This window comes from Streptomyces sp. NBC_00354 (assembly GCF_036106915.1).
Taxonomy (GTDB): domain Bacteria; phylum Actinomycetota; class Actinomycetes; order Streptomycetales; family Streptomycetaceae; genus Streptomyces.
Genome location: NZ_CP107983.1, coordinates 5192501 through 5250171, shown reverse-complemented (window position 1 = coordinate 5250171; position 57671 = coordinate 5192501). Strand labels below are relative to the sequence as shown.

Annotated in this window: 45 protein-coding genes, 2 rRNA genes and 1 other RNA gene (2 of these 48 running past the window's edge); 25 read left to right on the top strand and 23 right to left on the bottom strand. The window is 71.7% G+C overall.

Annotated features, from left to right (window positions below; genetic code table 11):
• Positions 1-170: the 3' end of an MFS transporter gene (locus OHT74_RS23985; protein WP_328621342.1), read on the top strand. 1087 nt of this gene lie to the left of the window's left edge; 170 of the gene's 1257 nt are visible here — the last part of the coding sequence; its start codon lies beyond the left edge, outside the window; its stop codon occupies positions 168-170.
• A 7-nt stretch (positions 171-177) separates the two neighbouring features.
• Here the strand turns inward: OHT74_RS23985 and OHT74_RS23980 are convergent, their stop codons facing one another.
• The 7 genes from OHT74_RS23980 to ftsE form a co-directional block, all read right to left on the bottom strand.
• A complete protein-coding gene (locus OHT74_RS23980) occupies positions 178-489 on the bottom strand; it encodes a hypothetical protein (protein ID WP_266994787.1) in 312 nt (103 codons plus the stop codon).
• Complete coding sequence (locus tag OHT74_RS23975) at positions 486-830, bottom strand: hypothetical protein (RefSeq protein WP_328621341.1); 345 nt, start codon at positions 828-830, stop codon at positions 486-488. Before OHT74_RS23975 ends, OHT74_RS23980 begins: the two co-directional genes overlap by 4 nt.
• A 149-nt stretch (positions 831-979) precedes the next feature.
• Positions 980-1368, bottom strand: a transfer-messenger RNA (tmRNA) gene (gene ssrA, locus OHT74_RS23970).
• A gap of 82 nt (positions 1369-1450) precedes the next feature.
• Entirely contained in the window at positions 1451-1936 is a 486-nt protein-coding gene (gene smpB, locus OHT74_RS23965; protein WP_030161337.1) for an SsrA-binding protein SmpB, read from the bottom strand.
• A gap of 18 nt (positions 1937-1954) precedes the next feature.
• Positions 1955-3166, bottom strand: coding sequence for a S41 family peptidase (locus OHT74_RS23960; RefSeq protein WP_266666574.1), 1212 nt, complete (start codon positions 3164-3166; stop codon positions 1955-1957).
• Positions 3167-3233: 67 nt separating this feature from the next.
• Positions 3234-4166 (bottom strand): permease-like cell division protein FtsX, encoded by a 933-nt coding sequence (ftsX, locus tag OHT74_RS23955; RefSeq protein WP_266666573.1) that lies wholly within the window; start codon positions 4164-4166, stop codon positions 3234-3236.
• A 16-nt stretch (positions 4167-4182) separates the two neighbouring features.
• Positions 4183-4872 carry a cell division ATP-binding protein FtsE gene (ftsE, locus tag OHT74_RS23950; RefSeq protein WP_030161344.1) on the bottom strand — a complete coding sequence of 230 codons (690 nt, stop codon included), beginning with the start codon at positions 4870-4872 and terminating at the stop codon, positions 4183-4185.
• A 247-nt stretch (positions 4873-5119) separates the two neighbouring features.
• On the opposite strand from ftsE, the gene OHT74_RS23945 reads away from it, so the two are divergent.
• The gene (locus OHT74_RS23945) at positions 5120-5311 is read left to right on the top strand and encodes a hypothetical protein (protein ID WP_053784895.1); all 192 of its coding nucleotides are present in this window, start codon (positions 5120-5122) and stop codon (positions 5309-5311) included.
• A 107-nt stretch (positions 5312-5418) separates the two neighbouring features.
• On the opposite strand, the gene prfB is transcribed toward OHT74_RS23945, so the two are convergent.
• Positions 5419-6528, bottom strand: coding sequence for a peptide chain release factor 2 (prfB, locus tag OHT74_RS23940; protein ID WP_266666571.1), 1110 nt, complete (start codon positions 6526-6528; stop codon positions 5419-5421).
• Positions 6529-6842: 314 nt separating this feature from the next.
• On the opposite strand from prfB, the gene OHT74_RS23935 reads away from it, so the two are divergent.
• Positions 6843-7853 carry an isopenicillin N synthase family dioxygenase gene (locus OHT74_RS23935; protein WP_328621340.1) on the top strand — a complete coding sequence of 337 codons (1011 nt, stop codon included), beginning with the start codon at positions 6843-6845 and terminating at the stop codon, positions 7851-7853.
• Positions 7854-7951: 98 nt separating this feature from the next.
• On the opposite strand, the gene OHT74_RS23930 is transcribed toward OHT74_RS23935, so the two are convergent.
• Both OHT74_RS23930 and OHT74_RS23925 read right to left on the bottom strand, forming a co-directional pair.
• Complete coding sequence (locus OHT74_RS23930; protein WP_328621339.1) at positions 7952-9211, bottom strand: serine/threonine-protein kinase; 1260 nt, start codon at positions 9209-9211, stop codon at positions 7952-7954.
• Positions 9212-9361: 150 nt separating this feature from the next.
• Complete coding sequence (locus OHT74_RS23925; protein WP_266666565.1) at positions 9362-11140, bottom strand: serine/threonine-protein kinase; 1779 nt, start codon at positions 11138-11140, stop codon at positions 9362-9364.
• A gap of 460 nt (positions 11141-11600) precedes the next feature.
• On the opposite strand from OHT74_RS23925, the gene OHT74_RS23920 reads away from it, so the two are divergent.
• From OHT74_RS23920 to OHT74_RS23870, 11 genes are all read left to right on the top strand, one after another.
• A complete protein-coding gene (locus OHT74_RS23920; protein ID WP_328621338.1) occupies positions 11601-14792 on the top strand; it encodes an FHA domain-containing protein in 3192 nt (1063 codons plus the stop codon).
• Positions 14793-14936: 144 nt separating this feature from the next.
• On the top strand, positions 14937-16322 hold the full coding sequence (locus OHT74_RS23915) for an ABC transporter substrate-binding protein (protein WP_328621337.1): 1386 nt from the start codon (positions 14937-14939) through the stop codon (positions 16320-16322).
• 97 nt (positions 16323-16419) lie between these two features.
• A complete protein-coding gene (locus tag OHT74_RS23910; protein WP_328623378.1) occupies positions 16420-17673 on the top strand; it encodes a carbohydrate ABC transporter permease in 1254 nt (417 codons plus the stop codon).
• A complete protein-coding gene (locus tag OHT74_RS23905; protein ID WP_328621336.1) occupies positions 17670-18581 on the top strand; it encodes a carbohydrate ABC transporter permease in 912 nt (303 codons plus the stop codon). The genes OHT74_RS23910 and OHT74_RS23905 overlap by 4 nt, the downstream gene beginning before the upstream one ends.
• Positions 18582-18704: 123 nt before the next feature.
• Positions 18705-20978: a bifunctional glycosyltransferase/CDP-glycerol:glycerophosphate glycerophosphotransferase gene (locus OHT74_RS23900; RefSeq protein WP_328621335.1), complete on the top strand. Its 2274-nt coding sequence runs from the start codon at positions 18705-18707 to the stop codon at positions 20976-20978.
• 118 nt (positions 20979-21096) lie between these two features.
• Positions 21097-21864, top strand: coding sequence for an iron-containing redox enzyme family protein (locus tag OHT74_RS23895; RefSeq protein WP_328621334.1), 768 nt, complete (start codon positions 21097-21099; stop codon positions 21862-21864).
• Positions 21865-21897: 33 nt separating this feature from the next.
• A complete protein-coding gene (locus OHT74_RS23890) occupies positions 21898-22875 on the top strand; it encodes a 2-hydroxyacid dehydrogenase (protein WP_266666555.1) in 978 nt (325 codons plus the stop codon).
• Between the two features lie 2 nt (positions 22876-22877).
• Positions 22878-24032, top strand: coding sequence for an NAD(P)/FAD-dependent oxidoreductase (locus OHT74_RS23885; RefSeq protein WP_328621333.1), 1155 nt, complete (start codon positions 22878-22880; stop codon positions 24030-24032).
• A gap of 12 nt (positions 24033-24044) precedes the next feature.
• A complete protein-coding gene (locus OHT74_RS23880; protein ID WP_266666551.1) occupies positions 24045-24617 on the top strand; it encodes a hypothetical protein in 573 nt (190 codons plus the stop codon).
• Positions 24618-24634: 17 nt separating this feature from the next.
• Entirely contained in the window at positions 24635-25594 is a 960-nt protein-coding gene (locus OHT74_RS23875) for a hypothetical protein (protein ID WP_328621332.1), read from the top strand.
• Positions 25594-27438 carry an SUMF1/EgtB/PvdO family nonheme iron enzyme gene (locus tag OHT74_RS23870; RefSeq protein ID WP_328621331.1) on the top strand — a complete coding sequence of 615 codons (1845 nt, stop codon included), beginning with the start codon at positions 25594-25596 and terminating at the stop codon, positions 27436-27438. Before OHT74_RS23875 ends, OHT74_RS23870 begins: the two co-directional genes overlap by 1 nt.
• A 28-nt stretch (positions 27439-27466) precedes the next feature.
• On the opposite strand, the gene OHT74_RS23865 is transcribed toward OHT74_RS23870, so the two are convergent.
• Positions 27467-28111, bottom strand: a complete 645-nt coding sequence (locus tag OHT74_RS23865; protein WP_266666545.1) for a TetR/AcrR family transcriptional regulator — start codon at positions 28109-28111, stop codon at positions 27467-27469.
• Positions 28112-28284: 173 nt separating this feature from the next.
• Between OHT74_RS23865 and OHT74_RS23860 the strand changes: the two genes are divergently transcribed.
• Together OHT74_RS23860 and OHT74_RS23855 are read left to right on the top strand one after the other, a co-directional pair.
• Positions 28285-29217, top strand: coding sequence for an ABC transporter permease (locus OHT74_RS23860; RefSeq protein ID WP_443047488.1), 933 nt, complete (start codon positions 28285-28287; stop codon positions 29215-29217).
• Positions 29218-29251: 34 nt separating this feature from the next.
• Positions 29252-30028, top strand: a complete 777-nt coding sequence (locus OHT74_RS23855) for an ABC transporter ATP-binding protein (RefSeq protein ID WP_443047725.1) — start codon at positions 29252-29254, stop codon at positions 30026-30028.
• 88 nt (positions 30029-30116) lie between these two features.
• Here OHT74_RS23855 and OHT74_RS23850 read toward each other — a convergent pair whose 3' ends face one another.
• The 3 genes from OHT74_RS23850 to OHT74_RS23840 form a co-directional block, all read right to left on the bottom strand.
• The gene (locus OHT74_RS23850) at positions 30117-35087 is read right to left on the bottom strand and encodes an NAD-glutamate dehydrogenase (RefSeq protein WP_328621330.1); all 4971 of its coding nucleotides are present in this window, start codon (positions 35085-35087) and stop codon (positions 30117-30119) included.
• Positions 35088-35440: 353 nt separating this feature from the next.
• Positions 35441-36136 (bottom strand): HAD family hydrolase, encoded by a 696-nt coding sequence (locus OHT74_RS23845; protein WP_266994823.1) that lies wholly within the window; start codon positions 36134-36136, stop codon positions 35441-35443.
• The gene (locus OHT74_RS23840; RefSeq protein ID WP_266666539.1) at positions 36133-36633 is read right to left on the bottom strand and encodes a DUF6912 family protein; all 501 of its coding nucleotides are present in this window, start codon (positions 36631-36633) and stop codon (positions 36133-36135) included. The genes OHT74_RS23845 and OHT74_RS23840 overlap by 4 nt, the downstream gene beginning before the upstream one ends.
• Positions 36634-36935: 302 nt before the next feature.
• Between OHT74_RS23840 and OHT74_RS23835 the strand changes: the two genes are divergently transcribed.
• Positions 36936-37346 carry an Rv3235 family protein gene (locus tag OHT74_RS23835; protein WP_266666537.1) on the top strand — a complete coding sequence of 137 codons (411 nt, stop codon included), beginning with the start codon at positions 36936-36938 and terminating at the stop codon, positions 37344-37346.
• Between the two features lie 140 nt (positions 37347-37486).
• Here the strand turns inward: OHT74_RS23835 and secA are convergent, their stop codons facing one another.
• A complete protein-coding gene (secA, locus tag OHT74_RS23830; RefSeq protein ID WP_266666535.1) occupies positions 37487-40258 on the bottom strand; it encodes a preprotein translocase subunit SecA in 2772 nt (923 codons plus the stop codon).
• Between the two features lie 226 nt (positions 40259-40484).
• On the opposite strand from secA, the gene OHT74_RS23825 reads away from it, so the two are divergent.
• A complete protein-coding gene (locus OHT74_RS23825; protein ID WP_266666533.1) occupies positions 40485-41066 on the top strand; it encodes a GNAT family N-acetyltransferase in 582 nt (193 codons plus the stop codon).
• A gap of 9 nt (positions 41067-41075) precedes the next feature.
• Complete coding sequence (locus OHT74_RS23820; RefSeq protein ID WP_328621329.1) at positions 41076-42269, top strand: winged helix-turn-helix domain-containing protein; 1194 nt, start codon at positions 41076-41078, stop codon at positions 42267-42269.
• 45 nt (positions 42270-42314) lie between these two features.
• Here the strand turns inward: OHT74_RS23820 and OHT74_RS23815 are convergent, their stop codons facing one another.
• The 6 genes from OHT74_RS23815 to mtrA form a co-directional block, all read right to left on the bottom strand.
• Positions 42315-43016 (bottom strand): response regulator, encoded by a 702-nt coding sequence (locus tag OHT74_RS23815; protein WP_030300047.1) that lies wholly within the window; start codon positions 43014-43016, stop codon positions 42315-42317.
• 199 nt (positions 43017-43215) lie between these two features.
• A complete protein-coding gene (gene hpf, locus OHT74_RS23810; protein ID WP_389875599.1) occupies positions 43216-43911 on the bottom strand; it encodes a ribosome hibernation-promoting factor, HPF/YfiA family in 696 nt (231 codons plus the stop codon).
• Positions 43912-44180: 269 nt separating this feature from the next.
• Positions 44181-44945: a ComF family protein gene (locus OHT74_RS23805; protein ID WP_328621328.1), complete on the bottom strand. Its 765-nt coding sequence runs from the start codon at positions 44943-44945 to the stop codon at positions 44181-44183.
• A gap of 94 nt (positions 44946-45039) precedes the next feature.
• Entirely contained in the window at positions 45040-46893 is a 1854-nt protein-coding gene (locus OHT74_RS23800; protein ID WP_328621327.1) for an LpqB family beta-propeller domain-containing protein, read from the bottom strand.
• On the bottom strand, positions 46883-48859 hold the full coding sequence (mtrB, locus tag OHT74_RS23795; RefSeq protein WP_328621326.1) for an MtrAB system histidine kinase MtrB: 1977 nt from the start codon (positions 48857-48859) through the stop codon (positions 46883-46885). Before mtrB ends, OHT74_RS23800 begins: the two co-directional genes overlap by 11 nt.
• A 70-nt stretch (positions 48860-48929) precedes the next feature.
• The gene (gene mtrA, locus OHT74_RS23790; RefSeq protein WP_189973359.1) at positions 48930-49619 is read right to left on the bottom strand and encodes a two-component system response regulator MtrA; all 690 of its coding nucleotides are present in this window, start codon (positions 49617-49619) and stop codon (positions 48930-48932) included.
• Positions 49620-49848: 229 nt separating this feature from the next.
• Here mtrA and OHT74_RS23785 point away from each other — a divergent pair, with 229 nt between their 5' ends.
• The 6 genes from OHT74_RS23785 to OHT74_RS23760 are packed head-to-tail and all read left to right on the top strand — an operon-like array spanning position 49849 to position 55942.
• Complete coding sequence (locus OHT74_RS23785; protein WP_328621325.1) at positions 49849-51099, top strand: hypothetical protein; 1251 nt, start codon at positions 49849-49851, stop codon at positions 51097-51099.
• 7 nt (positions 51100-51106) lie between these two features.
• The gene (locus OHT74_RS23780) at positions 51107-51787 is read left to right on the top strand and encodes a DUF4129 domain-containing protein (protein WP_328621324.1); all 681 of its coding nucleotides are present in this window, start codon (positions 51107-51109) and stop codon (positions 51785-51787) included.
• Positions 51784-53025: a DUF4350 domain-containing protein gene (locus tag OHT74_RS23775; RefSeq protein ID WP_328621323.1), complete on the top strand. Its 1242-nt coding sequence runs from the start codon at positions 51784-51786 to the stop codon at positions 53023-53025. The genes OHT74_RS23780 and OHT74_RS23775 overlap by 4 nt, the downstream gene beginning before the upstream one ends.
• Positions 53022-53984 (top strand): AAA family ATPase, encoded by a 963-nt coding sequence (locus tag OHT74_RS23770; RefSeq protein WP_266666516.1) that lies wholly within the window; start codon positions 53022-53024, stop codon positions 53982-53984. The genes OHT74_RS23775 and OHT74_RS23770 overlap by 4 nt, the downstream gene beginning before the upstream one ends.
• Positions 53984-55294 (top strand): DUF58 domain-containing protein, encoded by a 1311-nt coding sequence (locus tag OHT74_RS23765; protein WP_328621322.1) that lies wholly within the window; start codon positions 53984-53986, stop codon positions 55292-55294. The genes OHT74_RS23770 and OHT74_RS23765 overlap by 1 nt, the downstream gene beginning before the upstream one ends.
• Before the next feature lie 51 nt (positions 55295-55345).
• Positions 55346-55942, top strand: coding sequence for a Uma2 family endonuclease (locus OHT74_RS23760; protein ID WP_328621321.1), 597 nt, complete (start codon positions 55346-55348; stop codon positions 55940-55942).
• A gap of 94 nt (positions 55943-56036) precedes the next feature.
• Here the strand turns inward: OHT74_RS23760 and rrf are convergent.
• Positions 56037-56153: ribosomal RNA gene (rrf, locus tag OHT74_RS23755) — 5S ribosomal RNA — on the bottom strand.
• A 78-nt stretch (positions 56154-56231) separates the two neighbouring features.
• Positions 56232-57671 (bottom strand): 23S ribosomal RNA (locus tag OHT74_RS23750); it runs 1684 nt beyond the window's last position.

The following is a 57671-nucleotide window of genomic DNA, read 5'->3' as shown; positions in this document are numbered from 1 at the left end:
TGGCGGTCACCGCCATCTTCGCGGGCATCTCGCTGGGCTCGGCCACGGCAGGCACCCTGATCGACCACCTGGGCCCGACGACCCCCTACGCCCTCCCGGCCGCGGCGGCCCTCCTGGCCCTCGCCGTCGGCATTGCGGGCACCCGAGCCTCTCGTGGGCGCTTGGGGTGAGCCGGCCTCACTGCCAGAAGATCTCTTCCACAACGATCTGCGGGTCTTCGACTCGGGGCACGAACGTGAACCGCAACCAGCCCCTTCCCCGGTCGAAGGAGAGGATGTGCGGGCCCTTCGGGCGGCTGGACCTGGCCGGTTCGAGGAAGAAGCCCTCCGGCAATTCGTCCTGGGGAACGTACGGATTCCTGGCGGTGACCAAGTCGGCCATGCCGTCCCTGATCTTCTTCCGCACTTCCTCGGGAAGGGCATCACGGTAGGCGGACGCCGCCTCCACCCAGTCCGCTTGCCAAGGTGGCCCCATGAAGTCGTCCGTCACTGGCCGGGCTCCACCTGGCGAGCATTACGGCGGATGTGCCCGGCCTCTTCGAGGAGCGCCTTGGCGCGATCGATGTCGGTGGCCTCGGCGGCCTCCTCCTCCAGGCGGCGCACCTCTTGGTCCAGCAGCGGGTCGCGGGCGATGGCGTACTCGCCCCACCATCGGGCCATGAAGGCGGGAACGGGTGCGATGTCGTACGCATCCGCGATGTCCCGCTTCCAGTGCGCGTCGAAGTCCGGAAGGAGCTCGGGCGCATGCTGGGCGATGGCTTCGCGCAAGGCCCTGGGGGTCCTCTCCGGCATGGGCGGGACGCCCGGTTCGCCCACGGCAGCGGTGGTCATACGTGCCCCTCCTCCGTCTTGCACGGCTGGCCCGCCCATCAGGGAGCGCTCCTTTTGCAGCGTATCGCCATTCCAGGGCAGGCCGGCGGCTTACGGCATGACGAAGGCCCCGCAGCCTGACGGCTGCGGGGCCTTCGCCCACATGGGATGAGTGGAGATGGCGGGAATCGAACCCGCGTCCAACGGTGCAGAAGCAGGGCTTCTCCGAGCGCATTCCGCTGCGCTTTTCTCGGCCCCGGAGATCACACGGACAAGTCTCCGACGGGCTCAGTCACTGTTTGATTTCCCTCCAACCCCCGTGACCGGGGCTAGAGGTTTAGATCCCTAATTGACGCCAGGATCCGGACCGGGACCACTTCCGGGCTGACGCTCCTCACAGAGGCTTCAGCTCACTGTTATTAGGCAGCGAGGGTGAAGCGGGAGTTATCGCTCTTGGAGTTGGCGATTATTTTTTGCGACATGTGGTTAGCGAGATCATTGCCGCTTCCTCGGCTCGCTTCCCCTGCATCGACATCCGCTGTCGAAACCGATCATCCCCATGTTTTTTTAACAAGCTGCTCCACCCCGGGGGGCGGTGCTGACGCCATGGTACGCGAAGTGGACCACGGGATGCCAGGAGATTACAGCTGACCGCGCTCCTTGCGCTTCACGGCCGAGATGACCCGGTTCGTCTCGCGCGTGTCCTGCTTCTCGCGCAGGGCCTGGCGCTTGTCGTACTCCTTCTTGCCCTTCGCCAGCGCGATCTCGACCTTCGCCCGGCCGTCCTTGAAGTACAGCGAGAGCGGCACGATCGTGTTGCCCGTCTCGCCGGTCTTCGAGTCCAGCTTGTCGATCTCCTCGCGGTGCAGGAGGAGCTTGCGCTTGCGGCGGGCGCTGTGGTTGGTCCAGGTGCCCTGGCTGTACTCCGGCACGTGCACGTTGTAGAGCCAGGCCTCGCCGCTCTCCACCGACACGAAGCCGTCCACCAGCGAGGCACGGCCCTGGCGCAGGGACTTGACCTCGGTACCCGTGAGCACGAGGCCGCACTCGTAGGTGTCGATGATCGTGTAGTCGTGCCGCGCCTTCTTGTTCTGGGCGATCAGCTTGCGCCCTTTTTCCTTAGCCATAGTGCGGTCATTTTCGCACTACGGACCCACCCCCAGGCCACCCAATACTGTGCGCGCCCGTTCCTCGGCGCCGTCGGCCGCCGCGAGGTCCGGGGTGATGCCGTTGCCGTCGAGGCTGCGGCCCGCCGGGGTGCGGTACGTGCCGACCGTCAGCTCCGCCACCGAGCCGTCCGGGAGCTGCGTCGGCATCTGCACCGAGCCCTTGCCGAAGGTCCTCGTGCCCACCGCCACCGCGCGGCCGCGGTCCTGGAGGGCGCCCGTCACCAGCTCCGCCGCGCTCATCGTGCCGCCGTCCACCAGCGCCACCACGGGTCTCGCGGTGTCCCCGCCCGGGCTCGCGTACAGGGCGCGCTGCGCCCCCCGTACGTCGTACGTGGCCACCAGCCCGCCGTCCAGGAAGGCGGAGGCGGCCGTCACGGCCTCGGTGACCAGGCCGCCCGGGTTGCCGCGCAGGTCGAGCATGAAGCCGGCGCCGGCCGGGGCCGCGCGGACGGCGGCCCGGACCTGTTCGCCCGAGCCGCGGGTGAAGGAGGCGACCTTGATGACCGTGATCCCGCCCGGGAGCTCCCGTACGGTCACGGGCTCGGCGTGCAGCTGCTCGCGGCGCAGGGTCTCGGTGCGGTCGACGCCGTCCCGGGTGAGGTGCAGGACGACGGGGGTGCCGGCCTCGCCGCGCAGCAGGGCGACCACGTCGCAGACGCGCAGGCCGGTGACGGCGTTGCCGTCGATGCTCAGCAGCCGGTCCCCGGCGCGGAGCCCGGCCCGGGCGGCGGGGCTGGCGGGCTGGACCTTGTCGATGTCGATGCGGCCGTCCTGGCGGCGCTCGGTCCAGAGCCCGACGCCGGTCCAGCGGCCGTCGAGGTCGTCGGTGAAGGCGGCGTACTCGCCCTGGTCGTAGACCATGCCCCAGCGGTCGCCGCTGCGGCTGACCACCTCCTGGGCGGCCTTCTTGCCGGACTTGCCCTCGGCGACGGCTTCGGCGGCGGCGCGGGCCACGGCCTCGCGGTCGGCGGTGCCGCTCTCCCGGGGCGCCTCGGGCGCGGCCGCGGGGGTCTGCATACCGACGGCCGTTAACCCGCCGCCGGCGGCCCCCAGGGCGTCCGCGCGGTCCCAGCAGCCGGTGCCCGCCGCGGCGCCGACGGCCGCGATGAAGGCCAACGTCAAAACGGCCCCGCGACGCAGGTCGCGGGGCCGGAGACAGATGGCGGGAATACTCGGCAAGCCCGGCATGGCGCCGAGTCTAGGACAAGCCCCGTGGAGGCACGGCGGGTTGGGCGGACCTCACACGGGGCGCTTGTCACACCTTCAGGTACTTGCGCAATGCGATGAAGGCGGCCAGCGAGGGCATCAGCACCCCGATGACCAGCACCAACGGCAGCTTGGTCAGGACGGAGTCCCAGCCGATGAAGTTGATCAGCTCCATCTTGGCGCGCAGCGAGGCGCCGTGGTCGATGACGAAGTACTGGCCGGCGCCGAGCATGACGCAGGCGAACAAGCCGCCGATGAGGCCCGCGAAGGCGGCCTCCATGATGAACGGCACCTGGATGTAGAAGCTGGAGGCGCCGACGAGCCGCATGATCCCGGTCTCCCGCCTCCGGCTGAAGGCGGAGACGCGCACGGTGTTGACGATCAGCAGCAGGGCCACGATCAGCATGATCAGCATGATGCCGAGGGCGGCCAGGTTGAGGTAGCCGAGCATCGTGAAGAGGTTGTCGAGCTCCTGGTGCTGGTCCTCGACCGACTGCACGCCGTCGCGGCCCGCGAAGGCGGTGGTGATGACCTTGTACTTCTCGGGCTGCTCCAGCTTCACCCGGAAGGATTCGGGCATCTGGTCCGGTGTGATCACCGAGGCGAGCGCGGTGTGCCCGAAGCGCTCCTTGTAGTGCTTGAAAGCCTCGTCCGAGGACTCGTAATGGACCGTCTCGACGAGGTCCATCTTCTTCAGGTCGGCCTCGATCTGCTGCTTCTGCTCGGGCGTGACCGCGCCCTTGGCGCAGGCCTTGCTCCCGCTCTCACTGTTGTCCTCCGCGTCACTCTTGTTGCAGAGGTAGATCGAGACGTTGACCTTGTCGTACCAGTAGCCCTTCATCTGGCTCACCTGGTCGCGCATGAGCAGGGAGCCACCGAACAGGGCCAGCGACAGGGCCACGGAGATGATGACCGCGAAGGTCATGGTGAGATTGCGACGGAGACCGACGCCGATCTCCGACATGACGAACTGGGCGCGCATGACGTCTCAAAGCCCTTCAGTGCTGGTAGCCGTAGACGCCGCGCGACTGGTCGCGTACGAGTCGGCCCTGTTCGAGTTCGATGACGCGCTTGCGCATCTGGTCCACGATCTGCTGGTCGTGCGTGGCCATGATCACGGTGGTGCCGGTCCGGTTGATCCGGTCCAGCAGCTTCATGATGCCGACCGAGGTCTGCGGGTCGAGGTTGCCGGTGGGCTCGTCCGCGATCAGGAGGGCCGGCCGGTTGACGAAGGCGCGGGCGATGGCCACGCGCTGCTGCTCACCGCCGGAGAGCTCGCCGGGCATCCGGTCCTCCTTGCCGCCGAGGCCCACGAGCTCCAGGACCTGGGGGACGGCCTTGCGGATCTCGCCTCTCGGCTTGCCGATGACCTCCTGGGCGAAGGCGACGTTCTCGGCCACGGTCTTGTTGGGGAGGAGGCGGAAGTCCTGGAAGACGGTCCCCAGCTGGCGCCGCATCTGCGGGACCTTCCAGTTGGAGAGCTTGGCGAGGTCCTTGCCGAGCACGTGGACCTGGCCGTGGCTCGCCCGTTCCTCGCGCAGGACCAGCCGCAGGAAGGTGGACTTGCCGGAGCCGGAGGAGCCGACCAGGAAGACGAACTCGCCCTTCGCGATGTCCAGGGAGACATCTCTGAGTGCAGGACGGTTCTGCTTCGGGTAGGACTTGGAGACGTTGTCGAATCGGATCACGGGTGCACCACGGTCGCCGGGAGTAGGTGTGCGGAGTCGGTGTGCGTGACCATACGCGAACGTGCGGGGGGTGGGGGCCCGGCGTCCGGAGTTGCCCGATATATCCCCTGGTCCGGGAGGGGATCGTCCCGGGATGGTCCGTGATTGCCCGGACGGGCCGCGCCGAATGTCGCGAGAGCTGGCACAGTGGTAGGGAACGGACTCGTTCCGTCAGGCGTTGTTCAAGGGGACGAGAGGAGGAGAGCGCATGACATATGACCGGCTCGTGTGCGCGAACTGCGCCGCGCCCGTCAGTCAGGGCCGCTGCCCGGTGTGCCGGGCGAACCGGGAGCGCCTCCAGCAGGAGGGCCCCTTCGCCGGCCTGAACCCCATGGCGCTCATCTTGCTCCTGGTGGTCCTTGTGGCAGCTCTGGCCTGGGTGGCGCAGCAGGCGGCGTAGCCTCCCCGCGTTCCGATCATGACATTCCGGCATGGGAAGGGCCCGGACACCTCAGGTGTCCGGGCCCTTCCCATGCCGTTCGCCGCCTGACGCGGCCGGCTGCCGCCTTAAGCGGTCTGCTCCTGCTGCTTGCGCCAGCGGATGCCGGCCTCGAGGAAGCCGTCGATCTCGCCGTCGAGCACCGCCTGCGGGTTGCCGACCTCGAACTCCGTCCGCAGGTCCTTGACCATCTGGTACGGGTGCAGGACGTAGGAGCGCATCTGGTTGCCCCAGGAGCTGCCGCCGTCCTTGAGGGCGTCCATCTTGTCCTTCTCCTCCTGGCGGCGTCGCTCGAGCAGCTTGGCCTGGAGGACGTTCATCGCGCTGGCCTTGTTCTGGATCTGCGAGCGCTCGTTCTGGCAGGAGACGACGATGCCGGTCGGCAGGTGCGTGATGCGCACCGCCGAGTCGGTGGTGTTGACGCCCTGGCCGCCGGGGCCGGAGGCGCGGTACACGTCGACGCGCAGCTCGGCCTCGTCGATCTCGACGTGGTCGCTGGTCTCGACGACCGGCAGCACCTCGACGCCCGCGAAGGAGGTCTGGCGGCGGCCCTGGTTGTCGAAGGGCGAGATGCGCACGAGGCGGTGGGTGCCCTGCTCGACGGAGAGGGTGCCGTAGGCGTACGGGGCCTTGACGACGAAGGTGGTCGACTTGATGCCGGCCTCTTCCGCGTACGAGGTCTCGTAGATCTCGGTGGAGTAGCCGTGGCGCTCGGCCCAGCGCAGGTACATGCGCTGCAGGCGCTCGGCGAAGTCGGAGGCGTCGACGCCGCCGGCCTCGGCGCGGATGTTGACCAGCGCCTCGCGCTCGGCGTACTCGCCGGAGAGCAGGGTGCGGACCTCCATCTCGTCCAGCGCCTTGCGGACGGAGGTCAGCTCGGCCTCGGCCTCGGCGAGGGTGTCCGCGTCGTCCATCTCCTGGGCGAGCTCGAACAGCACCGCGAGGTCGTCGATGCGGCCGCGCAGGGTCTCGGTCTTGCGGACCTCTGCCTGGAGGTGCGAAAGCTTGCTCGTGATCTTCTGGGCGGCCTCCGGGTCGTCCCACAGGGACGGCGCGGCGGCCTGCTCCTCGAGCACGGCGATTTCTGCCCTCAGCTTGTCGAGGTCCAGGACGGCCTCGATCGACCCCATGGTCGAGGAGAGGGACTTCAGCTCTTCGGAAACATCGACGACTGCCACGGGTCCAGCGTAGCCGGTCCGCGGACGGCGCCGTCCTGGCAGGCCGGATCGCCCGTTCTGGTGAGCGGGGGAACGGGCGTACGCTCACGGTATGACTCTCCTCCTCGTCAAGCGCCGCCATGTGGATCACATGCGTGTCACGACGACGAGCTGTCTGCCGCCGGACCATCCCCAAGCCTGATCCACCCCGATCCGACTTGGTCCTGTACGCGGCCCAAGCGGCTCCGGCGCCATCCCTGCCGGCGGCCCTCCCCATCCGCTGCCCCGACACCCTTTGGGGAACAGGACCCCGTGACATCCGAAACGGAGCCGTCATGCCGTCCGCGCACACCTCTCTTCCCGTCATCAACCTCTCCCAGGCCGACGACCCCACCCAGCGGGCCGACTTCCTGAAGCAGCTGCACGCGGCAGCCCGGGACACCGGCTTCCTGCATCTGACCGGGCACGGCATCACCGATGCGGAGACCGCCCGCATCCTCGAGCTGACCAGGGCTTTCTTCGCCCTGCCCGAGGCCGACCGGCTCGCCGTGAGCAACCTGAACTCGCCGCACTTCCGCGGCTACACCCGTATCGGCCACGAGCTGACCGGCGGGGCTTCCGACTGGCGCGACCAGCTGGACGTCGGCGCCGAGCGGCCGGCGCCTGTGGTGGGCCCCGACGACCCGCCGTACCTGTGGCTGGAGGGCCCGAACCAGTGGCCGCAGGCCCTGCCGGAGCTGCGTCCCGTCGTACTGGAGTGGCAGTCCCGGCTGGCCGCGGTGGCCCACCGCCTGCTGCAGGAGCTGCTGACCTCGATCGGCGCCCCCTCCGACTTCTTCGACGAGGCCTTCGCGGACCGGCCGCACCTGCACACGAAGCTGATCCGCTACCCCGGCTCCTCCCCGACCGGCACCGACCAGGGGGTCGGGGCCCACAAGGACTACGGGTTCCTGACGCTGCTGCTGCAGGACTCGGTGGGCGGCCTGCAGGTGCGGCAGGGCGACGGGTTCCTGGACGTGCCGCCGAGGCCGGGGGCGTTCGTGGTCAACCTGGGCGAGCTGCTGGAGATCGCGACGGAGGGGTACCTGGTGGCCACGGACCACCGGGTGGTCAGCCCGCCGGGGGCGGTGGAGCGGTACTCGGTGCCGTTCTTCTACAACCCGCGGCTGGATGCGGTGGTGGAGACGGTTCCGGGCGAGTACCTGCGGTCGGCGCCGGGGGTGGCGCACGATGCCACGAATCCGCTGCACGCGGAGTACGGCCGCAACGAGCTGAAGGGCTGGACCCGGGCCCACCCGGCGGTGGCCCGCCGCTGGCACCCGGAACTGGTCCCCTCGGTCACGTAGCCCCGGGGCGCCGCCCCGGCCCCGGCTCCGGAGACCGGGGCTCCGCCCCAGACCCCGAGGACCGGGTCGGGGCAGGGCCCTGGGCCGGCTTCGGCCGGCTAGGGCTTCGGCTTCGACGGGGCCGAGTGTTTGCTGTCCTGCGGGGGTGGCGGCTCGTCGCCGGAGGCGGCCAGCCAGGTGCCCACGCCCAGCGCGGCGGCCAGGGCGACGGCCCCGGCCGTCAGGGCCAGGCGGCGCTTGCGGGCCGTCTCCGCGCGGTGGCGGGCCGAGCCCGGCCGGTGGCCGCCCGCAGGGCGGGGGACCCGGGCCGTGCCCAGCGCGCCCCCGGCCAGCTCGTCCGGTCCCGGCACCCGCATCGAGGTGTGCGTGTCCCGGTTCGAGTCCGTCGCGGAGCCCGGCACCAGCGGGACCACCCCCCGGCGGCGGACCGGGCCGTCGCCTTCCACCGGCTCCGCCGACTCCGGCTCCGGCTCGTCCGGTTCGTCCACGTCCAGCGGCGGCATCCCGGCGAGGAGGGGGAGCAGGTCCCGCAGGCGGACCGACAGCTCGGACGCGCGCAGGCGCGAGGCCGGGGCCTTGGCCAGGCACTGCACGATCAGCTGCCACAGCTCGTCCGGGATCCCGGGAAGCGGGACCACCGTCTCCGTCACGTGCCGTCGCAGCACCGCGCCCGGGTGGCCCCCGCCGAACGGCGTGAAACCCGCCAGCAGCTCGTACAGCACGGTGGCCAGGGCGTATATGTCCACGGCCGCCCGCGGCGGCAGGCCCTCCACGATCTCCGGCGCCAGATAGTCCGGCGTCCCGATGATCCGGGTCGTCGGGGCCGAGGCCCGCGCGCCCGGCGCCCCGGCGGCCCGGCGCGGCGAGTCGATCAGCTTGGCCACGCCGAAGTCGGTCAGCAGCGCCGGATGCGATCCGCCCGGCCCCAGCGGCCCCTGCATGTCCAGCAGGACGTTCTCGGGCTTCACGTCCCGGTGCACGACCCCGGCCGCATGCGCTGCCGCCAGCGCGTCCGCGACGTCGGCGACGATCGCCACGGCCGCCTCGGGGGCGAGCCGGCGCTCCCGGTCGAGGCGCGTGCGCAGGTCCGTACCGCGTACGAGGTCCATGACCAGGGCCAGGTCGTTGCCGTCGACGACGAGGTCGCGGACGGAGACGATGTGCGGGTGGTCCAGGCCGAGCAGCGCGCTGCGCTCCTGGACGAAGCGTCCGACCAGCTCCTGGTCGGACGCGAGGTCCTCGCGCAGCAGTTTGACGGCGACGGGCCCGTCCGGCCCCTCGCCCAGCCACACCGTGCCCGCGCTGCCGCGCCCCAGGATCTGGTGCGCGGTGTACCGGCTGCCGATCTTCCGTGCCACGACTGCTCCCTCAGCGGCTGGCGTACGCACCAAAGCTACGCGGCCGGGTGGGGGTTGGACGCCCCGGAACACGGTGACCTTCACTTCTGGGCGCGAAATCACGTCCCAGAAGTCGACAAATCCACGAAGTCGGTGCTACGAGAGCCCGGTTCAGGGCGTGCCGCCACCCGCGGAGTCGCCGATCGCGCCGACCCAGTCGACGATGTCGGAGCCCCAGGTCCACAGCTGGTCCCACCAGCCCTTGCCGGTGCCGACCCACTCCTGGAGCGGGGTGAGCTCCCAGACCAGCCAGCCCGCCACGACGAACAGCAGGATCATGACCAGGCAGCCCTTGAGGCAGCCCAGGCCCGGGATCTTGACCGGGTTGGCGCTGCGGCGGCGCGGTTCGCGCGGCTCCCGGGGGGCGCGCTGCTGCGGCGGCGGGCCCTGCGGGGGCTGCTGCTGCGGGGGCGCCTGGCGCTGGGGCTGAGGCTGCCGCGGGGGCTGCTGCTGGTACGGGGGCTGCTGCGGCTGCTGGTACTGCTGGGGCGGCGGCTGCGGCTGGTAGTACGGCTGCTGCTGCGGAGGCTGCTGGTACTGCGGCGGCTGGGGGCGCTGCTGCTGGTACGGCTGCGGCGGCGGGCCCTGCCGGTACTGCGGGGGCTGCTGCGGCCGTTGCTGCGGCGGCGGGGGCGCCTGCCGCTGCGGGCGCCGGCGCAGGGGGTCCTCGCTCGGGTCGAGGTACTGCATCTGCGTCTGCTCGTTGCGGTCACGCGCGGCCTGCATCTGCGACTGCCACGGGTGCGGCTGGTCCGGCTGCTGCACCGGGGGCATGACGGAGGTCGGGTCCGCGCCGGGCCCGCCGGGGCCGCCCGTGCTGGGCAGCACCGAGGTGGCATCGGCGGCGCCGACCGGCGGGAGCACGCTGGTCATGCCGTTCGGGTCGTACGCGCCCATGGGCGACGCGGCGGCGGCGCGGCCGGGCAGCACCTGGGTCGGGTCGGCCGCGGCGCCCGGGGTCTCGGGGACCGGCGCGGGCGAGGGGTCGGGCGCGAGCAGCGCGCCGACGCCGAGGGCGGCCTCCACCTCGGCGGGGGCGCTGTGCACGCCGATGCCGGAGGCGACCACGCGCAGTCCGCGGGCCAGGTTCTCGGCACTGGGGCGCTCGTTCGGCTCCTTGCGCAGGCAGCGCTCGATGACGATCCAGAGCGGCTCGGGCACGTTCGGCGGGCGCTGCGGGTCCTCGCTGAGGTGGCGGTGGAGCACCTCGAGGGCGGTGCCGCCGGCGAACGGCGGGCGCCCGGTGACCAGTTCGTAGAGCAGGATGCCGGCGCCGTAGATGTCGACGGCGGAGGTCTGCGGGCGGCCCTCGGCGGACTCGGGCGCGACGTAGGCGGGGGTGCCGACGAACTCGTGCGTGCGGGTCAGGCCAGGAGAGTCGGCGAGGCGGGCGATGCCGAAGTCGGTGAGCATCGGCTTCATCTGGCCGCCGCGCTCGTCGAGCAGGACGTTGGCGGGCTTCAGGTCGCGGTGGACCACGCCGTCGGCGTGGCTGGCGGCGAGCGCGTCCGCGATCTGGGCGGTCAGCAGGCTCGCGGCGACCGGCGTGAAGGGGCCGTTCTGCCGGATGTACTTGTGCAGGTCCGGGCCGTCGATCAGGTCCATGACGAGGGCGAGGAGGTCGCCCTCAACGACGAGGTCGCGGGTGCGCACGATGTTGGGGTGCGTCAGGCGCAGCAGGACGGAGCGCTCGCGCAGGAAGCGCATGACGATGTCCGCGTCCTGGGCCAGCTCCTCCTTGAGGACCTTGATGGCCACGGTCTCGCCGGGCTGCCCGGCGACGGCTGCCTCCGCGCCGGCGGTCTCCCGCTGGCGGGCACGCCAGACGGTGCCCGTGGCGCCGCGTCCGAGCGGCTCCTCGAGCAGGTACTTGCTGCCGACTGGCCGCACGTCTCGCGCTCCCTGCTGTCGTCCTGCTGTGGTTCGTTTTTCCGGCCCACTCTAGGGGGTGTCGCCGGGGAAGACGCGGGGTGCCGGGGGTTGGTTGCCGCACATATATACGAAGAGTGATGTTTGGCGGGGTATGCCGGGGGCGATTTTCCCCTGGGTTGCCCGGCGCTCCTCGGCTTTCGTCGGCTTGTATGTCCGGATGCGCGCCCGGCCGGACGCCTCGCGCGGACGAAGAGGTGCGATCATTCAAGATCATTTATTGACCGGTGCCGGGCGTGTTGTCCGTGACAGGTGCGAGGATGCACCCGTACGGAACGGCCGGGACGGGAGCCCCGCCTTCCGGGCAGACCTGACCGGACGACGCGCCGTGCCGGGTGGGGGGTTGGTCGGGCAGGCATGCCCGTCGTACCCCTGCCGGGCGCACGCACCGCGCACCGCGCAGAAGGGACCGCTGACGGCGATGCAGATCCGGCTGACCGTCCTTGGGTCGCGCAGCGGCCACCAGACCGCGCCCGCCGGCTGTGACGTGCTCGTCACCGCGCCCGTGGGCACCGCGCTCGCCGCCGTGGCCTCCGGCCTGGCGGCGACCGTCGGCGGGCCCGACACCGGCGGCACGGTCGTGCTGTACGCCGGTACGGAGCGGCTCGACCTCCAGCGGCGGGTGCTCGGGGAGCCGCCGCTCGTGGACGGGGCCGTGCTGGGGCTGCACGCGCCGGTGCCGGACGTCCTGCCGGACGGGACGGACGGCGCACAGCTGCACGTGGTGGCGGGCCCGGACGCGGGCGGGGTGCACCTGCTGCACCCCGGGGCGATCCGGATCGGGCGCTCGGCCGACGCCGATGTCCCTCTGGACGACCCGGACGTGTCGCGGCTGCACTGCGCGGTGACGGTGATGCCGGACGGGCGGGTGGCGGTGGCCGACCTGGACTCGACGAACGGCACGACGGTGGACGGCGCGGTGGTGCGGGCGCGCCCGGTGGCGCTGCCGCCGGGCGCGCTGCTCCGCATCGGGGAATCGACCCTCCGCCTGGCCCCCGGCTCGGCGTCCCCGCTCCCGGTCGTCCCGGACCTGGAGGGTCACCTCTCCCTGGCGGGCCCACCCCAGGACACCCCCGCCGAGCCCGGTCCCGGCACGGAGCGTTCCGGCGCGGCCGACCCGGGCCGGCAACCCGACGCCGCCGCCGGAGCCTCCGGCGCGGGATGGTCCGGCGAGGCCGCTCACGGCGCCGGGCGCCCCGCAGAGCCCGGCGCGGGCGGGACCGGCGGGCACGCCATGCCGTCCGAGGGGGGCCGGGCGCCCTCCCGGCCGGGGGCGGCCGGCTCTGCCGCCGCCCGGCAGGGATCGTTCCCCCGCCCCGCCCCTTCCCGAAACGGGGGCTCCGCCCCCGACCGCCCCGCAGGGTCGGGCCGGACCGTCGAGGCCGAACCCGCCCCGGGCTCGGCCCCCGGCGGCCCTTCCGGGGCCACTTCCGGGACGGGCCTGCGCATCGGCACGTCCGGCGCAGCCGGGGAGTCCGGCGCCGGTGGGCAGAAGGCGGGGCGGAAGCGGGGGATCGGGGCCTGGGCGCGGAAGTGGGTGCGGGGGGAAGAGGAGCCCGCGTACGGGGGTGCGGCCGCCGAGCCGGCCGTGGCCGCCGTACCCGATGCCGATGATCCCGCCGCGCTGCTCCTGGCCGCGCTCGGGCCGACCCGGCGGTTGTGGTCCCGTACCCGCGGGCAGCTCGACGTCGGCCTCGGGGCCGGGAGCCGGATCGCGCTCCAGGACGTCGGCTCGCTCGGCATCGCCGGGCCCCGCGGACGGCTTGCCGGGGTCGCCCGGTCCGTCGTCGCCCAGCTCGCCGGGCTGCACGCGCCCGGAGAGCTGGAGATCGTGCTCCTCGCCGCCGACCGGGCGCGCGGTGTCGCCGAGCGGCGCGGCGACTGGGGGTGGCTCGGCTGGCTGCCGCACGTGCGCGCCGCGCACGGCCAGGACTGCAGGCTGCTCCTCGCGTACGACCGCGACCAGGCCACCGGCCGCACCGGTGAGCTGACCCGGCGCCTCGACGACAGTCCCCTCGGCACCCACTGGGCCGCCGCCGACCCCCGCACCGTCCGCGAAGCCGCGTACGCCCACCAGGGCCCGTACACACTGCTCGTCGTCGACGGTGATCCCGGCTCCGGGGCGCTGCGCGACATCACCGGCCGGCTCGCCTCGCACGGGCCGGCCGCCGGGATCCACGTCCTCGTGCTGGCCGAGACGCCGGCCGCCACGCCCGCCTCCCCGCTCGCCGAGACGTACGAGGCCGCCTGCGCGAGCAGCCCCGCCTTCCGGGACTGCGGCGCGGTCGCCCTGCTCAGCGGTGATGTGGCCACGACCGTACGGACGTTCACGGTGACCGGCGGCAAGCCGGCCCCGCCCGGCACCACCGCCACCGCCGACGCCGTTTCCGCGGCCTGGGCCGAGCGGTTCGCCCGGGCCCTGGCCCCGCTGCGCGCCGAGCCCTCCCCCGCCGCGCCCCGGCGGGCCGTCGCCGCCGCGCTCCCGAACACCGCCCGGCTACTGGACGAGTTGGGGCTGGCCCGGGCCACCCCGGCCTCCCTGATGGCCCGTTGGGCCGCCGCCACCGACCAGGGGCAGGAGGTGGGCGGCCGCGCCGAGCTCGTGCTCGGCAGCGGACGGCGCGGGCCGGTCGGGGCCGAGCTGGTCCAGGACGGGCCGCACCTCCTCGTCGAGGGGCCCGCCGGCAGCGGCCGTACGGAGCTCCTGCGGTCGGTGGCCGCCTCCCTCTCCGCGGCCGCCCGGCCCGACCGGCTGGGCCTCGTCCTGCTGGACGGGGCCGGCGGTGAGCGCGGCGACGGGCTGCAGCCCTGCACCGAGCTCCCGCACGTCGCCGCCCACCTCGTCGCCTCCGACCCCGTCCGGATGCGGGAGTTCGCGCAGGCCCTCGGCGCCGAGCTGAAGCGCCGCGCCGAGCTCCTGGACGGGATCCCGTTCGCCGAGTGGCACGCCCGGCACGAGGTGTCCGACCGGATGGTCTCACCGCGCCGGCCCAGCCCCGGCGAACTGCTCGGCGACCTCGACCCCCAGCGCACGGGCACGCTCCGGCTGCGCACCGCCGCCCCGCGCACCGACCCGGCCGGGCCGAGCCCGCTGCCCCGGCTGGTGGTGCTGGTGGACGACTTCGACGCGCTGGTCGCGCCGGGGCTCGGCAGTACGGGCCGCCCCGCCGCCGGCTCCGTCGTACGGGCGCTGGACGCGGTGGCCCGCGACGGCGCCCGGCTCGGCGTGCACCTGGTGGCCGCCAGCGCCCGCCCGGACCGCACGGCCGACAGCGAGCTGTCCCGTGCGAACCCGCTCCGCATCGATCTGGACGCCCCCGACCAGCCGGGCCCCGGCCGCGGCCTGCTGCGGTACGCCGACGGGCGGACGGTCCCGTTCCAGGCCGGCCGGGTGACCGGCCGGATCCCGCGGACGGCGACGCAGCGGCCGACCGTGGTGCCGGTGGAGTGGGAGCGGATGGGCGATCCTCCGGCCCGCCGCCCCGTGCGCGAGCTGGGCAACGGCCCGACCGACCTGGCGCTGCTGGCCAGTGCCCTGGACCGGGCCTCGCACCTCGTCTCGGCGATACCCGTGCTGTTCCCGCCGGCCCCGCCGGTCGCCCCGGCGCCGTGAGCCCCGAGCTCTGAGTCCTGGGCCCTGCGCCGTGAGCCTGGGACCGCGACACGCGGCGACACGGCTGAGGCGGTATTGCGGGGGTGCCCGGCTCGGCGTAGACCTTGTGGGACCAGTCACACCACGGGCATCGGGGGCAGAGCCATGCGCAGGCAGGGAACGAGCCGTACGACGAACCGTAGAAGCAGCCACGCCGCCGCCTGGACGGCACTCGCGGCCGCGGGTGCGCTCGCGCTGAGCGCGTGCGGGGACGGCGGGGAGAAGAAGGACCCGCCGCAGGGCGGGGAGGCGTCCACGGCCGGGCAGCGGGTGGAATTACCGAAGCTGAACGGCGAGAAGCTGGAGGTCGCGGCGGTCTGGACGGGCCCGGAGCAGGCGAACTTCACGAAGGTCCTGAAGGAGTTCGAGAAGCGGACGGGTGCCACGGTCACCTTCGTCCCGGCCCAGGACCCGATCGTCACCTTCCTCGGCACGAAGATCGCGGGCGGCCAGCCGCCGGACGTGGCGCTGCTGCCGCAGGTCGGGGCCCTGGTGTCGGCGGTGCAGAACAAGTGGGTGCAGCCGGTCGGCCCGGAGGCCAAGGCGCAGCTCGACAAGAACTACTCGGACGGCTGGAAGAAGCTGGGCGCGGTCGACGGCACCCAGTACGGGGTGTACTACAAGGCCGCCAACAAGTCGCTGGTCTGGTACAACGCGAAGGCCTTCGAGGCGGCGGGCGTGCAGCCCCCGAAGACCTGGAAGGAGCTGCTGACCGCGGCCGACACCCTCTCCGCGTCCGGTACCCCGGCCGTCTCGGTGGCCGGTGCGGACGGCTGGACCCTGACGGACTGGTTCGAGAACGTCTACCTGTCGCAGGCGGGCCCGCAGAAGTACGACCAGCTCTCCAAGCACCAGATCAAGTGGACGGACGACAGCGTCAAGCAGGCGCTGACCACCCTCGGGGAGCTGTTCGGGCGCAAGGACTTCCTGGCGGGCGGCCCGAGCGGGGCGCTGGCCACCGAGTTCCCGAAGTCGGTGACGCAGACCTTCACCGGGGGCGACCGGCCGGCGGCCGCGATGGTCTACGAGGGCGATTTCGTGGCGGTGAACATCGGGCAGACCGAGGCGAAGGTGGGCAAGGACGCCCTCGTCTTCCCGTTCCCGGCGGTGGGCGACAAGGCGCCGGTGGTCTCGGGCGGCGATGTCGCGGTCGCGCTGAAGCCGTCGACGGGGGCGCAGGCGCTGCTGACGTTCCTGGCCTCCCCGGACGCGGCGGAGATCCAGGCCCGTGAGGGCGGTTTCGTCTCCCCGAACAAGTCGGTCGACCTCAAGGCCTATCCGAACGACATCCAGCGGAACATCGCCAAGGCCCTGATCGCGGCGGGCGACGACTTCCGCTTCGACATGTCGGACCAGGCACCGGCGGCGTTCGGCGGGACCCCGGGCGCGGGCGAGTGGAAGGCGCTTCAGGACTTCCTGGCGAACCCGTCGGACGTGGCGGGCATCCAGGCCAGACTGGAGGCGGACGCGGCCAAGGCCTACGGGAACTGATCCCGTGCCGGCCACGGGATCAGCGGCCACCACGGCCGGCTCTCCTTCACGGTCCGCGGAGGCCCGGCGCCGCCGCCTCGTCGCGGCGGCGTTCCTCCTGCCCGCCCTGGTGCTGCTCGGCGCGCTCGTCGTGCACCCGATCGGCTACTCGGTCTACCGCAGCTTCTTCGACCGTTCGGGCGACACGTTCGTGGGCGGCGGCAACTATCAGGAGATCCTGCACGACGACACGATCCGCACGGCCCTCAAGAACACGGCCCTGTGGGTGGTGCTGGCGCCGACCACGGCCACCGCCCTCGGCCTGATCTTCGCGGTGCTCACCGAACGGGTGCGCTGGGGCACGGCGTTCAAGCTGCTCGTCTTCATGCCGATGGCGATCTCGATGCTGGCGGCGGGCATCATCTTCCGGCTCGTGTACGACCACGACCCCGACCGGGGGGTCGCGAACGCGGTCTGGGTCGGGGTGCACGACACGTTCGCGGAGTCCTCGGCCTTCCCGAAGGCACGTCCGGGCCGCGACTCCCCGCTGGTCCCGGCCACCGGAGCCGCCGCGGGCGGCTTCACCACCCGGGATCCCGTACGGGCGGGCGCACCGGTGCTGCTCCCGCTGGTCGGCGTGGCCCCGGAGGACCTGCCCGAGGGGACCCGTACGGCCCGGGCCGCGCCCGCCGAGCCCGGCAAGGTCACGGGGACGGCCTGGCAGGACTTCACCCGGGGCGGCGGCGGCCGGACGAACGCGGTCGACCCGACCGAGTCCGGCTTCGCGGGGATACGGATCGAGGCGGTCGAGGACGGCAGGGTGGTCGACTCGGCGACGGCCCGCGCCGACGGCACCTTCACCCTGTCCGCGAAGGCCGACGGGGCGCTGCTGCGGCTGCCCGCGTCGAACTTCCGGGAGGCGTACTCGGGGGTGGAGTGGCTCGGCCCGACGCTGGTCACCCCGGCGGTGATCGGGGCGTACGTCTGGATGTGGGCCGGTTTCGCGATGGTCCTGATCGGGGCCGGGCTGGCCGCCGTACCGCGGGAGCTGCTGGAGGCGGCGCGGGTGGACGGGGCGAACGAGTGGCAGGTGTTCCGCCGGGTCACGGTGCCGCTGCTGGCGCCCGTGCTGGCGGTCGTCCTCGTCACCCTCGTCATCAACGTGATGAAGATCTTCGACCTGGTCTTCGTGATCGCTCCGGGCTCGGTGCAGGACGACGCGAACGTCCTGGCCCTCCAGCTGTACCGCACCTCCTTCGGCACCGACGCCGATCCGGGGCTGGGCAGCGCCATCGCCGTACTGCTGCTGGCGCTGGTGCTCCCGGTCATGCTCTACAACATCCGCAGGCTCCGTAAGGAGGGTTCCCGATGAGCGCCTCCGCCCAGGCCCGCCCGGAAGCACGTGCCGGTGCCCGCCCCGTTCCCCGCGCCGGTGCGCGGGCCGGCCGGCTCGCGGCCGGCGCGGCGGCGGGGGCCGTCCGCGTGTTCCTGGTGCTGGCCGCGCTGTTCTGGCTGCTGCCCACGCTCGGGCTGCTGATCTCCTCGTTCCTCTCCCCCACCGACCTGAACAAGGGCGGCTGGTGGCAGGCGCTGACCGCGCCGACCCGGCTGACGGCCGGCAACTACGAGCGGCTGCTGGCCAACGACACCATCACGAATGCGCTGCTCAGCACGGTGGCCATCGCCGTCCCGGCGACCCTGCTCGTGGTCACCCTGGGCTCGTTCGCCGGATACGCCTTCGCCTGGCTGGAGTTCCCGGGAAGGGACTGGCTGTTCCTGGTCGTGGTCGGGCTGCTCGTCGTCCCCGTGCAGGTGGCGCTGATCCCGGTCTCGAAACTCTTCGGCTCCATCGGACTGTTCGAGACCACGGCGGGGGTGGTCCTGTTCCACACCGCGTTCGGGCTGCCGTTCGCCGTCTTCCTGCTGCGCAACTTCTTCGCGGAGATCCCGCGCGAGCTGCTGGAGGCGGCCCGCCTCGACGGCGCGGGCGAACTGCGGCTGTTCGCCCGGGTGGTGCTGCCGCTGGGCGCGCCCGCGATCGCCTCGCTCGCCATCTTCCAGTTCCTGTGGGTGTGGAACGACATGCTGGTCGCGCTGGTGTTCGCGGACTCGGCGCACCCGCCCGTCACGGTCGCCCTCCAGCAGCAGGTACGGCAGTTCGGCAACAACATCGACGTGCTGGCGCCCGGTGCGTTCCTGTCGATGGTGGTGCCGCTCGTGGTGTTCTTCGCCTTCCAGCGGCAGTTCGTCACGGGGGTGATGGCGGGGGCGGTCAAGTAACTCCCACAGCATCGTTGACGTGCGGCGTTGACGCTCGGTAACCCGAATGCCACACGCCGCGTAACCCGATCGCCACGCCGGGGGTTGCTGGGAAATATGCCCGCGCCGACCCCTGGATGTGCCGTGCCCCGGTTCAGCGTCATCGTGCCCGCGTACAAGGTTCAGGCGTACCTCCAGGAGAGCCTGGACTCGGTCCTGTCCCAGTCGTACCCGGATCTGGAACTGATCGCGGTGGACGACGCCTCCCCGGACGCCTGCGGCTCGATCATCGACGAGTACGCGGCGCGGGACCCGCGGGTGACCGCCGTGCACCTGGCGCACAACCTCGGCCTGGGCCCGGCCCGCAACGCGGGCCTGGCCCGGGCGACCGGCGACTACCTGCTCTTCCTCGACGGGGACGACACCCTCGCCCCGGGCGCCCTGCTGGCCATCACCGACCGGCTCAAGGACACCGGCTCCCCGGACGTCCTCGTCTACGACTACGCGCGCACCTTCTGGACCGGGGAGCTGGTCCGCAACCGGCTCGCGCACCGGCTGTCCGAGGAGGGCCCGGCCAGCTTCCGGCTCGCGGACCGCCCGGCCCTGCTCGGCATGCTGATGGTCGTCTGGAACAAGGCCTACCGCCGCGAGTACGTGGAGCGCGAGGGCCTGGAGTTCCCGCCCGGGTTCTACGAGGACACCCCCTGGACCTACCCTGCGCTGCTGGCTGCCGAGTCCCTCGCCGTCCTGGACCGGGTGTGCGTGCACTACCGCCAGCGGCGTACCGGCTCGATCCTGACCACCAGCAGCGGCCGCCACCTGGACATCTTCGACCAGTACGACCGGGTCTTCGGGTTCCTCGCCGGCCGCCCCGAGCTGGAGCGCTGGCGCCCCACCGTGCACCGGCGGATGGCCGAGCACTTCTGCGCCCTGTACGCCGACCCGCGCCGCCTCCCGCGTACGAGCCGCGCCGAGTTCTTCCACCGGGCCTCCGGGCTGCTGCGCCGCTACCGGGCCGCCGGCATCCGGCCGCTGTCCCTGTCGCGCACCGACCGGATCCGGCACACCCTGATGCGGTTCGGGGTGCGCCGGACGTACCGCACGCTGTCGCTGCTCCGCTCGGCCGCGCTGGCGGCGGGGCGCGCGGGGGTGTCGCTGGGGCGGGGCCTGCGCGAGAGCGCGCTGCGCCTGCACTACCGCGTCCAGCGGCTGCTGCCGCTGCGCCCGGAGCTGGCGGTCTTCTCCGCGTACTGGCACGGCGGCTACGCCTGCAATCCGGCGGCCGTCGAGGCCAAGCTGCGCGAGCTCGCGCCCCGGATGCGGACGGCGTGGATCTGCGACCCGCAGCACGCGGCGACGCTCCCGCCGCAGACGGCGATGCTCCGCCCGGGCTCCGCGGCGTACTGGACGGCCCTCGCCAGGGCCGCGTACCTCACCACGAACGTCAACTTCGACCGCGCCCTGGTCAAGCGGCCGGGCCAGGTGCTGCTGCAGACCCAGCACGGCACCCCGCTCAAGCGGGTCGGCCTGGACCTCCAGGACCGGCCGGCGGCCACTCCCACCACGGATTTCGCCGGCCTGCTGCGCGGCGCGGACCAGTGGGACTACCTGCTCTCCGCGAACCGGCACTCCACCCTGGTGTGGGAGAAGGCGATCCCCTCCTCGTACGCCACGCTCGAGTACGGCTACCCGCGCAACGACGTCTTCCACCGGGCCACCCTGGACGACGTGCAGGCGCTGCGCGAACGCCTCGGCATCCCGGCGGGCGGGGTGGCGGTCCTGTACGCGCCGACCCACCGCGACTACCGGCGCAGCCGGCCCGAACACCTCGACTTCGAGCGGGTGCTGCGCGATCTGGGCCCGCGCTTCACGATCCTGACGCGTACGCACCTGACGTACGCGGACTCGCCCGCCCAGCCGGTACGCCACCCGCGCCTGGTCGACGTCTCCGCGTACCCGTCGGTGGAGGAGCTCTGCCTGGCCTCGGACGCGCTGGTGACGGACTACTCGTCCCTGATGTTCGACTACGCGGCGCTGGACCGGCCGATCGTGATCCACGCGGACGACTGGGAGGCGTACGAGGCCGCCCGCGGCACCTACTTCGACCTGCGGTCGTGCCCGCCGGGAGCGATCGCCCGGACCGAGGACGAGCTGGTGGACATCTTCGCCACCGGCCACTGGCAGGGCTCGCGCTCCGCGCAGCTGCGGGCGGCGTTCCGCTCGCGGTTCTGCTCGTACGACGACGGCCACGCGGCCGAGCGCGTCGTCCGCCGCGTCTTCCTCGGCCAGCCTGCCGCGGTCCCGCCGGTGGTCCCGCTCGCGGAGCGCCGGCCGGCTCCGACGGCCCCGTCCCCGGCCCCGTCCGCCACCCCGGAACCCACACTGGCCCCGCTGACAACTCCCGGTCTCCGGCCGTAGCCGTCCCTTTCCTCCGTTGCGATTAATCCGCCCGCGGACCGGCTTCTTCTGGGCCACTATGGGAGCGCCTTGCTTGTGTGTTGATCGTCGGGCGTCCCAACACGGAAGAGGTATCACCATGGCGTTGACCGGACCGTGGAACGCGGAGTTAGCCAGCCGACTCGTGGAATCGAACTTCGTTCAATGGCAGTACGGTGCACGGTTCCTGCCCACCGAGTCCGTCCCGCTGCATCCGGCGGTCGAGGAGGCGAGCCGGCTGGTCCCCGGGAGCGGGGTCGAGCGGCATCCGTTCTTCGCCCTGGCCGGGGCGTCGCGGCCGGCCCTGGAGTTCTGGGTCACGCAGGAGCTGTTCGTCACCGGGGTGTTCGCGCAGCTGCTCGGCCTCACGTCGAGCGCGCTGGTCAACGTTCACCAACGGGCCCGTTTCAACCTGGTGTTGCAGGGGGAGCACGGAGGCGTGAAGGACGGGTTCGCGCGGGCCTCCCACCCGTGGCTGCTGCACAAGCTGGCGCAGAGCATGGGCATCGCGCCCGGCTCCGTCACACCGGCCGAACCGACCTACGAGTTCCTGCGGGATCTGGCGTCCTCCATGAGCTCCCCGATCAGCGCGCTGGGTGCGCTGGGAGTGGGAAACGAGCAGATGCTGGTCCCCGAATACGGGGCCGTCAAAAGCGCTTTCGAAAGCGCGGCACCGGACGTGGACCACGGCGATTTCCTGAACGCCAACATCTATGAGGATACGGAACACTCGGCACTCATCGCGCATATAGCATCCGAGCTGATCGCGCACGATCCGTCACTGGCCGAGGACTACTTGACGGCCGCCCGCAGCTCTGTCACCGCGCGGATGCGGTATTACGACAGGTTGGCCGATCTCTTCACATGACCATCAGTCACTATCCGACGTTTGGGGTATCGCGTGGCCGATCTGGGAAAGATCCTCGTAACGGGCAGCAGCGTGGCGCAGAAGCACCTCGACCGGCTGTCCGAGTCCGGCTTCCGGGTGCACTCGGTCCCGGGCCTGCTCAGCGAGGACGAGCTGGGCACGGAGCTGGAATCGTGCACCGCCTATCTGCTGGGCGGGGATGAGTTCGCCTCCCGCGCGGCGCTCACCCGGGCCAAGTCGCTGAAGGTCGTCGGCTTCCTCGGGGTGGGCTACCAGTCCTTCGTCGATGCCGATGCCGCGGCCGAACTCGGCATCGCCGTCACGAACACTCCCGGAACGCTCACCAACAGCGTCGCCGAGTTCACGGTGGGCCTGCTCCTCGCCCAGCGCCGGCAGATCCCCTCGTACGCCGACGACTTCCGCTCCGGGCGCTCCGGCGGCGAGGAGAAGCAGCACGACCTCGCCGGGCACCGGCTCGGCATCATCGGCCTGGGCGCGATCGGCACCCGCATCGCCGAGATCGGCGCGCTGGGCCTGGCGACGGAGACGGCGTACTACTCCCGGACCCGCAAGCCCGAGGTCGAGGAGCGCCTGGGCATCGCGTACAAGGACCTGCCGAGCCTGCTGTCCTGGGCCGAGAACGTGGTCGTCATGGTGCCGGACACACCCGAGACGCGCGGCATGATCGGCGTGGACGAGGTCGCCCTGCTGCCGGCCGGCGGGATCACCCTCGTCAACACGGCGCGGCCCTCCGTGGTCAGCCCGGCGGCGCTGCTCCAGGGCCTGAAGAGCGGGCGCATCCACACGGCGGCGTTCGACGGCTTCTACGACTCGGACGTCCCCGAGACGGCGGAGCTGCTGGCGCTGCCCGCATCGAAGCTGCTGGTCACCGGGCACATCGGGTCGCTGACCCATGACGCCCGCGACGCGATGGCCGTCAAGTGCATCCAGTCCATCGTCAACGTGGTGACGGGAGAACAGGACTCCTACGTCGTCAACCGGAGCAGCTGAGCATGGGCTCCGCACTCGTCGTCGTCGGAGCGGGCGTCATAGGCTGCGCGGTCGCCGCGGCGGCGAGCGACCTCTTCGACAAGGTCGTACTCCTGGACGCCCGGCCGGAGACCGGGCTGGCGGCCAGCTGGGCGGCCATCGGCGGGATCACACCGCAGAGCGACGACTTCTGCCGCGGCCCGCTGCGGCAGTTCGCCGAAGCGAGCCGGGGGATGTACCCGCAGTGGCTCGCGGGGCTGGAGGCCGGATCCGGGATCGCGGTGCCGTTCCTGGACTCCGGGCTCCTCCAGGTGGCCCTGGACCCCTCGGAGCAGCAGCGGGTCCAGGAGCAGCTGGTCCCCCAGTGGGTGGAGCAGGGCTTCCGGGTCGAGCAGCTCGATGCGCGGACCACGGCGCATGCCGAGCCGCTGCTGTCGCCGGCCGTGCTGTCGGCCGTACGGCTGCCGAGCGAGGGGGCCCTGGAGCCGCGGGTGCTGATGTCCGCCCTGCGCGAGGTGCTGCGCCGGGACCCGCGGATCGAGGTCGTGGCCCGGGCCCGGGTGCAAGCCGTCACGCCGGGCGCCCAGGGGGTCGAGGTGCTGCTGGAGGGCGGTGACGTCGTCCGGGGGGACCGGTGCGTGGTGGCCGCGGGGGCGTGGAGCCCGGAGCTCGTGCCCACCCGGCCCGGCGGGCAGTTCCCCGTACGGGGCCAGGCCGCCGAGCTGGTGGTGCCGGGCGGCGGGGGCTACCCGCTGCGCCACCACGTGTACTGCAAGGTCGCCGTGGACGACACCACGGTCTCGTCGTACGTGGTCCCGCGCCACGACGGCCGGGTGGTGGTCGGCGTGACGTACGACCAGGGCCGCTGGGACGAGGAGCCGGAGGACCATGCGACCGAGCGGCTGCTGGCCGCACTGCAGCTGGTGGTGCCGGCCTCGCGGGACTGGAGGCTGACCGGTTCCTGGGCCGGGATCCGGCCCGGGACGGCCGACGGCTACCCGCTGGTGGGGAACGCCGACGCCGACGGCAGGGTCGTCATGGCGACCGGGCACTTCGGCGTCGGGATCACTCTCGCCCCGATCACGGCGGCTCTGGTACGGAGCATCCTGTCCGGGGCCGCGCTGACGGCAGGCCAGGCGGATGCCCTGCGTGTGATGGACCCGCGGCGATTCCTGTGAGGTGCGTACCGAGTGGCGGCAGCAGACCTGAAGGTCATATGGCGTAGCGGGGCGATGCGCTGGGGGCTCCTGGCCGCGGTGGTCCTGCTCCTGTCCCTCCCGCTGTGGGGGCTGAAGCCGTACGGGGGCCACTTCGACCACGACACCGCGGGGACGTGGGGGGACTGGGTCAGCGGGGCGGGGCAGGTCGGCGCGGTCACCGCCGCCGTCGGCACGGTGATCCGCTCCGAGAACCGGGAGCGCCGCAGGCAGCGCACCGCCGCGGCCGCGTGGATGACGGTGCTGTCCGACGCGGGCCAGCCCTACTGGGCGGTCCAGGTGGAGAACTCCACCGCCCTGCCGGTGTTCCGGTGGCGGGCGGACAGCCCGGACGGCTCGGTGCACCTGTGCCACGAGGACCTGGGGCCGCTGGTCCCGGGCCGGTCGGACTACGAGGTGCCGCTGGACGTGCAGGCGGACCAGAGCCGGGCGCTCCCGCTGAAGTTCGTGTTCGTTGACAGTGATGGGCGGTTCTGGAGCCGGTCGGAGCTGGGGGGCATCACCGCCGTCCCCGAGCCCGCGTCCTGGCATCCGGCCGGCCCGTGATGGGTGAGTGAGGTGACATGGCCCCTGAAGAGGGTTCCGGGCCCCAGGACACGCGCCGGGCCCGGCGCATCGACCCGTCGGCGCCGCGTGGGGCGGGCGGCCGCGTACCGGACCAGCCGGCTCCGGCGGGTCCGGGCGGTCCGGCGGGCCCGGCGGGCCCGGCGGGCCCGGCGGGCCCGGCCGCGCCTGCCTCCGCCGCGGCAGCGGGCCCCGCGCCGGACGCGGCGGCGCCGCGCGAGCTCCCCGTGGAGCTCGTCCACTACCTGGGCGCGCTGCGCGCCCTGTCGGCGACCAGCCAGGAGGGCGCGGACGCCGTCGCCTTCCCCGACCGTCCGCTGGATGCGGTCTGGATCCCCCGGGAGGTGCGGGAGATCGACGCCCTGGCCCGGACCGCCCCGCCCGGCGACGAGGACACGCCGGGCCTGCCCCTCGACGGCATCGTCCTGCACGGCGCGGGCCGCTCCGTGGTGCTCATCGGGCCGCCGTGCTCCGGACGCACCTCGATCTGCACGCATTACGCGTCGCTGCTCGCGGAACGGGCCCTGGACGGCGACGCGGAGGCGCCCGTACCGCTGCTCGTCAACGCCCTCGACGTGCCCGCGCAGGGAGACTTCGCGGCGACCGCCGAGGCCATCACGGACGCCGCCGTCACCCGTTCGGGGATCGGGGTCTACGGCGGCACCGCACGCACCCTGCTGCGGGGCTCGCTCGACCGGGCGTTCCTCTTCGTGGACGGAGTGGAGGACGTGCCCCTGCACGGCCACGCGAGTTCCGACAACTGGTCGCCGCGCACCGTCCTGCAGACCCTGGCGCAGCTCCACGTGCACTACCGGAACCTGCGCGTCCTTGTGACCATCTCGGATTCGGGCTGGTTCTCCGCCGAGTGCGCGAGGGCGCGCGACGTCAGCGCCTACTTCCTCCGGCCGCCCAAGCAGCGCGACCTCGAGAACTACATCACCGGATGGTTCACCGCCTGATGACCCCTCACGAAGGAAAGCTCTCGGAGCGGCTCATCGCCGCGATCCGGGGCGACAGCGCTCTCGCCTCTGCCGCGCGCGTCCCGTACCTGCTGCACCTCCTGGTCGTCTCCACGGAGCGCAACCACGAGGTCCCCACGTCCGTCGGGCACTTCTGCCGGCTGGCCTCGGAGGAGTTCCTGCACAAGCGTCCCCGCAGGCGCGCCGCGGCCGCTGCGGAGCCGTGCCTCCTGCGGCCCGGCTACGACACGGAGATCCAGCGGATCATCGAGGAAGTCGGCTTCTCCATCACCTCGTTGAGGTCCGCGCAGCCCGGGGCGAACTCCATCTCCGCGGCGGCCGTCCACGAGCCGATCCTGCGGGCGCTGGGCGAGGAGCGCGAGTTCCTCGACGCGTACCCGGCCGTGGTCGACTACGTGCAGTTCCTCAGGAAGGGCCACGGCATACTCGCGGTCGACACGGCCACCCAGCTCTCCTTCAGGGAGAACCTCTTCCGCGACTACTTCGCCGGCTGCGCGCTGGCACGCCGGGACTCGGAGACCATCGTCGGCCTGTGCCGCCACCCCATCTGGCACGCCCCGCTGCGCTACTGGGCCAGCGCCCAGACCACGGCCGAGGGGCACCGCCTGGTCACCGGCACCGCGGCGGAGCTGGCGGGCGCCGCGGAGGAGGCCGGGGACGAGGGTCTGCCGCTGTGGCTGCTCGCCGGCGAGCTCCTCGTGATCCTTGCCGCGGCCCGGCCGAACGCGGAGCCGTCCGGGCTCGTACGGCAGCTGCGGCGCTCGGTCTCGGACTCCGTCGCCGCCGCCCGCGGGGACCGGGGGCAGGATCTGGAGACCCGGGCGCGCGCGGCCACCGTACAGGCGCAGCTCAATCCGTCCACGTGGGAGGAGAGATCACGCTCGTTCCTCGCCCGGAGCTGCGTCATACCGGCGGGCGAGTACCCCATCGGCTCCACGACCCCGCTCAACTCGCAGGACGACAAGTACCGGCACATCGACTGGTTCCCGCAGCGCATCGAGTCCATCGGCTCCTTCCGGATCTCCACGCTGCCCGTCACCAACCGGGACTACGCGCAGTTCGTCGCCTCGGGCGGGTACCGGGACCTGGACTGCTGGCCGGACGGACCGGCGCGGCTGTGGGTCGGACACGACCCGTCTTTCATCGACGCGCCGGACGGACCGCGGGCCGGGTCGACGGACACCCAGCGGATCCATCTGAGCAAGGAGATGCGGGAGGGCATCGTCGACGAGGAGTCCCTCCAGGAGTACGTGGACCAGCTGCTGCTGCGCCAGGTGCCGCTGTACTGGTGGGACCCCCGCTACAACCAGCCCACCCAGCCCGTCGTCGGGGTCAACTGGTGGGAGGCGCTGGCGTACTGCCGCTGGCTGACGAAACGGCTGCGCGAGCGGAACGTGCTGGACGAGCACAGCTACGCGGACATCCCCACCGAGGCCGAATGGGAGTGCTCCGGCCCGGGCCGGCCGGCGTCCGACCCCTATCCGTGGGGCAACGAGTGGCAGGAGGGCATGGCCCATGTCCGCACGGCGCAGGGCTGGACCCAGCGCTCCGTGCCCGTGGGCATCTTCCCCTGGGCGGCCAGGGAGGGCGGACCCCAGGACATGATCGGCAACGTGTGGGAGTGGACGCGGTCCCTGGCCTGGTCGTACGACGACACCCGGCCCGGCCGTGAGGACCTGCGGGCCCCGGGCGACCGCATCGTCCGCGGGGGCTCCTGGTTCTCCCGCGAACAGCGCGCCCGCATGATCCAGTTCCGCTCGTACGACCCGCCCCAGAACGCCTACGTGGACCTGGGCTTCCGCGTCGCGTTCTACACCCGGTAGCCGGCTTCGGCGGCCCCTGTCGTCCGCGTCAGGACGCGGACGACGTGGCCGTCAGGCCCGCCACCACCGATCGGGCCAGGTCGTCCAGGTACTCCGCCGGCACGGCGTCGCGTACGACCACCTGCCGCCAGTAGAGCGGGCCGATGGCCAGGTCCAGCGCCCGGCCCGGATCCGTTCCCGCCGCGAGTTCGCCCCGCGCCACCGCCTCCGACACGATCCCCTCGGCCATCCGCCGTTCCCCCTCCAGCAGGGCGCCGCGCACCGCGTCCGCGATCTCCGGGTTGCGGGCCGCCTCGACCAGCAGGTCCGGGATCACCGCCGAGGCGACGGGGTGCCGCAGCACGTGTGACATCACCTCGAGCAGGGCCCGTACGTCCCCGTACAGCGATCCCGTCGCGGGCACCGGCAGGCCGTCCACCGCGAAGGCCCCCACCAGGTCCAGCACCAGGTGCAGCTTCGACTTCCAGCGCCGGTAGACGGCCGTCTTGCCGACGCCCGCGCGCCGGGCGATCCCCTCGATGGACATCCGCGAGAACCCGACCGCGGCCAGTTCGTCCAGTACCGCGGCCCGGATCGCCTCGGTCACGTCCTCGCGCAGGACGGCGGCCCCGGCGGGGGCGCGGCGGGCGGGAGCGGGGGCTGGGGCGGCGCCGGCGGCGGAGTCGGTGGTCATGCACAGAGCATAGCCGGGCACGCCGGGACCAGCTCGTCACGACGATACGGTTGCGTTCCGACGTCACCGGTCCTAACCTCGCCGTAGCGACGATACGGACCCGTCCCTCCCCCAGCTACCGCTGGGAGGTGCCCCGGCCGGCCGACGCCCCGACCCCGTCGAAAGCGACCCTCGTGACCCCCGTGACCGAGACCACCCCGACCGCGGAGCCCGCCGCGCCCGCTGCGACCGCCACGCCCGCCTCGCTCGCAGAACTGGCGGCGGCCCACGGCCTGACCATCAGCGGCGCCCGGCCCCCGCTCCCGAGCTACGTGCGCCTGCTCTGGGGCCGCCGCCACTTCGTGACCGCGTACGCCACCGCCAGGATGCACGCCACGTACAGCACGGCCAGGCTCGGCCAGGTCTGGCACCTGGTGACCCCGCTGCTCAACGCGGCCGTCTACTACTTCATCTTCGGCATCGTCATGGACGCCAGCCACGGCGTGCCGGACTACATCCCGTTCCTGATCACCGGCGTCTTCGTCTGGGACTTCATCGGCAGCTCCATCAACGCCTCGACCCGCGCCGTGCACAGCAACCTCGGCCTGGTCCGCGCCCTGCACTTCCCACGCGCCAGCCTGCCGCTGTCCACCGTCGTCCAGCTCTTCCAGCAGCTGCTCGTGACCATGGGCGCGCTCGTCCTGCTGCTGCTCGCCTGCGGCCAGACCCCGACCCTCAGGTGGCTGATGGCCGCGCCCACCCTGGCCCTGATGGCCGTCTTCTGCGCCGGCGTCGCCATGGTCATGGCCCGCATCGGCAGCAAGAGCCCGGACGTAAGCCAGCTGATGCCGTTCATCCTGCGCACGTGGATGTACTCCTCCGGGGTCATGTGGTCCATCGACCAGATGCTCCGGAAGGACCACCTCTCGCACTGGGTCACCGTCGTGCTCAAGACCAACCCGGCAGCCGTCTACATCGACCTGATGCGCTACGCGCTGATCGACAGCTTCGACCCGCACGCGCTCCCGCACCACGTATGGGCCATCGCCGTCGGCTGGGCCCTGCTCGCGGGCGTCGGCGGATTCATCTACTTCTGGAAGGCTGAGGAGGAGTACGGCCGTGGCTGACACCGCAACCGCCCCCGCACACCGCGCACCGTCCGTGGCGATCGACCACACCCGCGTGCCCACCGTCATCGCCGACGAGGTCCACGTCGTCTACAAGGTGCACGGCGCCGGCGCCCGCAAGGGCGGCGCCACCGCCGCCCTCAGCCGGATCTTCTCCCGCAAGCCCGCCCCCGGCATCCGCGAGGTGCACGCCGTCAAGGGCGTCAGCTTCGTCGCGTACAAGGGCGAGGCCATCGGCCTGATCGGCTCCAACGGCTCGGGCAAGTCCACGCTGCTCTCCGCGATCGCCGGCCTCCAGCCCGTGGCCCGCGGCAGGATCTACTCCCACGGCCAGCCCTCGCTCCTCGGCGTGAACGCCGCCCTGATGAACGACCTCACCGGCGAGCGCAACGTGGTCCTCGGCGGCCTCGCGATGGGCATGTCCAGGCAGCAGGTCCGCGAGCGCTACCAGGGCATCGTCGACTTCTCCGGCATCAACGAGAAGGGCGACTTCATCTCCCTGCCCATGCGCACGTACTCCTCCGGGATGGGCGCCCGGCTGCGCTTCTCCATCGCCGCGGCCAAGGACCACGACGTCCTGATGATCGACGAGGCCCTCGCCACCGGCGACGCCGCCTTCCAGCGCCGCAGCCAGGCCCGCATCGAGGAGCTCCGCGAGCGCGCCGGCACCGTCTTCCTCGTCAGCCACGGCATCGGCACGGTCCGCGAGACCTGCGACCGGGCGATCTGGCTCGAAGCCGGCGTCCTGCGCATGGACGGCCCCTCCGCCGAGGTCTGCGACGCGTACGAGGAGTTCACCTCGGGCCGCTGAGGCCGCGACCGCCCTACGGAAAACGGGCGGCCCCGGGACCATCAGGTCCCGGGGCCGCCCGTTCAGCCGTTGCGGCGGAGCCCAGCGGCTAGGCGTGGGTCCGCAGCAGCGAGCGCATCGTCCGCATCGCCACGGACAGGTTCGCCAGGTCGAAGTCGTCCGATCCCCGGATCTCGTCCAAGGTCGTCCGGGCCCGGCTGATGATCGCCGCGTTCTTCTCCTCCCACGCCTTGAAGCGCTCCTCGGGAGTCGAGTCGCCGTTGCCCACCGCCAGCACGTCGGCGGTCAGCGCGGCGTGCGCCGCGAACAGGTCCTCGCGGATGGAGGCGCGGGCCATGGACTGCCAGCGGTCGGCCCGCGGCAGGTCGATGATCCGGTCCATCAGCTGCGTGATGTCCAGGCGGTCGGCGAGGTCGTAGTACACCTCGGCGACACCCAGCGGGTCGACCCCGGTGCGGTCCGAGATCGCGACGATGTCCAGCGTCGGGAAGGCCGAGGAGAACCCGGCGACCTTGGCCGCCAGCTCCTCCGGGACACCCTCGCCGATCAGCTCGTCCATGATCGACTGGTACCACTCGAGGTCGGCGCCGCGCACCAGCTTGGGCAGCTCGTCCCAGACGTGGCCCACCCGGTCACCGAAGAGCTCGATGGTCTCGGTGATCTGGAGCGGCTGCGGCCGGTTGTTCAGCAGCCAGCGCGTACCGCGCTCGACCAGGCGCCGCGAGTGCAGCCGCACCCGGGTCAGGACGTCGGCCGCGACCTTGTTGTCCAGCGCCTCGACCGCGTCCCACACCCCGGCCAGGCCGAAGATCTCGCGGGCCGAGAGCTGCGCCCGGACGATCTCCTCCGTGGAGGCCCCGGTCTCCTCGCGCAGCCGGTGCAGGAAGGTCGAACCACCGGTGTTGACCGTGTCGTTGACCAGCAGCGTCGTGATGATCTCGCGGCGCAGGGCGTGCGCGTCGATCTGCTCGGGGAACTTCCCGCCCAGGGCGGCCGGGAAGTACGCGTGCAGCAGGCGGCGCAGGTACGGGTCGTCCGGCAGCTCGGTGGCGATGAGCTCGTCCGCCACCGTGATCTTGGTGTAGGCGAACAGGACGGCCAGCTCCGGCTGGGTCAGGCCCTTGCCGTTGTTCAGCAGCTCGCGGATCTGCCGGTCGGTGGGCAGGAACTCCAGGCTCCGGTCCAGCAGTCCGGCCGACTCCAGGCGGCGCATGAAGCGCTGCTGGGCGTGCAGCAGGCTGGGGGCCTGGGCGATGCCGTTGGCGAGGGCCACGTTCTGCGCGTAGTTGTTGCGCAGCACCAGGTGGCCGACCTCGTCGGTCATCTCCGCCAGCAGCTTGTTGCGCTGCTTGACGGTCATGTCCCCGTCCGTGACCACCGCGTTGAGCAGGATCTTGATGTTCACCTCGTGGTCGGAGGTGTCCACGCCCGCGCTGTTGTCGATGGCGTCGGTGTTGACCTTGCCGCCCTCGCCGCTGGCTCCGATCCGGGCGAACTCGATCCGGCCGAGCTGGGTCAGGCCCAGGTTGCCGCCCTCGCCGATGACCTTGGCCCGGACGTCCCCGCCGTTGACGCGGATGGCGTCGTTGGCCTTGTCGCCGACGTCCGTGTGCGTCTCGGTCGACGCCTTGACATACGTACCGATGCCGCCGTTCCACAGCAGGTCCACGGGGGACTGCAGGATCGCCTGCATCAGGTCGGCCGGGGTCATCTTGGTGACGCCGTCCTCGATCCCGAGGGCCTCGCGGACGTGCGCGTTGACCGGGATGGACTTCGCCGAGCGCGGGTGGATGCCGCCGCCCGCCGAGAGCAGCTCCGCCTTGTAGTCGGCCCACGAGGAGCGCGGCAGCTCGAACAGGCGCCGGCGCTCGGCGTACGAGGTCGCCGCGTCCGGGGTCGGGTCGAGGAAGATGTGCCGGTGGTCGAAGGCGGCGACCAGGCGGATGTGCTCGGAGAGCAGCATGCCGTTGCCGAACACGTCGCCGGACATGTCGCCGACGCCGACGACCGTGAAGTCCTCGGTCTGGGTGTCGTGGCCCAGCTCGCGGAAGTGCCGCTTGACGGACTCCCAGGCGCCGCGGGCGGTGATGCCCATGCCCTTGTGGTCGTAGCCGGCCGAGCCGCCCGACGCGAACGCGTCGCCCAGCCAGAAGCCGTACGACTCGGCGACGCCGTTGGCGATGTCGGAGAAGGTCGCGGTGCCCTTGTCGGCGGCGACGACGAGGTAGGTGTCGTCCTCGTCGTGGCGGACCACGCCGTTCGGCGGCACGACCACGCCGCCGACCATGTTGTCGGTGATGTCGAGCAGCGCCGAGATGAAGATCTTGTACGAGGCGATGCCCTCGGCGAGCCAGGCGTCGCGGTCCACCGACGGGTCCGGCAGGTTCTTGGCGACGAAGCCGCCCTTGGCGCCGACCGGCACGATGACGGTGTTCTTGACCATCTGCGCCTTGACCAGGCCGAGGATCTCCGTACGGAAGTCCTCGCGGCGGTCGGACCAGCGCAGGCCGCCCCGGGCGACCTTGCCGAAGCGCAGGTGGACGCCCTCGACGCGCGGGGAGTACACCCAGATCTCGAAAGCCGGGCGCGGAGCCGGGAGCTCCGGGATGGCCTGCGGGTCGAACTTCATCGACACGTACGCGTGCTGCTCGCCCGCGTCGTTGAGCTGGAAGAAGTTGGTGCGCAGGGTCGCGTTGATCAGCGTGAGGAACGACCGCAGGATCCGGTCCTCGTCCAGCGAGGCGACCTGGTCCAGGGCCCCGGCCAGCTCCTCCAGCATGGCGTCGATGAGCTCGGTGCCGGCGGACTGGCGGCCGGGCGACAGCCGGGCCTCGAAGAGCGAGACCAGCAGCCGGGTGGTGTGGACATTGTTGCGGAGGGTGTCCTCCATGTAGTCCTGGCTGAAGTTCACGCCGGCCTGGCGCAGGTACTTGGCGTACGCGCGCAGCACCACGGCCTGGCGCCAGGTGAGCCCGGCGCTCAGCACCAGGGTGTTGAAGTTGTCGTTCTCGGCGTCGCCCTGCCAGACCGCGGAGAAGGCGTCCTGGAAGCGCTCGCGGGCGTCGTCGCCGAGGTAGTTGTCGCCGCCGTTGCCGGCGGGCAGCGGCATCCGCAGGCCGAAGTCGTAGATCCACGCGTTGGTGCGGTCGCTGCAGCGCAGCTCGTACGGGCGCTCGTCGGTGACCTCGACGCCCAGGCGCTGGAGCACCGGCAGGACTGCGGAGAGCGAGACCTGCTCACCGGTGCGGTAGATCTTGAACCGCCGCTCGCCGGGGGCCGCGCCGACCGGCTCGTACAGCGAGAGCGCGAACTCCCGGTCGCTGGCGGAAAGCCGCTCGAGGTGGCAGAGGTCGGCCACGGCCGCGCGCGGCTTGTGGTCGGCCTTGTAGCCCTCGGGGAAGGAGGTGCCGTACTTGCGCAGCAGCTCGGCGGCGCGCTCCTCGCCCAGTTCGGCGACCAGGGCATCGCCGAAGCCGTCGGCCCAGGAGCGGGCGGCCTCGACCAGGCGGGTCTCGAGGCGCTCGACGTCGGCGTCGGTCAGCGCGGGCAGCTCGGTGCCCTGCGGGACGCGGACGACGAAGTGGATGCGGGAGAGGATCGACTCCGTGTTCCAGGCGGTGAAGTCGACGTTGGTGCCGCCGAGCTCCTCCTTCAGGATGTCCATCAGGCGCAGCCGGACGCCGGTGGTGAACCGGTCGCGCGGCAGGTAGACGAGCGCCGAGTAGTAGCGCCCGTACTCGTCCTGGCGCAGGTACAGCCGCAGCCGGCGGCGCTCCTGGAGGTACAGGACGGAGGTGGCGATCTCGCGGAGCTTGTCGACCGGGGTCTGGAACAGCTCGTCGCGCGGGTAGGTCTCCAGGATCTGCAGCAGGTCGCGGCCGTCGTGGCTGCTCGGCGAGAAGCCGGCGCCTTCGAGGACCTCGGCGACCTTGCGGCGGATGACCGGGACGCGTCGCACGGACTCGGTGTACGCGGCGGAGGAGAACAGGCCGAGGAAGCGGCGCTCGCCCACGACGTTGCCCTCGGCGTCGAACCTCTTCACGCCGACGTAGTCGAGGTACGAGGGGCGGTGCACGGTGGAGCGGCTGTTGGCCTTGGTCAGCACCAGCAGGCGGTGCTCGCGGGCCTTGGCACGGGCGTCGGCCGGCAGCCGGTTGAAGGACGGCGAGACCGGGTGGCCGTCGTCCTTGCCGCTGTGGTGCGGGTCGGAGCGCAGGATGCCGAGGCCGGTGCCGGGGACGGCGGCCAGCGAGTCACCGTCGACCAGGTTGTACTCGCGGTAGCCGAGGAAGGTGAAGTGGTCGTCGGAGAGCCAGCGCAGCAGCTCACGGGCCTCTTCGAGCTCGTACTCGCGCAGGTCCGGGGCGACCGGCTCGTCGGCCAGGTCGTCGGCGATGCGCAGCGCGGCGTCGCGCATCTTCTCCCAGTCCTCGACGGCCTCGCGTACGTCGGACAGGACGCGCTTGAGGTCGTCGGTGATCTGCTTGAGGTCGGCGCGGTCGGTCTCGCGGTCGGTCTCGACGTGGATCCAGGACTCGACGAGGGAGTCGTGGGGGCGCGCGGTCTTGGGGCCGTGCGCGTCGCAGTCGGCTCCGAGGATCTCGATCAGCTTGCCGGTGAGGTCACGGCGGACGACGACCTGCGGGTGGATCACGACGTGGATGCCGCGGCTCTGCCGGGACAGCTCGTTCGTCACGGAGTCCACGAGGAACGGCATGTCGTCGGTGACGACCTCGACGACCGAGTGGCTGGACGTCCAGCCGTTCTCCTCGACCGTGGGGGTGTGCACGCGCACGTTCGCGGTGCCCTGCGGCCGGTTCTCGGCGAGACGGTAGTGCGAGAGCGCCGCCCCGAACACGTCGACCGGGTCCCGGTCGAGGAGGTCCTCCGGGGCGGTGTGCAGGTAGTAGCGCTGGAGGTAGGCGAGAGTGGTGTCCCGGTCGGGGCGCTCTCCCTGCTCGGACCCAGTCGGAAGTAGCCCCCCGGCCGGGCTGTGCTCAGCTACCCGGGCCGCCCGCGCGAGCAGCTCGGCCTTTGCTTCGTCCAGCTTGGTCTGCATGTCCTCTGGCTCCTGTCGCGCGCCATTGCGTGACGTAGGTGAAGGAAGGATTGGCGTGGCGCCGCGACGCGGGGTGACCGCTGGGGATCGGCGCTCTGCCGTGATGAGAGGCGACCGGGAAGGAACTGGCCATGATCGGCTGCGGCTCCCGGCAGCAGGGATCAGCGAAGGCCCGGGCACGGTCGTGCGCCGGGCGCTGGCCGGAGGCGTCAATGCCTCCGATGACTATCGCGCTGATCACGGGTACCAGGCTATCTCGCCGGACCCCCTGTCCGTCACGCACTGGATCTGTACAAAAGCAGGTCCCGAACTTTGACGTTGTGCGCAGTGACGGGGGCATATTCAGCGCGTACTTATTCAGCCAGTCGGCGAGCAGCGGATACGGCTTCTGCCAGCGTGTCGACGACGGCGACACCCGCCGATTCCAGACTGCGTCGGCTGTGCGAACCACCCGTGTAGAGCACAGCTCTCGCACCCACGTGCGCAGCGGCCATGGCGTCGTCCACCGCGTCCCCGATGAGGACCGTACGGCCGGCGGTCACGCCCGTCTCCTCCAGGGCCGCCAAATGGCGTACCAGATGTCCTGCCTTGCTGGTGTGCGAGGGGCCGGTCCGGCCGTCGACGCGCAGGAAGTGCCGGTCGATGCCGTGCGCCTGTACGAGTGGTACGAGCTTCTCGTGGGGCGCGAGGGAGAGCAGGGACTGCGTGAGCCCGTCGGCCTGCCAGTCGCGCAGGAGCTCGCGGGCCCCCTCGGTGAGCCCGGCGGCGTCGGCGGCGGCCCAGTAGTGCCGGTGGAAGGTGGCGTCCATGACCTCCCACTCGGCATCGGTGGGCAGCCGGCCCATCAGCCGCTCGTAGAACTTCGGCACGGGTACGACGTACAGCTCGCGGTAGCGCTCCAGCGTGATCGGCGCGAAGCCGAACTCGGCGAAGGAGGCGTTGGTGGCGGCGATCACGGCGTCGATGTCGTGCAGCAGCGTGCCGTTCCAGTCCCAGACTATGTGGACGGGGGCGGCCGCGGGGTCGGCCGGGGTACTGGAAGTGATCACTTCAGCAGTCCCGGGATCTCCTGGACGCCGAACCACAGCAGCTCGTGGTCCTCGGCGCCGTCCACGGTGAACTGCGCGTCGTCGTCCCCGCCGGCTGCGGCCTCCAGGGCAGCGGCGGCGGCCGTCACGTCGCCCAGGGCGTCATCGGCGTCCACGTGCACGGCGGCGGCCACGGAGAGGCGTACGGCCGCGGCGAGGGTCACCTGGCCAAGGGCGGCCTCGTCGACCCCGGGGGTCGCGGCGGCGGCCTTGTCGTCCACGTCGACGGCGACGACGACCCGCTTGCGCGGGGCGGCCCCGTCCTCGGCGAGCATCCGCAGGGAGGCCGCGGCGGCCCGGCCGAGGGCGGCGTACTCCAGCTCCTCCAGGTCGTCCGACACGTACCACTCCCGCAGGCCGGGCGTGACGGCGTACGCACGCAGCGGGGCGGGGCCCAGCTCACCCGCCTTGTGCGCCTCGGCGAGCCCGGGGAGGGTCAGGGGGACGTACACGCGCATGGCCGGCTGCTTTCGGTAGTCGGAAACGCCCTCAGGATACGACTTGGCGGAACTCCGCCGGGTGACGGCGCCGGTCCCCCTTCGGACTCCCGTCCGCCGCCCGGATTCCGTCCACCGCGTGCCGCTCGGCGGCGCGGGGACCGGCCGGGGGCCGCGCGGCGCCCACCCGGATAGGTGAACGGGTCCCGGCCCGTGCGGCCCGCGGAGCGGCCGTTGCGGAGGGTGGTCGCGGACCGTAGAAGTCCCCTACCAAGTTACCGCCCGGTACCGCTCCGGGCCCGGACTTCTCGGGGACGATCGCCATGACCAGGACCAGGAACACCACCCGGCCCCCCGGCCGCCACGACCAGCGCCGCCCCCGCACCCCGCGGGGCCCGCACGACTGGTTCGCGGAGCGACTGCTGGCGGTGGTCAGCGGCCAGCGCCCGGTCCACTCGCTGCTGGGCCACACGGTCGGCCCGGCCTACGAGCAGCTGGTCACCCTGGCCCCCTCGGCCCCTTCCCCTCGCCCTTCGGGCTGGGGAGACCCCACGCGGGACCGGCTCCGCCCGGTCCTGCACCGGTGCGGCCGCTTCCACCCGGGCCCGGGCGTGATCGAGGCCTTCGCCCGTATCACGACGGGCGACCGCGTCTCGGCCATGGCGTTCCGCCTGGAACAGGGCCCGGACCTCCGCTGGCGCTGCGCAGCCATCGAAATGGCCCCTCTGCCGTGACCGGGGCCCTGTCGGCCGGTCCACCAGGCGGCGGCTCCACGGCCGGTGGCCGTGGTCACCAGCGCAATGAGCCGGAACGCCGGCGGGGCCGGACACCGTGTGGTGTCCGGCCCCGCCGGGGGTGCCCGTACGGGCAGGGGTCACTTCTTGCGGCGGCGGCCGCCTGCGGCCTTCTGGGCCTTGCGGCGCTCGGCCCGGGTCATCCCGTCGCCCGCCTCGTCGGCGTCGAAGTCGCCCTCGACGACCCCGCCCTCGCCGTCCACCGTCGGCGCCGAGAAGTGCAGGCGGTCCGGCCGCTGCGGGGCGTCGAGCCCCTTGGCCCGGATCTCCGGCTTCGTCAGCGACGGCGCCGCGTCCTGCACCGGAAGCTCCTCGACCTGCTGCTCGACCTGGACCTCCAGGTTGAACAGGTAGCCGACGGACTCCTCCTTGATGCCCTCCATCATGGCGTTGAACATGTCGAAGCCCTCGCGCTGGTACTCGACCAGCGGGTCCTTCTGGGCCATCGCCCGCAGGCCGATGCCCTCCTGCAGGTAGTCCATCTCGTACAGGTGCTCACGCCACTTGCGGTCCAGCACCGACAGGACCACGCGCCGCTCCAGCTCGCGCATGATGTCGGAGCCCAGCGCCTTCTCGCGCGTCTCGTACTGCTCGTGGATGTCGTCCTTGACGGACTCCGCGATGAACTCGGCGGTGATGCCCGCGCGGTCGCCCGCCGCGTCCTCGAGCTCGGCGACCGTGACCTTGATCGGGTAGAGCTGCTTGAAGGCGCCCCACAGCCGGTCCAGGTCCCACTCCTCGGCAAAGCCCTCGACCGTCTCTGCCGCGATGTACGCGTCGATCGTGTCGTCCATGAAGAAGCGCACCTGCTCGTGCAGGTCCTCGCCCTCCAGGACGCGGCGGCGCTCGCCGTAGATGACCTCGCGCTGGCTGTTGAGGACCTCGTCGTACTTCAGGACGTTCTTGCGCGTCTCGAAGTTCTGGGTCTCGACCTGCGACTGGGCCGACGCGATCGCGCGCGTCACCATCTTGTTCTCGATCGGCACGTCGTCCGGCACGTTCGCCATCGACATGACCCGCTCGACCATCTGCGCCTTGAACAGGCGCATCAGGTCGTCGCCCAGCGACAGGTAGAAGCGGGACTCGCCCGGGTCGCCCTGACGGCCGGAGCGGCCGCGCAGCTGGTTGTCGATACGGCGCGACTCGTGCCGCTCGGTGCCCAGCACGTACAGCCCGCCGAGCGACTTGACCTCTTCGAACTCGGCCTTCACGGCCGCTTCGGCGCGCTTGAGCGCGGAGGGCAGGGCGTGCGCCCACTCCTCGATGTGCTCTTCCGGGTCCAGGCCCTGCTGGCGCAGCTCCGCCTCGGCCAGGTCGTCCGGGTTGCCGCCGAGCTTGATGTCGGTACCGCGGCCGGCCATGTTCGTGGCGACGGTCACGGCGCCGCGGCGGCCGGCCTGGGCGACGATCGAGGCCTCGCGCTCGTGCTGCTTCGCGTTGAGCACCTCGTGCGGGATGCCCCGCTTGGAGAGCTGCTGCGAGAGGTACTCGGACTTCTCGACCGAGGTGGTGCCGACCAGGATCGGCTGGCCCTTCTCGTGCTTCTCCGCGATGTCGTCGACGACGGCGGCGAACTTCGCGACCTCGGTCCGGTAGATCAGGTCCGGCTGGTCCTTGCGGACCATGTCGCGGTTGGTCGGGATCGGGACGACACCGAGCTTGTAGATCTGGTGGAACTCGGCGGCCTCGGTCATGGCCGTACCGGTCATGCCCGACAGCTTGCCGTACAGGCGGAAGAAGTTCTGCAGGGTGATCGTGGCGAGGGTCTGGTTCTCGTCCTTGATGTCCACCCCTTCCTTCGCCTCGATCGCCTGGTGCATGCCCTCGTTGTAGCGGCGGCCGGCGAGGATACGGCCGGTGTGCTCGTCGACGATCATGACTTCGCCGTCGATGACGACGTAGTCCTTGTCCTTCTTGAACAGTTCCTTCGCCTTGATGGCGTTGTTCAGGTAGCCGACGAGCGGGGTGTTCACCGACTCGTAGAGGTTCTCGATGCCGAGCCAGTCCTCGACCTTGGCGACACCGGCCTCGTGGATGCCGACGGTGCGCTTCTTCTCGTCGACCTCGTAGTCGCCGGTCTCCTCGATGCCCTTGAGCGGCTGGCCGGCCTCGCCCTTGGTGAGGCGGGTGACCAGCTTCGCGAAGTCGGCGTACCACTTCGTGGCCTGGTCGGCCGGGCCGGAGATGATCAGCGGGGTACGGGCCTCGTCGACCAGGATCGAGTCGACCTCGTCGACCACGGCGAAGTTGTGGCCGCGCTGCACCAGCTCGTCCGCCGACCACGCCATGTTGTCGCGCAGGTAGTCGAAGCCGAACTCGTTGTTCGTGCCGTACGTGATGTCGTTGTTGTACTGCTCCCGGCGCTGGGCCGGGGACATGTTCGCCAGGATGCAGCCGACCTCGAGACCGAGGAACTTGTGCACCCGGCCCATCATCTCGGAGTCGCGCTCGGCGAGGTAGTCGTTCACCGTGATCAGGTGGACGCCCTTGCCGGACAGCGCGTTCAGGTACGCGGGGAGCGTGCCGACGAGGGTCTTGCCCTCACCGGTCTTCATCTCGGCGACGTAACCGAGGTGCAGCGCGGCACCGCCCATGATCTGGACGTCGTAGTGCCGCTGGCCGAGGACGCGCTTGGCGGCCTCGCGGACCGTCGCGAAGGCCTCGGGCAGCAGGTCGTCCAGGCTCTCGCCGTCCTGGTAACGCTGCTTGTACTCGTCCGTGAGCGCACGCAACTCGGCGTCGGAGAGGTTGACGAAGTCCTCTTCGATGGAGTTGACCTGGTCCGCGATGCGGTGCAGTTTGCGCAGGATCTTGCCTTCGCCTGCACGCATGAGCTTGTTGAAGACGGACACCGAGGTTTGTCTCCTTGCCGGTCGGGCCTGGCACTGGTTCGTACACGGGCACGGAGGGTGGGCCCCACCGCAACGGCCATCGTAAGCGAGGACGCGGTCGCGTCGGGAGGTCCGCACCTTCCGCAGGGCGCGAGCGCCCGGAATGAGAACGTACGGGGGACACGGAAGGTGCCGTTGCGGGCGAAAACCGCTCGCCCGGGTTACCCGGCGCGACCACAATCCGTCCATGGAGCCGACCACGCTGACCACCGAACGCCTCTTCCTGCGCCCCTTCGCCCCCTCGGACGCCGAGGAGGTGTACGCGGCCTGCCAGGACCCCGGCATCCAGCGCTGGACGCTCGTCCCCTCCCCGTACGAGCGCGCGCACGCGGAGGGCTGGGTGAGCGAGCTCTCCCCCCGCGGCTGGCGCGACGACACCGCGTACGCCTTCGCGGTGCGGCTCGGGGCCGAAGGCCCGCTGGTCGCGGCCCTCGGCGTGCACGTCCGCGGCCCCGGGGCGTACGAGATCGGCTACTGGACGGCAAAGGAGCACCGCGGCCGCGGCTACATGACCGAGGCCGTCCGCGGCGTCGCGCACTGGGTGTTCACCGGGGTCGGCGCCGGCCGGCTGGAATGGCGCGCCGCCGTGGGCAACACGGCCTCCCGCACCGTCGCCGAACGGGCCGGATTCCGTGTCGAGGGCACCCTGCGCGCCGGGCTCGACCTGCGCGGCACGCTGCGCGACTGCTGGATCGGCGCCCTGCTCCCCTCCGACCTCGGCCTGCCCTCCCCGCTGCCCTACCTGCCCGCTGTCAGTGGCACGGCCTAGGCTCGCGGCATGACCGAGACCGTGCTCGCCCTGTCCGCCGACGACGCGCGTCGGATCGCCCTGCGCGCGCAGGGGTTCCTCGGGGCGCCCGACCGCCGGGGTGGGGGTACCCCCGGCGCAGCCAGGGGGAGGGTCCGGGGGGTGCTGCGCCACCTGGGCGCCGTCCAGCTGGACACGATCTCCGTACTCGCCCGGTCGCACGAGCTGATCCCGTACGCGCGGCTGGGCGCGGTGGGCCGGGACACCGTGGAGAAGGCGTACTGGTCGGACCGGCACGCCTTCGAGTACTGGTCGCACGCGGCCTGCATCCTGCCGATCGAGGAGTGGCCGCACTTCGCCTTCCGCCGCCGCATCAAGCGCGCGCACGGCTACCGCTGGCACAGGATGAAGGACAAGGAGGGCTCCTGCCGCCTCGTCCTGGACCGGCTGCGCGCCGAGGGCCCGCTGACCTCGACCGAACTGGGCGGCGCGAAGAACGGCGGCCCCTGGTGGGACTGGTCCGAGACCAAGATCGCCGTGGAGTGGCTGCTGGACGCCGGCGACGTGGTCGTCACCGAGCGCCGCGGCTGGAAGCGGGTCTACGACCTGCCCGAGCGGGCGGTCCCCGACGATCTGCTCCACGACGACCTGGACGACCGCGAGTGCCTGCGCCGCCTGGTCGCACTGGCCGGCCAGTCCCTCGGCGTCGGCACCCGCGCCGACATCGCGGACTACCACCGCCTCAAGGGCGAGCAGTTCGACGCCGTGGTCGAGGACTCCGGACTGGTCCCGGTCGAGGTCGAGGGCTGGTCCAAGCCGGCCTGGGCCGACCCCTCGGCCCTGGCGACGGCGCCGCGCGGCCGCCACCGCACCACGCTGCTGTCCCCGTTCGACTCCCTGGTCTGGGACCGGCCCCGGACGGAGCGGATCTTCGGCTTCACGCACCGCCTGGAGGCGTACGTCCCCAAGCCGAAACGGATCCACGGCTACTTCGCGATGCCGCTGCTCGCGGGCGGACTGCTCCAGGGGCGCGCCGACCCGGCCCGCGAGGGCAGCACCCTGGTCGCCCGGCAGGTCTCCCTGACGTCCCCGAAGGCCGCCCGCCCGATGGCCCAGGCCCTGCGGGAGGCGGCGGAGTGGGTCGGCTGCGACTCGGTCCGCGTGGAGCGCGCCCAGAGTCCCGGGGAGGCCGCCGCCATCACGGCGGAACTGGCCGCCCTGTAGGCGCGGGCGGGGGCCGAGGCGCCTCGGCCCGCCCGCGCGCTTCGGCTAGCGGATCTCGAGGATCTTCTCCCGCATCGCGTAGACCACGGCCTCCATCCTGGAGTGCAGCTGCAGCTTCTCCAGGATGTTGCGGACGTGGTTCTTCACGGTGTTCTCGGAGATGAACAACTCCTTCGCGATGTCGCGGTTGTTCATCCCGGTCGCCACCAGCTTCAGCACCTCCAGCTCGCGGTCCGTCAGCCTCGGCGCCGGCACCAGCCGCCGCTCGTCCGTCCGCTGGATCATCGACTTGAACTCCGTCAGGAGCTTCGAGGCCATCGACGGGCTGATCTGCGACTGCCCGTCGGCCACCGCGCGGATCGCCGTGGCCACCTCGTCGGTCGAGATCTCCTTCAGGAGATACCCGGTGGCGCCCGCCTTGATCGCGTCGTAGAGGTCCGCCTCCTCGTCGCTGATCGTCAGCATGATGATCTTCGCGGAGGGGGCCACCTCCTTGATCGAGGTGCATGCCTCGATACCGCCGCGCCGGGGCATCCGGACGTCCATCAGCACGATGTCCGGCAGCAGGTCCGCCGCCTTGTCCACCGCCTCCGCGCCGTCCCCCGCCTCACCGACGACCTGGATGTCCTCCTCCTGCGCGAGGACGATCTCCAGCCCGCGCCGGAACAGGGCGTGGTCGTCGACGACGAGCACCCGGATCGGCTCGCCGCCCTCATCACCGCGCACCGGCCCGAAGCTGTCCGCCATCGTTCCTCCCCCTGCATGTACCGAGCTGCCGAGCCAACCGGACCGCGATGCGCGCCGGTTGACTGCCCGCCATGATTCCATGCCCGCGCCACCCGGCGGGGAGCCTGCGACGACCACGTGGCGTATACGAGTCGCACAGAGGCCCCCGGAGACGCTGCTGCATCCCCGGGGGCACTTCACCGAAATTCAGGACGCGGCGTCAGCCGCCGAGCGCCCCGCCCGCGCCGGAGCCGGGCTCACCCGAGCTGGAGGCCTGGTCGGAGTTGAGGTGGATCACGCCGTAGTCATAGCCGTGGCGCCGGTAGACGACGCTGGGCATCTTGGTGTCGGAGTCGACGAACAGATAGAAGTCGTGGCCGACCAGTTCCATTTCGTACAGAGCCTGGTCTAGCGACATGGGTGCTGCCGAGTGCGTCTTCTCGCGGACGATGAGCGGGCCTTCGCCCTGCACTTCCAGCGATCCGATCCGGGTGGTCGGGATCGCCTCCGCCTTCTCCCCCGTGAACAACTCGCCGTTCCCGTTCAGCTGGGCCACGCCCGGCACCACGTCGGCGACCTCTGCCGCCGAGAGCCGGCCGTTGCCACGGCGGGTGTAGCGCTTGTCGTGCTGCTTGCGCAGCCGGGCTTCAAGCTTCTCCTGTGCCAGGTCGAGCGCCGCATACGGGTCCGCTGCGGCGGCCTCGGCACGGATCACCGGGCCCCGCGAAATCAGAGTGATCTCCACGCGGTCGGAACGGTCGGCCTGGCGCGGGTTGTGCTCCTTGGACACCTCGACGTCCAAGCTGATCACCTTGGCGTCGAGCTTCTGGATCCGCTCCGGATTCAGCTTCTCGGCCACGTGCTTGCGGAACCGCTCGGGCACCTCGGTCTTGCGGCCCTTGACGACGATGTCCACGCAGAACTCCGTTCCCGGATAGCTCCGCCTCATGGGGCGAAGCGTCTCCCTTTCGCACCAGGCCCCGGTGAACACCGGAGCCCCGGACTGGCGACTTTCACCTCCGAAACGTGCGATCCGATGCGTGTAGCCAGGACTCGCCAGTTCCTTACAACCGAACATATCCCTCCATGCCGGTTGTCGGCACCCGCTACCGGACCGTACCTCCGTTCAGGTGGCTGTTCTCTCTTACTACCTGCAACGATGCGCCTTCCCCAAGAGTTCCAAATCTATTCACAAGAGCGTTGCTCTGTACGGGTTGTCGACCGATTTCTTACGAAGGATCCTGTCGGAGCCGCCACCACCGCCGCGCCCGCCACCGCTCCGGCCGCCGTCGCCGCCCGCACCGCCCGGGCCGCCTCCGCGAGCGTGGCTCCGGTGGTGATCACGTCGTCCACCAGCACGATCCGGGCACCGGCCGGCAGCCGCACCGCGCCCCCGCGGCACAGCCCCAGGGCCCCCGCGAGGTTCTCCCGCCGCTCCCGGGCCCCCAGGCCCGCCTGATCGGCCACCGGCCGGACATGGCGCAGTACGGGCGCCACCCGCGCGGGAACACCGGCCCGCCGCAGCCGTGCCGAGGCCGCCAGGGCGATCCTGCGCGCCGGATCGTGCCCGCGCGCCCGCACCTGCCGCCGCGCCGACGGCACCGGGACGAGCACCAGCTCCTCCCCCGCCGACCGCGCCCCGACCCCGCGGACGCCCGCACCGAGGCACCCGCGGACGGCCGCCGCCAGGGCAGCGCCGAGCGGCCCGGCCAGCGGCAGCACCCCGCGCTCCTTGTGCGCCAGTACGGCCTCCCGTACGGCGCCCTCGTACGCGGCGGCCGCATACACCACGGGCAGCCCCGCAGGTCCCGGAGACGGCCGCACACACCCCGCCGCGGCCCCGCTCAGCGCCTGCGCGCAGCCCGCGCACAGCAGCACGCGGGCAGCCCCGCAGCCGGTGCAGTCGACCGGCAGGACCAGCCCGGCGAGCTCCTGCCACCACCCCCGCATGCCCACCACTGTGCCGGGCCGGCCGGGCACCCCGCCACCCCTGTGGACAACCGGACCCCGGGCACAAAAGCACAGGTCAGACAGGTCAGACAGGTCAGCCGGGGTAGATCGGGGCCCGGCCGCCCGCCGCCGCCGTACGCCACTGCGCCCCCGGCGGCAGCCACACGATCCCGTCCTCCTCCGAGTACGCGACCACCGGCTTCTTCTCGTCCTCCGTCGCCGCGACCGCGTCCAGCCCGGTCGCCCCGGGCAGGCTCGCCGCGACCATCGAACCGTCGGCCAGCATGTACCGGGCCTGCACGACCCCGCCGCTCTCCCGGCCCACCACCAGCAGGCGGCCGCGCGGCGCCCAGCTCAGCGCCGTCACACTCGCCATCTGCGGGGCCGCCGGACGCAGCTCGCGCACCGACACTGGTCCCGCGTCGCCCTTGCCCTCGGGCCGCTCGATCCGCCCGATGTACAGGTTCTTGCGGCCTTCCTTCTCCACCAGCAGCGCGATCCGCACCCCGTCCGGCGACGCCTTCAGCGCCCTGATCCGCCCGCCGTCGAGCCCGGCCACATCGATCTTCTGCGGGGCCCCGGTACCGCCCGGCACCCGGTACAGCCCCGCATTCTGCGGGTCCTGGTCCGCGATCCACAGGTCGCCCGCCGTGTCCCAGCTCGGCGCACCCAGCCCGTTCGGCTTGGCACCCTTGCTGGTCAGCACCGGCTGCGGAACGGGCCCGGCCGTCGTCAGGTTCACCAGGTACAGCCCGTGCTGGTCCTCGGACACCACCGCCGCGCGCTTCTCGTCGTACGAGACCGCCGCGGAGCCGACCTTGAACCCTGGGCTCGTGGCGGTCGGGGACAGCGGCCCCGGCACCGACTCGGGCCTGTACTGCTGGTCCTCGCTGGAGATGTCGAGCTTCATCCGCACGAGCCGGCTGTCGCTGTCCACGTAGTACTGGTACTCGGGGCTCGGCGCCCGGTGGGCGATCGCCCCCGCTGCCGCATCGGTCACCGAGCACAGCGAGGACCGGTCCGAGCGCAGCAGCTCGACCCGCGCCAGCCGGGAGGCCGTCAGATCCTGCACGGTGTACAGGAGTTGCGCGGCCATCTTCTGGCACTGCGGCTGCGCGACGTTGTCGGCCTTGTCGTTGAGCGGCACCTTCAGCGCGTTCTGGCCGTCGTACGCAAGGGACTTGGTGCCCTCGCGCAGTTCCGTCCCGGTGGGGAAGCTCGAAGTCACCACGGGCCCCAGCCACTTGGAGGGCCCGGCCAGCAGCGACTGCACGGTCTGCGTGGTCGGGTCCATCCGCGAGTCGGGGTCGCTGCGCTGGCGCACGTACACCGGATCGGCGACGAGGCTGCCGCCCGCGAAGTAGTACTTGTTGACCGGCATGTAGATGCGCTGGAAATCGGACTCGCTGAGCACGAGGCTGCTCGGCGGCGTCGCGATCCGCCACTGCTTGTTCTCCTGGACCAGCTGGAGGAACTCCTCGTAGCGCGCCCCGGTGGTCTCCGGCTGGTACGCGCTGCGCTCGTCCACCGTCGCGAGCTTCGTGCCGGTCATCTTCCAGCGGGGGCCCGAGGGGTCCTTCTCGCCCTGCACGGAGAACCGGTCGATGCCCGCGGAGAGCACGGTGACGGCGGCGCCGGGCTTCCAGTTCTTCGCCGCGTCCTCGGTGAGGTACTTCCGGGCGGTCTGCAGCTGCGGGTCGTCGCTGGTCATGGCCTCCAGGAAGCCGTCGACGATGTCGGCCGCGCTGGCCTTGTCGGCCGGCGGCACGCCGAACACCCGGACCTGCGAGTCGACGCCCTGCGAGGCCCGCACCTCGCGGATCTCGCCGTGGTCGGGCATGGAGGCACAGCCGGCCAGCAGCAGCCCGGCCGCGCCGAAGGCGTACGCCCGCACCGTCCGCCACCGGCGGCGGTCGTCCTTGCGTACCCGTGCGGGCTCAGCGTCCACCTGCTCGATCCTCCTGTGCTGCTGCCTGGTCGGCCGCGTCAGCCCGGTCTGCCGCTGTCCGGTCCGCCGCCGCCCGGTCTGCCGCTGTCCGGTCCGCCGCCGCCTGGTCGGCCGGGCGGGCCACGACGCGGGCCCCGTTGCCCGGCAGGGCCGTCGGGTCCGCGGGCACCGGCAGCGCCCCGCCGACCGCCGACCGGGGCGGTATCGGCGAGCGGTCGGGCCGCCCCGGGGCCGGCGGCGCCTGCGGGGGCGTACCGGAGCCCGCCGCGTCGGCCGCGGCCCTGGCCCGGTTGGCCCGGGAATCCTCCGGCTCCAGCGGGATCGGGGACCCGCGCAGCGGCTCGTCCGCGGTCCGCGGCAGGGTCAGCCGGAACTGCGAACCTCCGCCCGGCTCGCCCCAGGCCTGGAGCCAGCCGCCGTGCAGGCGCGCGTCCTCGACGGCGATCGACAGGCCGAGGCCCGTCCCGCCGGTGGTGCGGGCGCGGGCCGGGTCGGCCCGCCAGAAGCGGTTGAAGACGCGGGTGGCCTCGCCGGGCTTGAGCCCGACGCCGTAGTCCCGTACGGCCACCGCCACGGCCCCGCCCGCCGATGCGAGCCGGACCACCACGTCGCGGCCCTCACCGTGCTCCACGGCGTTGACGACGAGATTGCGCAGCACCCGCTCCACGCGCCGGGAGTCGGCCTCGGCTATGACGGGCTGGGTGTCGCCCAGCACCCGGATCCGGGTGCCCTTGTGCTCGGCGAGCGGCTCGGCGCCGTCGATGACCCGGCGTACGACCTCCCGCAGGTCGATCGGCTCCGCCTCCAGGGCCGCGGCACCCGCGTCGAACCGGCTGATCTCCAGCAGGTCCGCGAGCAGCGACTCGAAGCGGTCGAGCTGCCCGGCGAGCAGCTCGGCGGAGCGGGCCGTGATCGGGTCGAAGTCGACCCGGGCGTCGTGGATGACATCGGCTGCCATCCGTACGGTCGTCAGCGGCGTCCGCAGCTCGTGCGAGACGTCGGAGACGAACCGGCGCTGCATCCGCGACAGGTCCTCCAGCTGCTGGATCTTGAGCTGGAGGTTCTGGGCCATCTTGTTGAAGGCCTCGCCCAGACGAGCGATGTCGTCCTCGCCGGTGACCTTCATCCGCTCCTGGAGCCGCCCGGCCGAGAGCCGCTCGGCGATCCCGGCGGCCATCCGCACGGGCGTCACGACCTGGCGCACGACGAGCCACGCGATCGCGCCGAGCAGCACGACCACGAACACGCCGGCGGTGGCGATGGTGACCTTGATCAGGTTGAGGGACTCCTCCTCCTGCGTGAGCGGGAAGAGGTAGTACAGGTCGTACGGGTCCCCGTTGATGTCGGTGAGCCGCTTGCCCACGACCAGCGCGGGCTCGGGCGCCTTGTCCCCGGCCCCGGCGGTGTACCGGATCTGGGAGAAGGTCTTGAAGGTCCCGGTGGCGTGGTTGACCTCCCGCCGCAGCTGCGGCGGGACGCTCGCCGTCGGGTCCACGTTCCCGGAGGCTCGGGCACCCTTGACGCCCGAGACGGTGGGCCCGTCGGGCTGCCCGCCCGCGCCGGGGCCGGCGCCGAGCGCGACCACCTCGAAGGCGGTCTGGCCGCCACTGGCGAGCTGCTTGACCAGCGAGTTCATCCAGGTACTGGCGTCCCGCCCGACCTTGTTGTCGGTGGCATCGGGCCCGTCCACCGTGGAGGGCGTGTTGGCCTTCTCCTGTGCGACCGCGAACCCGCCCGCCGCCTGGCTCTGCGCGGCCTCCTCCTTGGCGTCGAGGAGCCCCTTGCTGACCTGCGCGATCACGACGAAGCCGAGCGAGAGAACCACGGCCAGCGACATCAGCAGCGTGGCGGCGACCACCCGCAGCTGGATGTTGCGCCGCCACAGCCGGACAGCCGGAAGCAGCGGCCGGCGTACGAGGCGTACGAACAACCGCAGCACAGGGCCGCCGGGCGCTCCGTCTGCCATCTGACGGAGCTGCCGGCCGCCCCTCAGGGCCCCCCAGCGGGACCCGCGGCGGGGCCTGCCGGGCTGCACGTCAGCTCGGTCCGGCCTTGTAGCCGACACCGCGCACCGTCACGACGATCTCGGGGCGCTCAGGGTCCTTCTCGACCTTGGAGCGCAGACGCTGGACATGCACGTTGACCAGGCGGGTGTCCGCCGCGTGCCGGTAGCCCCAGACCTGCTCCAGCAGCACCTCGCGGGTGAACACCTGCCAGGGCTTGCGCGCAAGAGCGACCAGCAGGTCGAACTCGAGCGGGGTCAGGGCGATCGAGGCACCGTCCCGCTTGACCGAGTGCCCGGCCACGTCGATGACCAGGTCACCGATGGCCAGCTGCTCGGGCGCGGGCTCCTCCGAGCGGCGCAGGCGGGCCCGGATACGGGCCACCAGCTCCTTCGGCTTGAACGGCTTGACGATGTAGTCGTCGGCCCCGGACTCCAGGCCCACGACGACGTCCACCGTGTCGCTCTTCGCGGTGAGCATGACGATCGGTACGCCGGACTCGGCCCGGATCAGCCTGCAGACCTCTATGCCGTCCCGTCCGGGCAGCATCAGGTCCAGCAGCACGAGATCCGGCTTCGCCTCGCGGAAGGCCGCCAGCGCCTTGTCGCCGTCCGCTACGAACGACGGCTCAAAACCTTCTCCACGCAGCACAATGCCGAGCATCTCGGCCAGCGCGGTGTCGTCGTCGACGACAAGGACTCGTCCCTTCATGCTTGACATCATCCCATTAGCTAATCGTTACCTGTCGGTGAGCTGTCCCACAGCCAAAAGGGCTGGAAATCGCCCCTCGGACCTGCGTGGAGATCAGACCGACCAGTCTGCCCCGGATCCGGGCGACAATTGAAGGCGCGGGCTGCCGGAGTTCCGGGGGGACGGCCGGTCCGCTCAACATTCCCACGTGGCACGATGGCAGCCGACCAGCGCCCCCCGCAGTGCACGTGAAGGAGCGACGATGAACGACTCTCCGGGCTGGGCCGTGCCCGGACCCTCCCCGTCCGACGGCGAGCGGCCGGGCGCATCAGACGGCCGGGACGGCACCGAAGGCGGCACACCGCCGCCCGCCGGCGGACCGAAGTGGTCCGCCGAGCAGCCGCCCCCCGGCGAGTGGTCGAGCCCCGGCACCCCCCAGGCGGCCCCGAAGGCCCCGCAGCAGCAGCCTCAGCCGGGCGCGGGCTGGGGATCGTACGGCGGCCCCCAGGGCCCGCAGGGCGGCCAGTGGGGCAAGCCCCCGGCCGCCAAGCCCGGCGTGATCCCGCTGCGCCCCCTCGACCTGGGCGAGATCCTCGACGGCGCGGTCGCCACCATGCGCACCCACTGGCGCACGGTCCTGCCGATCACGCTGGTCGTGGCCACCGTCGTGCAGGTCATCAGCGTGCTCGTGCAGAAGTACACGTACGCCGACCTCGCCGTCGCCTCCGACCCCGGTTCCGGGGACAGCCTGAAGGAAGCCTTCGACACCCTCGGCGGCAGCATGGTGGCGCTGCTCGCGAACGGCTTCGTCCAGCTCATCGGGACCATCGTGGCCACCGCCATGCTCACGATGATCTTCAGCCGTGCCGTGCTCGGCCACGGCTCCTCGATCGGCGAAGCCTGGCGCGAGGCCCGCCCCCAGCTGCTCCGCCTGCTCGGGCTGACCCTCCTGCTGGCCCTCGGCGGCATCGTCATCGTCCTCGTGCTGCTCCTGCCCGGCATCCTCCTGGGCAACGTCGCCGTCGCCGTCGCCGGCGGCGTCGCCGCCCTCCCGCTGCTCATCTGGCTCGCACTCAAGTTCAGCCTGGCCTCGCCCGCGCTGATGCTGGAGAAGAGCAGCGTCATCACCTCGCTCCGCCGCTCCTCGAGGCTCGTCCAGGGCTCGTGGTGGCGCATCTTCGGCATCACCGCCCTGACCGGCCTCATCACCGCGTTCGTCTCGGCGATCATCGTCTGGCCGCTGGCCGCCGTCGGGCTCGCCATCGGCTTCGCCGACAGCGGCATGGAAGGCCTGGAGAACGGCACCGCCGCCACCGGCTGGGCCGCGCTGATCCTCTCCGCGGTCGGCGCGGTCATCGCCCAGACCATCACCATGCCGATCCAGTCGGGCGTCACCGTCCTCCTGTACGTCGACCAGCGCATCCGGCGCGAAGCCCTCGACCTGGAGCTCGCCCGGGCGGCAGGCCTGGAGAACTACGGCCCGAACGCCGCCGCACCGCCGACCGGAGGCTGATGCACGGATGATGAGTACGGGGGGCCTCATCACACGCTCCGCGGCGCTCCTGCCGGCCGCGGAGAAACCACCGGTGACGACACCGCGCGACCCCGCCCGCGAGGCGGCAGAACGCGAGCTGTCCAAACCGCTGTACCACCAGGACGACCCGGGGCTGCTCCAGCGCGCCCTGGACCGGCTCTGGGAATGGGTCGGCAACCTCTTCGACCACGCCTCGGGCGCCGCCCCCGGCGGCACCTTGGGCCTGGTCGCCATCGCCGTCCTGGCCGCCCTGGCCCTCGCCGCCCTGTGGTGGCGGCTCGGCTCCCCCCGCCGAACCGCCACCGCGACGGCGGGGGTGTTCGACGACACCCTGCGCAGCGCCGCGGACCACCGCACCGCCGCCGCCGCGCACGCCGCCGCGGGCCGCTGGACGGAAGCCGTCCAGGAGCACATGCGCGCCGTCGTCCGCTCCCTCGAGGAACGCACCCTGCTCGACCCCCGCCCGGGCCGCACCGCCGACGAGGCGGCCGCCGAAGCCGCGCTCTCCCTCCCCGACCACGCCGAAGCCCTCCGAGCGGCCGCCCGCACCTTCGACGACGTCACGTACGGCGGCCGCCCCGGCGACGAGGCCATGTACACCCGCCTCCACACCCTCGACACCACCCTGGCCCGCACGAAGCCGCTCCTGACGGGACCCCCGGCATGACCGCCCCCGCCCCCGGCCCCCACACCCCCGGCACACCGGCGGACCCGCCGCGCGGCGAAGCCCCCGGCACGGCCGCCCGGGGGACCACTCCCGCCGCCGTGTGGCGGCGCTCCCGCGGTGTGCTCATCTGCCTCGGGATCCTGCTCGTCGGCGCCGTCGTCCTCGCCGCCCTCGGCTCCGGCAGCCGCCACGGGCGGCTCGACCCCCGCTCCGCCGACCCCGACGGCAGCCGGGCCGTCGCCGAGCTGCTCCAGGCCCGCGGGGTCACCACCCGCGTCGTGACCAGCGCCCGCGAGGCCGCCGCCGCGGCCGGCCCCGGCACCACCCTGCTGGTCACCGACCCCGACCGGCTCGGCGACACCCAGCGCCGCGCCATCCGCTCCGCGATCGACCTCTCCGGCGGCCGTACCGTCCTGCTCGCCCCCGGCAGCGTCAGCCTTCCCGGCCTGGCCCCGGCCACCCGCACCAAGGGCGACGCCCTCGACGAGAACCTCGACCCCGGCTGCGCCCTGCCCGCCGCCACCACCGCCGGCCGCGCCACCACCGGCGGCGGCCACCGCTACACCGGCGGAGCAGCCTCCGCAGCGTGCTACCCCAGCGGCGGCCACCCCACCCTCCTCGTCCTCCCCTCCGGCACCACGGGCGGCGACACCGTCCTCCTCGGCTCCGAGACGCTCCTCCTCAACAAGAAGCTCGCCTCCGAGGGCAACGCCTCCCTCGCCCTCCAACTCCTCGGCTCCCGCCCCGACCTCGTCTGGTACCTGCCCTCCCTCACGGAGGTCCAGGACGAGGACCCCGCCCAGGAGAAGGGCTTCCTCGAGCTCGTCCCCCGCGGCTGGGGCTGGGCCCTCCTCCAGCTCTTCGTCGCCGCCGCCCTCGCCGCCCTCTGGCGCGCCCGCCGACTCGGCCCCCTCGTCACCGAGAAGCTGCCCGTCGCCATCCGCGCCTCCGAGACCACCGAGGGCCGCGCCCGCCTCTACCGCAGGGCCGGCGCCCGCGACCGCGCCGCCACCGTGCTGCGCGCCGCCGCCCGCGAACGCCTGGCCGCCCTGGTCGGCGTACCGCCCACCCAGGCACACGAACCCGCGGCCCTGGTCCCCGCCGTGTCCGCCCGCCTGACGGCCGGACACCAGGACCTGACCGTCCTCCTCTTCGGCACCACGCCCGCCGACGACGCGGCACTCGTCGCGCTCGCCGACCACCTCGACGCCCTCGAAAGAGAGGTCCGCACCTCATGACGGCCACCACGGACAGCGCCCGCTCCTCCCTGGAAGCGATCCGCACCGAGATCGGAAAGGCCGTCGTCGGCCAGGACTCGGCCGTCACCGGTCTCGTCGTCGCCCTCCTGTGCCGCGGCCACGTCCTCCTCGAAGGCGTACCCGGCGTCGCCAAGACCCTCCTCGTACGGGCCCTGGCCGCCTCCCTCGAACTCGACACCAAGCGCGTCCAGTTCACCCCGGACCTGATGCCCAGCGACGTCACCGGCTCGCTCGTCTACGACGCCCGCACCGCCGAGTTCTCCTTCCAGAACGGCCCGGTCTTCACCAACCTCCTCCTCGCGGACGAGATCAACCGGACCCCGCCCAAGACCCAGTCCTCCCTCCTCGAAGCCATGGAGGAGCGCCAGGTCACCGTCGACGGCACCCCGCGCAAGCTGCCCGAGCCGTTCCTCGTCGCCGCCACCATGAACCCGGTCGAGTACGAGGGCACCTACCCCCTCCCCGAAGCCCAGCTGGACCGCTTCCTCCTCAAGCTCACCGTGCCCCTCCCCTCCCGCGCGGACGAGATCGGCGTCCTGACCCGGCACGCCGCCGGCTTCAACCCCCGCGACCTCCAGGCCGCAGGCCTGCGCCCGGTCGCCGGCGCGGCCGAACTCGAAGCCGCCCGCGACGCCGTCGCCAAGGTGTCCGTCTCCCCCGAGATCGCCGGGTACGTCGTCGACATCTGCCGCGCCACCCGCGAATCGCCGTCCCTCACCCTCGGCGTCTCCCCGCGCGGCGCGACCGCCCTGCTGGCCACCGCCCGCGCCTGGGCCTGGCTCACCGGCCGCGACTACGTCACCCCCGACGACGTCAAGGCCCTCGCCCTGCCCACCCTGCGCCACCGCGTCCAACTCCGCCCGGAGGCCGAGATGGAGGGCGTGACGGCCGACGCCGTCATCACCGCGATCCTGTCCCACGTCCCCGTCCCGCGCTGATGGCCCTCACCGGACGCGCCGCCCTGCTGGCGGCCCTCGGCAGCCTCCCCGTCGGCATCCTCGAACCGAGCTGGACGGGGATGCTCGCGGTCAACGGCACGCTCGCCCTGGCCTGCGCCGTCGACTACGCCCTCGCCGCGCCGGTCCGCAGGCTCAGCCTCACCCGCACGGGTGACACCTCCGTGCGCCTCGGCGAACCGGCGCAGGTCCACCTCACCCTCACCAACCCGGGCACCCGCACGCTCCGGGCCCGCATCCGCGACGCCTGGCCCCCCAGCAGCTGGCTCCCCGGCTCCGAGGCCGAGGCCTCCCGGCACACCCTGACGATCCCGGCCGGCGAACGCCGCCGGATCACCACCCGGCTGCTCCCCACCCGCCGCGGGGACCGCCGCGCCGACCGCGTGACGATCCGCTCGTACGGACCGCTCGGCCTGTTCGCCCGCCAGGGCACCCACACCGTCCCCTGGACGGTCCGGGTCCTGCCGCCCTTCACCAGCCGCAAGCACCTCCCCTCGCGCCTGGCCCGGCTGCGCGAACTGGACGGCCGTACAAGCGTCCTGACCCGCGGTGAGGGCACCGAGTTCGACAGCCTCCGCGACTACGTCCCCGGCGACGACACCCGCTCCATCGACTGGCGGGCCACCGCCCGCCAGAACAAGGTCGCCGTCCGCACCTGGCGGCCGGAACGCGACCGGCACATCCTGATCTGCCTGGACACCGGCCGCACCTCGGCGGGCCGCGTCGGCGACGCCCCCCGCCTGGACTCCGCGATGGACGCGGCCCTGCTGCTGGCCGCGCTGGCCTCCCGCGCCGGCGACCGCGTCGACCTGCTGGCCCACGACCGCCGCACCCGCGCCCAGGTCCAGGGCCGCTCGGCCGGCGACATCCTCCCGGCCTTCGTGAACGCCATGGCCACCCTGGAACCGGAGCTCGTCGAAACCGACGCCCGCACCCTGGTCTCCACCGTCCTCCGAAACGCCCCGCGCCGGTCCCTGGTGGTCCTTCTGACGAGCCTTGACGCGGCTCCGATAGAGGAAGGTCTGCTCCCCCTCCTCCCCCGCCTCACGCAGCGCCACACGGTCCTGCTGGCCTCGGTGGCCGACCCCCACATAGAGGGGATGACGAAGTCCCGCGGCACCCTCGACGCGGTCTACGAGGCCGCGGCCGGCACCCAGTCCCAGGCCGCCCGCCGCCGCACGGCAGAGCAGCTGTCCCGCCACGGAGTCCACGTGGTCGACGCCACCCCGGACACCCTGGCCCCGGCTCTGGCCGACGCCTACCTGTCCCTGAAGTCCGCCGGCCGCCTCTAGCGGGGGGTCCCGGCTGGATACGCTGGTCGGGCACCCACCAGGAGGACCTCCATGGCCGACTTCACCCCCGAGCAGATGCGCCGCATGCACGACTTCGCGGAGCAGCTCGCGGAGCTTGCCGAGCACCAGGAAGACCAGTGGAAGGTGCAGACCACCGACGGTCAGATCTTCCTCACGATGATGAGCCCCACGGCTCCCCACGGGCTGAACGTGGTGCGGCTGCGCCGCCAGATCGAGGCCCAGACACCCGAGGTCATGGCCCTCAATGACACGAACATGGGCGATCCGGTAACCGGTCTGACCAAAATCCCCGACCTCATGGTCCTCGCGGAAGAGGACACGGACGACACGGCGAAGGTCGTCAACTCCCGCGATGTCCTGATGGTGGTGGAGGTCGTCTCCCGTACGAATTCCCGCACCGACATCCGCGACAAGCTGCACGACTACCCGCGCATGGGAGTCCCGCTGTACGTCGTCGTGGACCCCCGCAAGGACAAGAAGACCGTCACCGTGCACAGCGACCCCTCGCAGGGACCCGACGGCACCCGCTACCGCAAGAAGGTCCCCTACGCGTTCGGGGACACCGTCACCGCCGGCCGCTGGACGCTCGACACCACCAACCTCAAGAGCTACCCCGCCGACTGGTAAGGAAAGCGGAGCCGGATTGCTTCCACGCCAAACGGTCCCAGAACGCAGAAAAGCCCCGTACCGGATACCCGGTACGGGGCTTTCTACAATGATTGTTCGGCGGCGTCCTACTCTCCCACAGGGTCCCCCCTGCAGTACCATCGGCGCTGAAAGGCTTAGCTTCCGGGTTCGGAATGTAACCGGGCGTTTCCCTAACGCTATGACCACCGAAACACTATGAAATTTGAACATGCTGGTGTTGACACAGCTGTTCGTTATTTCAGAACTAACACAGTGGACGCGAGCAACTGAGGACAAGCCCTCGGCCTATTAGTACCAGTCAGCTCCACCCGTTACCGGGCTTCCACATCTGGCCTATCAACCCAGTCGTCTACTGGGAGCCTTACCCTCTCAAGGAGGTGGGAATACTCATCTTGAAGCAGGCTTCCCGCTTAGATGCTTTCAGCGGTTATCCCTCCCGAACGTAGCCAACCAGCCATGCCCTTGGCAGGACAACTGGCACACCAGAGGTTCGTCCGTCCCGGTCCTCTCGTACTAGGGACAGCCCTTCTCAATATTCCTACGCGCACAGCGGATAGGGACCGAACTGTCTCACGACGTTCTAAACCCAGCTCGCGTACCGCTTTAATGGGCGAACAGCCCAACCCTTGGGACCGACTCCAGCCCCAGGATGCGACGAGCCGACATCGAGGTGCCAAACCATCCCGTCGATATGGACTCTTGGGGAAGATCAGCCTGTTATCCCCGGGGTACCTTTTATCCGTTGAGCGACGGCGCTTCCACAAGCCACCGCCGGATCACTAGTCCCGACTTTCGTCCCTGCTCGACCCGTCGGTCTCACAGTCAAGCTCCCTTGTGCACTTACACTCAACACCTGATTGCCAACCAGGCTGAGGGAACCTTTGGGCGCCTCCGTTACTCTTTGGGAGGCAACCGCCCCAGTTAAACTACCCATCAGACACTGTCCCTGATCCGGATCACGGACCGAGGTTAGACATCCAGCACGACCAGAGTGGTATTTCAACGGCGACTCCACCCCAACTGGCGTTGGGGTTTCAAAGTCTCCCACCTATCCTACACAAGCCGAACCGAACACCAATATCAAACTATAGTAAAGGTCCCGGGGTCTTTCCGTCCTGCTGCGCGAAACGAGCATCTTTACTCGTAGTGCAATTTCACCGGGCCTATGGTTGAGACAGTCGAGAAGTCGTTACGCCATTCGTGCAGGTCGGAACTTACCCGACAAGGAATTTCGCTACCTTAGGATGGTTATAGTTACCACCGCCGTTTACTGGCGCTTAAGTTCTCAGCTTCGCACGCCCGAAAGCGCACTAACCGGTCCCCTTAACGTTCCAGCACCGGGCAGGCGTCAGTCCGTATACATCGCCTTACGGCTTCGCACGGACCTGTGTTTTTAGTAAACAGTCGCTTCTCGCTGGTCTCTGCGGCCACCCCCAGCTCACGGAGTAAATCCGATCACCAGTGATGGCCCCCCTTCTCCCGAAGTTACGGGGGCATTTTGCCGAGTTCCTTAACCATAGTTCACCCGAACGCCTCGGTATTCTCTACCTGACCACCTGAGTCGGTTTAGGGTACGGGCCGCCATGAAACTCGCTAGAGGCTTTTCTCGACAGCATAGGATCATCCACTTCACCACAATCGGCTCGGCATCAGGTCTCAGCCTTATATGAGGGACGGATTTGCCTACCCCTCGGCCTACACCCTTACC

What these genes read in the sequence shown, in the direction of transcription:
- OHT74_RS23975 (WP_328621341.1), bottom strand. Translation starts at nt 830, where the DNA reads ATGACCACCGCTGCCGTGGGCGAACCGGGCGTCCCGCCCATGCCGGAG.
- smpB (WP_030161337.1), bottom strand. Translation starts at nt 1,936, where the DNA reads ATGGCTAAGGAAAAAGGGCGCAAGCTGATCGCCCAGAACAAGAAGGCG.
- OHT74_RS23960 (WP_266666574.1), bottom strand. Translation starts at nt 3,166, where the DNA reads ATGCCGGGCTTGCCGAGTATTCCCGCCATCTGTCTCCGGCCCCGCGAC.
- ftsX (WP_266666573.1), bottom strand. Translation starts at nt 4,166, where the DNA reads ATGCGCGCCCAGTTCGTCATGTCGGAGATCGGCGTCGGTCTCCGTCGC.
- OHT74_RS23945 (WP_053784895.1), top strand. Translation starts at nt 5,120, where the DNA reads ATGACATATGACCGGCTCGTGTGCGCGAACTGCGCCGCGCCCGTCAGT.
- OHT74_RS23935 (WP_328621340.1), top strand. Translation starts at nt 6,843, where the DNA reads ATGCCGTCCGCGCACACCTCTCTTCCCGTCATCAACCTCTCCCAGGCC.
- OHT74_RS23920 (WP_328621338.1), top strand. Translation starts at nt 11,601, where the DNA reads ATGCAGATCCGGCTGACCGTCCTTGGGTCGCGCAGCGGCCACCAGACC.
- OHT74_RS23915 (WP_328621337.1), top strand. Translation starts at nt 14,937, where the DNA reads ATGCGCAGGCAGGGAACGAGCCGTACGACGAACCGTAGAAGCAGCCAC.
- OHT74_RS23905 (WP_328621336.1), top strand. Translation starts at nt 17,670, where the DNA reads ATGAGCGCCTCCGCCCAGGCCCGCCCGGAAGCACGTGCCGGTGCCCGC.
- OHT74_RS23895 (WP_328621334.1), top strand. Translation starts at nt 21,097, where the DNA reads ATGGCGTTGACCGGACCGTGGAACGCGGAGTTAGCCAGCCGACTCGTG.
- OHT74_RS23885 (WP_328621333.1), top strand. Translation starts at nt 22,878, where the DNA reads ATGGGCTCCGCACTCGTCGTCGTCGGAGCGGGCGTCATAGGCTGCGCG.
- OHT74_RS23875 (WP_328621332.1), top strand. Translation starts at nt 24,635, where the DNA reads ATGGCCCCTGAAGAGGGTTCCGGGCCCCAGGACACGCGCCGGGCCCGG.
- OHT74_RS23870 (WP_328621331.1), top strand. Translation starts at nt 25,594, where the DNA reads ATGACCCCTCACGAAGGAAAGCTCTCGGAGCGGCTCATCGCCGCGATC.
- OHT74_RS23865 (WP_266666545.1), bottom strand. Translation starts at nt 28,111, where the DNA reads ATGACCACCGACTCCGCCGCCGGCGCCGCCCCAGCCCCCGCTCCCGCC.
- OHT74_RS23850 (WP_328621330.1), bottom strand. Translation starts at nt 35,087, where the DNA reads ATGCAGACCAAGCTGGACGAAGCAAAGGCCGAGCTGCTCGCGCGGGCG.
- OHT74_RS23840 (WP_266666539.1), bottom strand. Translation starts at nt 36,633, where the DNA reads ATGCGCGTGTACGTCCCCCTGACCCTCCCCGGGCTCGCCGAGGCGCAC.
- OHT74_RS23835 (WP_266666537.1), top strand. Translation starts at nt 36,936, where the DNA reads ATGACCAGGACCAGGAACACCACCCGGCCCCCCGGCCGCCACGACCAG.
- OHT74_RS23825 (WP_266666533.1), top strand. Translation starts at nt 40,485, where the DNA reads ATGGAGCCGACCACGCTGACCACCGAACGCCTCTTCCTGCGCCCCTTC.
- OHT74_RS23820 (WP_328621329.1), top strand. Translation starts at nt 41,076, where the DNA reads ATGACCGAGACCGTGCTCGCCCTGTCCGCCGACGACGCGCGTCGGATC.
- OHT74_RS23815 (WP_030300047.1), bottom strand. Translation starts at nt 43,016, where the DNA reads ATGGCGGACAGCTTCGGGCCGGTGCGCGGTGATGAGGGCGGCGAGCCG.
- OHT74_RS23805 (WP_328621328.1), bottom strand. Translation starts at nt 44,945, where the DNA reads ATGCGGGGGTGGTGGCAGGAGCTCGCCGGGCTGGTCCTGCCGGTCGAC.
- mtrB (WP_328621326.1), bottom strand. Translation starts at nt 48,859, where the DNA reads ATGGCAGACGGAGCGCCCGGCGGCCCTGTGCTGCGGTTGTTCGTACGC.
- mtrA (WP_189973359.1), bottom strand. Translation starts at nt 49,619, where the DNA reads ATGATGTCAAGCATGAAGGGACGAGTCCTTGTCGTCGACGACGACACC.
- OHT74_RS23785 (WP_328621325.1), top strand. Translation starts at nt 49,849, where the DNA reads ATGAACGACTCTCCGGGCTGGGCCGTGCCCGGACCCTCCCCGTCCGAC.
- OHT74_RS23780 (WP_328621324.1), top strand. Translation starts at nt 51,107, where the DNA reads ATGATGAGTACGGGGGGCCTCATCACACGCTCCGCGGCGCTCCTGCCG.
- OHT74_RS23775 (WP_328621323.1), top strand. Translation starts at nt 51,784, where the DNA reads ATGACCGCCCCCGCCCCCGGCCCCCACACCCCCGGCACACCGGCGGAC.
- OHT74_RS23770 (WP_266666516.1), top strand. Translation starts at nt 53,022, where the DNA reads ATGACGGCCACCACGGACAGCGCCCGCTCCTCCCTGGAAGCGATCCGC.
- OHT74_RS23765 (WP_328621322.1), top strand. Translation starts at nt 53,984, where the DNA reads ATGGCCCTCACCGGACGCGCCGCCCTGCTGGCGGCCCTCGGCAGCCTC.
- OHT74_RS23760 (WP_328621321.1), top strand. Translation starts at nt 55,346, where the DNA reads ATGGCCGACTTCACCCCCGAGCAGATGCGCCGCATGCACGACTTCGCG.